Origin of the sequence: Adhaeribacter terreus (assembly GCF_042657365.1) — a bacterium.
Lineage (GTDB): Bacteria > Bacteroidota > Bacteroidia > Cytophagales > Hymenobacteraceae > Adhaeribacter_A > Adhaeribacter_A terreus.
The window spans coordinates 230,685-280,056 of the sequence record NZ_JBHSKT010000007.1; the positions used below are offsets into that span (position 1 = coordinate 230,685).

At 41.4% G+C, this 49,372-nt stretch carries 48 protein-coding genes, 1 other RNA gene and 1 pseudogene (1 of these 50 running past the window's edge); 16 read left to right on the top strand and 34 right to left on the bottom strand.

Features of this window, described 5'->3' with window-relative positions:
- From ACFPIB_RS13040 to ACFPIB_RS13055, 4 genes are all read right to left on the bottom strand, one after another.
- Nucleotides 1-602 carry the 5' portion of a sensor histidine kinase gene (locus ACFPIB_RS13040; protein ID WP_378017901.1) on the bottom strand. 439 nt of this gene lie to the left of the window's left edge, so the window shows 602 of its 1,041 coding nt (coding positions 1-602); the start codon lies at nt 600-602; its stop codon lies beyond the left edge, outside the window.
- A 321-nt stretch (nt 603-923) separates the two neighbouring features.
- Nucleotides 924-1,742 carry a LiaF transmembrane domain-containing protein gene (locus tag ACFPIB_RS13045; protein ID WP_378017902.1) on the bottom strand — a complete coding sequence of 273 codons (819 nt, stop codon included), beginning with the start codon at nt 1,740-1,742 and terminating at the stop codon, nt 924-926.
- Nucleotides 1,743-1,938: 196 nt separating this feature from the next.
- Nucleotides 1,939-2,799 (bottom strand): UbiA family prenyltransferase, encoded by an 861-nt coding sequence (locus tag ACFPIB_RS13050; protein WP_378017903.1) that lies wholly within the window; start codon nt 2,797-2,799, stop codon nt 1,939-1,941.
- Between the two features lie 385 nt (nt 2,800-3,184).
- Nucleotides 3,185-3,964, bottom strand: coding sequence for a class I SAM-dependent methyltransferase (locus tag ACFPIB_RS13055; protein WP_378017904.1), 780 nt, complete (start codon nt 3,962-3,964; stop codon nt 3,185-3,187).
- 287 nt (nt 3,965-4,251) lie between these two features.
- Here ACFPIB_RS13055 and ACFPIB_RS13060 point away from each other — a divergent pair, with 287 nt between their 5' ends.
- Genes ACFPIB_RS13060 through ACFPIB_RS13070 form a run of 3 tightly spaced genes read left to right on the top strand, consistent with a single transcriptional unit; the run spans nt 4,252 to nt 8,187 of the window.
- Nucleotides 4,252-6,615: a penicillin-binding protein 1A gene (locus ACFPIB_RS13060; protein WP_378017905.1), complete on the top strand. Its 2,364-nt coding sequence runs from the start codon at nt 4,252-4,254 to the stop codon at nt 6,613-6,615.
- A 36-nt stretch (nt 6,616-6,651) separates the two neighbouring features.
- On the top strand, nt 6,652-7,485 hold the full coding sequence (locus ACFPIB_RS13065) for a pseudouridylate synthase (protein WP_378017952.1): 834 nt from the start codon (nt 6,652-6,654) through the stop codon (nt 7,483-7,485).
- A gap of 39 nt (nt 7,486-7,524) precedes the next feature.
- Nucleotides 7,525-8,187: a hypothetical protein gene (locus ACFPIB_RS13070; RefSeq protein ID WP_378017906.1), complete on the top strand. Its 663-nt coding sequence runs from the start codon at nt 7,525-7,527 to the stop codon at nt 8,185-8,187.
- 135 nt (nt 8,188-8,322) lie between these two features.
- Here the strand turns inward: ACFPIB_RS13070 and arsB are convergent, their stop codons facing one another.
- The 9 genes from arsB to ACFPIB_RS13115 form a co-directional block, all read right to left on the bottom strand.
- Nucleotides 8,323-9,417: an ACR3 family arsenite efflux transporter gene (arsB, locus tag ACFPIB_RS13075; RefSeq protein ID WP_378017907.1), complete on the bottom strand. Its 1,095-nt coding sequence runs from the start codon at nt 9,415-9,417 to the stop codon at nt 8,323-8,325.
- Nucleotides 9,418-9,552: 135 nt separating this feature from the next.
- Nucleotides 9,553-10,314, bottom strand: a complete 762-nt coding sequence (locus ACFPIB_RS13080; RefSeq protein WP_378017908.1) for a metallophosphoesterase family protein — start codon at nt 10,312-10,314, stop codon at nt 9,553-9,555.
- Nucleotides 10,315-10,341: 27 nt separating this feature from the next.
- Nucleotides 10,342-10,812 carry a DUF6428 family protein gene (locus ACFPIB_RS13085; RefSeq protein WP_378017909.1) on the bottom strand — a complete coding sequence of 157 codons (471 nt, stop codon included), beginning with the start codon at nt 10,810-10,812 and terminating at the stop codon, nt 10,342-10,344.
- 18 nt (nt 10,813-10,830) lie between these two features.
- Nucleotides 10,831-11,385 carry an ArsI/CadI family heavy metal resistance metalloenzyme gene (locus ACFPIB_RS13090; RefSeq protein WP_378017910.1) on the bottom strand — a complete coding sequence of 185 codons (555 nt, stop codon included), beginning with the start codon at nt 11,383-11,385 and terminating at the stop codon, nt 10,831-10,833.
- 19 nt (nt 11,386-11,404) lie between these two features.
- Nucleotides 11,405-11,734 carry an ArsR/SmtB family transcription factor gene (locus ACFPIB_RS13095; RefSeq protein ID WP_378017911.1) on the bottom strand — a complete coding sequence of 110 codons (330 nt, stop codon included), beginning with the start codon at nt 11,732-11,734 and terminating at the stop codon, nt 11,405-11,407.
- Nucleotides 11,735-11,877: 143 nt separating this feature from the next.
- Nucleotides 11,878-12,795: a TIGR01777 family oxidoreductase gene (locus tag ACFPIB_RS13100; protein ID WP_378017912.1), complete on the bottom strand. Its 918-nt coding sequence runs from the start codon at nt 12,793-12,795 to the stop codon at nt 11,878-11,880.
- A 103-nt stretch (nt 12,796-12,898) separates the two neighbouring features.
- Nucleotides 12,899-13,555 carry a GTP cyclohydrolase I FolE gene (folE, locus tag ACFPIB_RS13105; RefSeq protein ID WP_378017913.1) on the bottom strand — a complete coding sequence of 219 codons (657 nt, stop codon included), beginning with the start codon at nt 13,553-13,555 and terminating at the stop codon, nt 12,899-12,901.
- On the bottom strand, nt 13,545-13,955 hold the full coding sequence (locus tag ACFPIB_RS13110; RefSeq protein WP_378017914.1) for a 6-pyruvoyl trahydropterin synthase family protein: 411 nt from the start codon (nt 13,953-13,955) through the stop codon (nt 13,545-13,547). The genes folE and ACFPIB_RS13110 overlap by 11 nt, the downstream gene beginning before the upstream one ends.
- A 302-nt stretch (nt 13,956-14,257) precedes the next feature.
- On the bottom strand, nt 14,258-14,734 hold the full coding sequence (locus ACFPIB_RS13115; RefSeq protein WP_378017915.1) for a hypothetical protein: 477 nt from the start codon (nt 14,732-14,734) through the stop codon (nt 14,258-14,260).
- On the opposite strand from ACFPIB_RS13115, the gene ACFPIB_RS13120 reads away from it, so the two are divergent.
- The gene (locus ACFPIB_RS13120) at nt 14,727-14,957 is read left to right on the top strand and encodes a hypothetical protein (RefSeq protein WP_378017916.1); all 231 of its coding nucleotides are present in this window, start codon (nt 14,727-14,729) and stop codon (nt 14,955-14,957) included. The two genes, ACFPIB_RS13115 and ACFPIB_RS13120, sit on opposite strands and share 8 nt — an antisense overlap.
- 22 nt (nt 14,958-14,979) lie before the next feature.
- Here ACFPIB_RS13120 and ACFPIB_RS13125 read toward each other — a convergent pair whose 3' ends face one another.
- Nucleotides 14,980-16,137, bottom strand: a complete 1,158-nt coding sequence (locus tag ACFPIB_RS13125; protein ID WP_378017917.1) for a DNA polymerase III subunit gamma/tau — start codon at nt 16,135-16,137, stop codon at nt 14,980-14,982.
- 221 nt (nt 16,138-16,358) lie between these two features.
- Between ACFPIB_RS13125 and ACFPIB_RS13130 the strand changes: the two genes are divergently transcribed.
- From ACFPIB_RS13130 to ACFPIB_RS13150, 5 genes are all read left to right on the top strand, one after another.
- Entirely contained in the window at nt 16,359-16,925 is a 567-nt protein-coding gene (locus ACFPIB_RS13130; RefSeq protein WP_378017918.1) for a DUF2975 domain-containing protein, read from the top strand.
- Between the two features lie 2 nt (nt 16,926-16,927).
- On the top strand, nt 16,928-17,134 hold the full coding sequence (locus ACFPIB_RS13135; RefSeq protein WP_200506951.1) for a helix-turn-helix domain-containing protein: 207 nt from the start codon (nt 16,928-16,930) through the stop codon (nt 17,132-17,134).
- A 224-nt stretch (nt 17,135-17,358) separates the two neighbouring features.
- Nucleotides 17,359-17,728: a transfer-messenger RNA gene (ssrA, locus tag ACFPIB_RS13140) on the top strand.
- Nucleotides 17,729-18,269: 541 nt separating this feature from the next.
- The gene (locus ACFPIB_RS13145) at nt 18,270-18,962 is read left to right on the top strand and encodes an outer membrane beta-barrel protein (protein ID WP_378017919.1); all 693 of its coding nucleotides are present in this window, start codon (nt 18,270-18,272) and stop codon (nt 18,960-18,962) included.
- Nucleotides 18,963-19,288: 326 nt separating this feature from the next.
- A complete protein-coding gene (locus ACFPIB_RS13150; RefSeq protein ID WP_378017920.1) occupies nt 19,289-20,230 on the top strand; it encodes an OmpA family protein in 942 nt (313 codons plus the stop codon).
- Nucleotides 20,231-20,640: 410 nt separating this feature from the next.
- On the opposite strand, the gene ACFPIB_RS13155 is transcribed toward ACFPIB_RS13150, so the two are convergent.
- The 14 genes and pseudogenes from ACFPIB_RS13155 to ACFPIB_RS13220 all read right to left on the bottom strand — a co-directional run bounded on the left by ACFPIB_RS13155 (nt 20,641) and on the right by ACFPIB_RS13220 (nt 37,220).
- Nucleotides 20,641-22,035, bottom strand: coding sequence for an undecaprenyl-phosphate glucose phosphotransferase (locus ACFPIB_RS13155; protein WP_378017921.1), 1,395 nt, complete (start codon nt 22,033-22,035; stop codon nt 20,641-20,643).
- 369 nt (nt 22,036-22,404) lie between these two features.
- Nucleotides 22,405-23,548, bottom strand: a pseudogene (locus ACFPIB_RS13160) (IS3 family transposase).
- Nucleotides 23,549-23,668: 120 nt separating this feature from the next.
- Nucleotides 23,669-24,148: a glycosyltransferase gene (locus tag ACFPIB_RS13165; RefSeq protein WP_378017922.1), complete on the bottom strand. Its 480-nt coding sequence runs from the start codon at nt 24,146-24,148 to the stop codon at nt 23,669-23,671.
- Nucleotides 24,145-24,588 (bottom strand): oligosaccharide biosynthesis protein Alg14, encoded by a 444-nt coding sequence (locus tag ACFPIB_RS13170; RefSeq protein WP_378017923.1) that lies wholly within the window; start codon nt 24,586-24,588, stop codon nt 24,145-24,147. The genes ACFPIB_RS13165 and ACFPIB_RS13170 overlap by 4 nt, the downstream gene beginning before the upstream one ends.
- A complete protein-coding gene (locus ACFPIB_RS13175) occupies nt 24,589-25,686 on the bottom strand; it encodes a glycosyltransferase family 4 protein (protein WP_378017924.1) in 1,098 nt (365 codons plus the stop codon).
- A gap of 30 nt (nt 25,687-25,716) precedes the next feature.
- Nucleotides 25,717-26,298, bottom strand: coding sequence for an LbetaH domain-containing protein (locus tag ACFPIB_RS13180; RefSeq protein ID WP_378017925.1), 582 nt, complete (start codon nt 26,296-26,298; stop codon nt 25,717-25,719).
- Nucleotides 26,299-26,311: 13 nt separating this feature from the next.
- Nucleotides 26,312-27,424 (bottom strand): glycosyltransferase, encoded by a 1,113-nt coding sequence (locus tag ACFPIB_RS13185; RefSeq protein WP_378017926.1) that lies wholly within the window; start codon nt 27,422-27,424, stop codon nt 26,312-26,314.
- A 7-nt stretch (nt 27,425-27,431) separates the two neighbouring features.
- Complete coding sequence (locus tag ACFPIB_RS13190; protein ID WP_378017927.1) at nt 27,432-28,586, bottom strand: glycosyltransferase family 4 protein; 1,155 nt, start codon at nt 28,584-28,586, stop codon at nt 27,432-27,434.
- Nucleotides 28,587-28,685: 99 nt separating this feature from the next.
- Complete coding sequence (locus tag ACFPIB_RS13195) at nt 28,686-29,627, bottom strand: glycosyltransferase family 2 protein (RefSeq protein WP_378017928.1); 942 nt, start codon at nt 29,625-29,627, stop codon at nt 28,686-28,688.
- Between the two features lie 49 nt (nt 29,628-29,676).
- A complete protein-coding gene (locus ACFPIB_RS13200; RefSeq protein ID WP_378017929.1) occupies nt 29,677-30,873 on the bottom strand; it encodes a hypothetical protein in 1,197 nt (398 codons plus the stop codon).
- Nucleotides 30,866-32,335: an oligosaccharide flippase family protein gene (locus ACFPIB_RS13205; RefSeq protein ID WP_378017930.1), complete on the bottom strand. Its 1,470-nt coding sequence runs from the start codon at nt 32,333-32,335 to the stop codon at nt 30,866-30,868. Before ACFPIB_RS13205 ends, ACFPIB_RS13200 begins: the two co-directional genes overlap by 8 nt.
- A gap of 92 nt (nt 32,336-32,427) precedes the next feature.
- Nucleotides 32,428-34,734, bottom strand: a complete 2,307-nt coding sequence (locus tag ACFPIB_RS13210; RefSeq protein WP_378017931.1) for a GumC family protein — start codon at nt 34,732-34,734, stop codon at nt 32,428-32,430.
- A gap of 121 nt (nt 34,735-34,855) precedes the next feature.
- On the bottom strand, nt 34,856-35,641 hold the full coding sequence (locus tag ACFPIB_RS13215; protein ID WP_378017932.1) for a polysaccharide biosynthesis/export family protein: 786 nt from the start codon (nt 35,639-35,641) through the stop codon (nt 34,856-34,858).
- A 253-nt stretch (nt 35,642-35,894) separates the two neighbouring features.
- Nucleotides 35,895-37,220: a sensor histidine kinase gene (locus ACFPIB_RS13220; protein ID WP_378017933.1), complete on the bottom strand. Its 1,326-nt coding sequence runs from the start codon at nt 37,218-37,220 to the stop codon at nt 35,895-35,897.
- Between the two features lie 250 nt (nt 37,221-37,470).
- Between ACFPIB_RS13220 and ACFPIB_RS13225 the strand changes: the two genes are divergently transcribed.
- Together ACFPIB_RS13225 and ACFPIB_RS13230 are read left to right on the top strand one after the other, a co-directional pair.
- Nucleotides 37,471-37,947, top strand: coding sequence for a DUF4112 domain-containing protein (locus ACFPIB_RS13225; protein ID WP_378017934.1), 477 nt, complete (start codon nt 37,471-37,473; stop codon nt 37,945-37,947).
- Nucleotides 37,948-38,050: 103 nt separating this feature from the next.
- On the top strand, nt 38,051-39,502 hold the full coding sequence (locus ACFPIB_RS13230; protein WP_378017935.1) for a DNA integrity scanning protein DisA nucleotide-binding domain protein: 1,452 nt from the start codon (nt 38,051-38,053) through the stop codon (nt 39,500-39,502).
- A gap of 81 nt (nt 39,503-39,583) precedes the next feature.
- Here ACFPIB_RS13230 and ACFPIB_RS13235 read toward each other — a convergent pair whose 3' ends face one another.
- Complete coding sequence (locus ACFPIB_RS13235; protein ID WP_378017936.1) at nt 39,584-39,745, bottom strand: DUF3606 domain-containing protein; 162 nt, start codon at nt 39,743-39,745, stop codon at nt 39,584-39,586.
- A gap of 135 nt (nt 39,746-39,880) precedes the next feature.
- Here ACFPIB_RS13235 and ACFPIB_RS13240 point away from each other — a divergent pair, with 135 nt between their 5' ends.
- Nucleotides 39,881-40,582, top strand: a complete 702-nt coding sequence (locus tag ACFPIB_RS13240) for a TIGR02117 family protein (RefSeq protein ID WP_378017937.1) — start codon at nt 39,881-39,883, stop codon at nt 40,580-40,582.
- Nucleotides 40,583-40,703: 121 nt separating this feature from the next.
- Here ACFPIB_RS13240 and ACFPIB_RS13245 read toward each other — a convergent pair whose 3' ends face one another.
- The 4 genes from ACFPIB_RS13245 to ACFPIB_RS13260 form a co-directional block, all read right to left on the bottom strand.
- A complete protein-coding gene (locus ACFPIB_RS13245; RefSeq protein WP_378017938.1) occupies nt 40,704-41,366 on the bottom strand; it encodes a carboxypeptidase-like regulatory domain-containing protein in 663 nt (220 codons plus the stop codon).
- A gap of 144 nt (nt 41,367-41,510) precedes the next feature.
- Complete coding sequence (locus tag ACFPIB_RS13250; protein ID WP_378017939.1) at nt 41,511-42,182, bottom strand: hypothetical protein; 672 nt, start codon at nt 42,180-42,182, stop codon at nt 41,511-41,513.
- Nucleotides 42,183-42,294: 112 nt separating this feature from the next.
- The gene (locus ACFPIB_RS13255) at nt 42,295-42,522 is read right to left on the bottom strand and encodes a hypothetical protein (RefSeq protein WP_378017940.1); all 228 of its coding nucleotides are present in this window, start codon (nt 42,520-42,522) and stop codon (nt 42,295-42,297) included.
- A gap of 87 nt (nt 42,523-42,609) precedes the next feature.
- The gene (locus tag ACFPIB_RS13260) at nt 42,610-43,842 is read right to left on the bottom strand and encodes a metallophosphoesterase (protein WP_378017941.1); all 1,233 of its coding nucleotides are present in this window, start codon (nt 43,840-43,842) and stop codon (nt 42,610-42,612) included.
- A gap of 123 nt (nt 43,843-43,965) precedes the next feature.
- On the opposite strand from ACFPIB_RS13260, the gene radC reads away from it, so the two are divergent.
- The 4 genes from radC (at nt 43,966) to pheT (ending at nt 48,423) form a co-directional block, all read left to right on the top strand.
- Nucleotides 43,966-44,685 (top strand): RadC family protein, encoded by a 720-nt coding sequence (radC, locus tag ACFPIB_RS13265; protein ID WP_378017942.1) that lies wholly within the window; start codon nt 43,966-43,968, stop codon nt 44,683-44,685.
- 107 nt (nt 44,686-44,792) lie between these two features.
- On the top strand, nt 44,793-45,413 hold the full coding sequence (locus tag ACFPIB_RS13270) for a DUF1684 domain-containing protein (protein WP_378017943.1): 621 nt from the start codon (nt 44,793-44,795) through the stop codon (nt 45,411-45,413).
- 128 nt (nt 45,414-45,541) lie between these two features.
- Nucleotides 45,542-45,832 carry a GIY-YIG nuclease family protein gene (locus tag ACFPIB_RS13275; RefSeq protein WP_378017944.1) on the top strand — a complete coding sequence of 97 codons (291 nt, stop codon included), beginning with the start codon at nt 45,542-45,544 and terminating at the stop codon, nt 45,830-45,832.
- Between the two features lie 176 nt (nt 45,833-46,008).
- Nucleotides 46,009-48,423, top strand: coding sequence for a phenylalanine--tRNA ligase subunit beta (gene pheT / locus ACFPIB_RS13280; protein WP_378017945.1), 2,415 nt, complete (start codon nt 46,009-46,011; stop codon nt 48,421-48,423).
- A gap of 120 nt (nt 48,424-48,543) precedes the next feature.
- Here pheT and ACFPIB_RS13285 read toward each other — a convergent pair whose 3' ends face one another.
- Nucleotides 48,544-49,083 carry a hypothetical protein gene (locus tag ACFPIB_RS13285; protein ID WP_378017946.1) on the bottom strand — a complete coding sequence of 180 codons (540 nt, stop codon included), beginning with the start codon at nt 49,081-49,083 and terminating at the stop codon, nt 48,544-48,546.
- Between the last annotated feature and the right edge of the window lie 289 nt (nt 49,084-49,372).

Sequence of the window (49,372 nt, forward strand, 5' to 3'; positions counted from 1 at the left end):
CTGCGCAGAAATTCCGAAAGTTGCTGCACCATTTTGCGGGCTTCCTGCGGCTTGAAACCAATTAAGGCATTTATGGAATTCAGGCTGTTGAATAGGAAATGTGGTTGCAGTTGCAGGCGTAATTTGAACAATTCTGCTTCGCGGGCCAGCTTTTCGGTTTCAGATTTGCGGCGTAAACTGGCCTGCTGTTCCTGCTGGTTGTACCAGATCACGCTGATCATGGCCATCCAGCCGAGCAAAAGCAAGCCGGTGCTGAAACGAACGGGCAATGATGCTAACAGGAAAGTTTCGTAGCGCGGATCGGTTTCAAGCAAAACGGGCAGCAAATAATAAAGCGAAGTGGTCCAGATGAGCGCCAGCAAAAAACACCAGATGCCAATGTATAAATAACGCGCCTGCTGCGGACGATAATATTCCAGGTTCCCGCTAATAAGCCAGCAAGCCGCCGCCAATAATCCCGAACTGATAAAGCTATCGGAAAAAGCCAGTTCCAGCGGCAACCCAAACCACGAAAGCGTAGCCGCCAGCAACAACGCTAACGCAAGCCAGCAGCCAAAAAAAATGGCGCGGTACCGGGCTGTTGCAAGTGGGGAGCTGGTCATGTTTTGGGATGAAGGATGAAAGTAGAAGGAAGAAGGATTTTGGTTTTATAAAGGATGAAAGTGGCGAATTTTCGTCCCCCTTTGGAGGGGGTAGGGGGAGGACAACAGTATTGAAAACACTTACTGCGAAGATTCTCCCCTCAAGGACAAGTCAAACGCGAGTTTGAGCTTGCGAGCGGAGCTCATAGAGGGGTGTTTACATCTTTGGATAATTTTCAATAACGTGCATACACCCCTCCAGCTCCCCTCAAGGGGAGAGTATCAGCTAATGTGAAATCCTCCCCCTACCCCCTCCAAATGGGGACTTAAAATCTTTAGCAATCAAAAACTACGAATATCAATGCCACCTAAAATGGAGGTGCCTTTAATGATGAGGACTTTGTTGGGATTTACGCCGCCGGGCTGTATGATGCGTTTGTCGTCGATGCCGCCAAGAATGGCTGCCATTTCTGATTTTACGTCCCAGTTGGAAGGCACTACGATTTTGGTTCCGCCCATGATCTGGGTTACGTCCAGAATGGCGCGGCCCTGGATATCGGCCTGGCTTAAGTTTATTTCGGCGCCGCCCATAATAGTCACAATTTCGCCGCCTTTGAAATTTTTGGAAAGTACCAGTTTTTTCGTGCCGCCGAATACCGAAGTGCTGTCCAGAAAATCGTCTTCGGAAGCGGAAATATTATCGTAAGGGTTCGGGTTTTCGAAGTGCGATTCCAGGTTAGGGTTGGTAGGCTCTTGGTTCGTAAAAGTGGCGTTGGAGGAAGCAGCATTTTCGGCGTCCTTTTCCAGGTCTTCGCGGCGCTGAAAATGGTAGCGGTGGCTCCGGCCAAAGATCATCCAAAGCCCGACGATGATGATTATAACCGGCCACACATAACCCCAGGCAATGTTGATGTAAAAGTATTTTTTAGCCAGGAAAGTAGCGCCGACCAGGATCAGGATGAAGCCGCCGGGCGTCCGGAAATTATGCTTAAAACCGACAAATAAACCCAGCACAATAAGCAACATGGGCCAGCTAAAAAGCCAGTTCGGGAAGAAATAACCCATATTGTTTAAAAGAAATATCACGCCCACGGCGAGCAATATTAACCCGGCCATCACTTTTCCGGAGCGGCGCGGACGGTAGTTCTGATTATGTTGCATAGCGGTAATTCTAAGATTTTTTCAAAAATACGGCGCTTTGTGGGGTTTGGAAATCGGAAAAAGCCCGCCGTACTTTTTGCACCGTTGAAGTAGCGAATTTTTCCGGTGAAATGCTAATGGGTAGCATGCCGGTTGGAAATGCGATCCACGGTTTAGACGGGATGTAATTGTTGAAAAGCGTGGGTTCAACGGGTTTCTACCGCGGCCAGAACAGCATCAGCAAAAATGCGGCGCTCATGCAAAGAGAAGAGATCTGATTCATGCGCATGGTATTTTCGAAATTCACAGCGACCTCAGATTTGCGAATTTGGAGTTGCCACCAGGTAAAAAACGCTATGACCGGAGCGGTAAAAACTCCGAAAATGAAAATGTTGCTGACCTGGTTCGTGATGAAATATTCAAAGATGAGCACGCCGGCGGCAATAAATAAACTGATGCCGGAAAAGAGGAATGTGCCTTTTAAACCAAGTTTCAAACTCAGGGTTTTGTCGCCGCGTTTTCTGTCTTCGGCGTGCTGGTAAACCTGCGTGAGCGGATAACTGCCGCATAAAAACAATGAACTGACCAAAGCCTGCATCAAATTGGAAGTGCTGAAATAGGATTCCGACGGAACGCCGCTGCCGATCTGCACCATCAAAAATGTGAATGCACCCTGAAAGAAAACGACGGTAAACGTACTCAGGTATGGATATTTTTTCAGGCGGATTTTATCGTAGCTGTACGCTTTGGAAACGAACAAATAAACCAGCACGCAAACCGCAAACGGTACCGAAATGAACAGCGAAAGTAGAACGGCCAGAAAATCAAAAACAACTACCAAATAAAATAAACTGCGGGTTACTTTGGGCGGGTGTTTCAGGCCGCCAATGCTGCCTTCGTCGCGGTCGAAGTAGGAATTGTAGCCGTTGCTGGCGGGATAAACTAAGAGGTGTAAGATCAGAAAAGCGGCTGTGGCTTTTTGCCAATTAAACTCCGGCGCAGCGCTTAAAGCAAACCAGAAAACCGGCATTAAAAATACCGAAAACGGGATGCGCATGAGTTTCAGGGCGTCTTTCATTTTAATGTGCTAATGTGAAAAATTTGCTAATGAGCTAATAACGTAATTTAAAAAGTTCTATCATCCTGAGCGCGAGCGAAGGAACTTGTTGGCTCGTAGTATTGCCATTAATTCCTGACTTGACTTTTGGAGCTCCAACCCATAGCGTTTTTTCGTAATTCTAAGCAACTTCGAGGGAACTTATGAGGCCGCATTTTTGAGTTTTGAAGCTCGAAACCATAGCGTTTTGACTCCACCTAAATTCTCCTCTAAAAACAGGGGAGGACTTTTTTTCTTTCTTCGTCGATAATTTTTCTATTTTAAGCAGACAAGGTCCTTCGCTCGCGCTCAGGATGACAGGTGTAATTTTTTAATGTATTCCCAATTAATAATTATTCATTAAACATTAAACAGGATACCCAATCAAATAAATAACCTTGTTCCCCGACTTGTGTTTAGCATAACCGGTTTTCCAGACGTAAGGCGGGCCTTCGAGTTTTTGGGTCATTTCCGATAGCATTTTCGGGCTGTACATTCTTAGAACGGAAACTACGCCATCCCATAAGGTAAAAGCCGGAATGGCCGGAATGAGGTAAGTGAAAAACAGGCGGCTGAGTTTAAACGGACGGATAAACGGGGTAATGCCGAACATTAAAGCCGGAAAAAGCAGACCCGCAAAGAGCAGTTCGTGATATTGTTTTCCGGAACCTTCGAAGATACCGATGGCTTGTTTTTTATTCACGGCGTCCTGCAAAATGGCTTGCGCTTGCTCTGGGGTGAAATGGTGGAACGAGGAGAAAAGTGTGCGCACACCGGTTAAGTTTTCCGGAACGTTGGTGGCATCTACACTTTTTGCTTCGAAACTGATAGCGTTTTTGCTTTCGGTTTCTATCTGCTGCCAGGCTTCCAGGTTCGGGAATTTATCGGTGAGGGTAACGGGAACTTCAAAACCCATTTCGGCGCTTATTTTGGGTTGCAATGTTTCCAAACCACCACCCGCGCCACTGCACAAATCCAGAATTTCGCGCTGACCGGTTTTTTCGAGCATTTCTTTTATGAGCGGAATAACGGGGTCGTAAATGCCGAGTTTGGTGATCATAAAGCGCAGGTAATCGGTCATGTTGCGGCGCAGCACGTCCGGAAACCAGGGTTGGTCTTCCCATTCAAACAAGTGGTAGCGTTTCATTTTACAGACAAAAAAAACAAGATTATAGAACAAAGACTTTTTCGCATTAAAACCATAGCGTTTTAGGGAAACGGGTTAAATGGGAAGTTGTTTTCCTGAATTTTAGGTTAAAAATTCGGCCGAAAAGTTTTTTAATTTTACTTTTTCTGCTGAAAATCATAGCGTTCCGGAAGTAAAATAGTAAAAAATGCTTAAAACCGGAAATGCCAGAATCCGCATTTAAAACTTTATATTTGTAAAATTTTTTCTGCCCGGCCGGAGCATTTTCCGGATCGGGGAATTTTACAATGTCTGAACAAGAACAACCGAATAACCCTAAACCCTCTAAAAAGTTTGCGCGGCTGGTAAACTGGCTCTGGCGTTTTTTTGCCTTAGGCCTTATCGGGTTTCTGGTTTACCTTTTCCTCGTCGATATCAATTTTCTTTTCCTGTTTGGCGCTTCGCCGAGCCTTGAAAAACTGGAAAATCCTAAAACGGAACTCGCTTCTGAACTTTACACCGAAGACGGTAAACTGATCGGGAAATATTTTCGCGAAAACCGCAGCCCGGTAAAGTACGAGAAAATTTCGCCGATGCTAATAAAAGCGTTGGTGGCTACCGAAGACGTACGTTTTTATAACCATTCGGGTATAGATCCGGAAGCTATGCTGGGTGTAATAGTGGCGTTAGCGTCCGGCGAAAACCGGGGCGGTTCTACGCTTACCCAGCAGCTGGCCAAAAACCTGTATAAGATCCGGACCGAAAAATCGAAAGGGGTTTTGGGTTATATTCCGGGTGTGAGTACGCTCATAAATAAAACCAAGGAATGGATCACGGCAGTGAAGTTAGAGCAAAATTATTCCAAACAGGAGATCCTGACGATGTACCTGAACACGGTAGATTTTGGCAGTAATTCCTTCGGTATAAAAGTGGCGGCCAAAACGTTTTTCGGCACTTCGCCCGATAGTTTAAAAACTGAAGAAGCTGCCGTTTTGGTGGGTTTGCTGAAAGCGCCAACGTCGTATAGTCCCCGTTTTAATCCTGAAAATTCTCTTCGCCGTCGGAATGTAGTGCTTGCGCAAATGGCCAAATACCGGGTAATTACTCCAAAGATGGCCGATTCTTTAAGTGCTTTACCATTGGTGCTGAAGTATAAAGTTGAAAATCATTACGATGGTCCGGCTACGTATTTCAGAGGTGCCGTGAGCGAATACGTGAAAAAATGGTGCGCTGAAAATGGCTACGATCTGTACCGCGATGGGCTGAAAATTTATACAACCATAGACTCGCGTTTGCAAACCCTGGCGGAACAGGCGGTAGAAAAACGCATGCGCGATCTGCAGAAGAAATTCAAACGGCACTGGGGCGACAAAAATCCGTGGGTGGACGACAAGGACAAAGAAATTCCGGGTTTCCTGGAAGCCAGCATGAAGCGCACTGAATATTACAAAGCGCTGAAAAAGCGATTCAACAACAACCAGGCGCAGATCGATGCTGAATTGAATCGTCCGCGGCAGATGAAAGTTTTTACCTGGGATAATGACAGCCTGGAGAAAACCATGGTGATGAGCCCTATGGATTCTCTGGCCTATTATAAGAAAATTCTGCGCGCCGGCATGGTAACCATGGATCCGCATTCGGGTCAGATCAAAGCCTGGGTAGGTGGTATCAATTTCAAATATTTCAAATACGACCACGTAAAGCAGGCTAAACGGCAGCCGGGTTCTACGTTCAAGCCGTTCGTGTACGTTACTGCTATTGATAAAGGTTATGCGCCTTGCGACCGTATGCAGGATAAGCGTATAACCATAAATTACATGGAAAATGGTGAAGCCAAAAGCTGGAGCCCGCACAACGCCGATTATCATTTCTCGGGCGCGAATATTACGTTGCGGCACGCCATGGGTAAATCTATTAATTCTGTAACGGCGCAATTAACCGAAAAAGTTGGTTGGGAAACGGTAGCAGAATACGCCCATAAACTCGGGATCAAAAGCAAATTATTGGCCGTGCCTTCTATTGGTTTAGGTTCCTCCGATGTTTCGCTGTTTGAATTGGTGGGCGCTTACGGTACGTTCATGAACAACGGTTTCCGGACGGAGCCCATGTTCGTAACCCGCATAGAAGACCGTAACGGCAACGTGATCCATACCTTTATGCCGAAGCAGAAAAAAGTGATCAGTTCTGAAACGGCCTGGCTTATGACCTACATGCTGAAAGGCGGTATGGAAGAGCAGGGTGGAACATCGCAGGCACTTTGGGAATACGACCTGGGCTGGCGCAAAGGCAATGAAGTAGGCGGCAAAACCGGTACCACTTCCAATCACTCCGATGGCTGGTATGTTGGCGTAACCAAAGACTTAATTACCGGTGTGTGGGTAGGCGGCGACGACCGCAGCATTCACTTCCGGACTTCCAGCATGGGTGAAGGTTCTAAAACGGCGCTACCAGTTTTTGGTATCTTTATGGAAAATGTGTACAAAAATCCGGACCTCGGGTATAAATTCGGACGCTTTCCAAAACCAACCGTGAAGATCCGGAAGAAGTATATGTGCCAATCATTTATTCCGAAGCCAAAGGTAGATTCGCTGCAGTTGAAAGATGCGCAGGATATGGTGCCGGAAGGCGGCGAACCCGTAAACGAAGAATCGCCGCCGGTGCTGGTACCGTAATTCCTTTCCTCTTTTAGTTTTGAAATTGTGAAGCGGATGCTGCCAGGCCCGATCCCGCGTGAAAAAGAATGTTTCATTTCCTTTCAGGAACCGATCGATTCTTATGCGCTGCCGGAAAAATTTACCTATCCTTTTAAATACACGCCCCATCCGCTTTGCCTGCTGGCTGCTGAAGAGCTGCAACGCCATTTAAAAGCGCAAACCGAATGGGAGCATAATTTTGGCCTGGAAGAAGGGAAAACGGGCGCCGTAATTGGCAAAATGTTTGGCGTTTTGCTGGTCCGGAATGCTCAAAAGGAAGTTGGTTACCTAGCCGCCTTTTCGGGGAAATTAGCCGGTGGCTACCACCACGCCAACTTTGTTCCGCCCGTTTACGACAGTTTATTGCCCGGCAGTTTCCTGAATACCGGCCTGCAGGAACTTACCCGAATGAACCTGGAAATAAGCGCCCTTCAGCAAAATACAACTGCCCAAGATCAGGATAAAATTGCCTTGCTAAAAGATTTGCGCAGGCAGCATTCCGTTACGCTTCAGGAAAAGCTTTTCGATCAGTATTTGTTTTTAAACCAGGCCGGCCAGGAAAAAAGCTTACGCACCATCTTCCGGGAAAATACCAGCCATGGTCCCGGGGCCGGGGCCGGCGATTGTGCCCTCCCGAAGCTTTTGCAATTTGCGTTTCAAAACATCCTGGAGCCGCTGGCTATGGCCGAATTCTGGTGGGGTTTATCGCCTAAATCCGCTTCCTGGAAACACGGCCATTTTTACCCGAGTTGCCGCGAAAAATGTGCCCCGGTGCTGGCGCACATGCTGGCCGGGTTGGAAATGGATGATAAACCAGATATGATTGATGAAGCGCTGCTAGTGGCTTGATAAATTATTTGATTTATATTGACTTCAAAGAGAATATTTATGGGCATAGGAAGAAGGCAATTTTTAAAATTGACTAGTTTGGCGTTAGTAGGGATTTCGATTGATCCTTTCCAATCTGTTATTACCACGGACGATGTTTACATCAATAAAAAATTAGGTATTCTGTTTCATAAGCCAAAATCCTGGGGTTTTATTAAAGTTGCTGATTTTGGTAAATTAAAGGATAGTCAAATCCTTAATGAAGGTTGGGAAGAAATCAAAGAGTTGGTTCATGAAGAAATAGGTGAACCAATTTGTATAGCAACAAAATATTATCACGATTCACCAGATAATAAAGGAATATTTTCGCCAACTATTACCCTGAATATTACTCCAAAAGAAGAATTGGAAGATCTTGGTTATGAAAGTTTTGAAGAGCTTTTGAAACTTTCTAAGGAAGGAGTATCCCAAATTCTAAAAGATTTTAAGGTCTTGAAAGAGTATGAACCATATTATTTATCCGGAAGTAAATTTTATGAATATGATGCTCAATATCTTTTTGAGCATATAGACATTGATAAACCATTACTGGTAGAACTGAAAGTGCTTAAAGCAGAGCATAACGGGTTTTACTACGATTTCAATTGTCATCAATCATCTGAGCAAAATCAGGTTGCAATTCGCGAATTTGATGAGTTTAAAAAGTCTATAAAGTTAATCTGAAATTTTTATGCCGTTTTATGCTGTTGTTGGCAAGAACACCAACAACGGCGACCAATTTTTCAGGAATACAAAAAACAGCCTGTTCGAAAATGCAGGCTGTTTCTATGAAAAACGGTATCGTTCCTGGCTTAAAAACTACCTGGCCGTTTCTGGTATTTCCTTCTCCAAAGTAGGGGTGGTGTGGTAGTATTTCTTCCGGAACCAGTAAGCAAAATTAACTAGTGCGATCAAGGCCGGAACCTCAATTAAGGGACCTACCACACCGGCAAACGCTTGTCCGGAATTCAAACCGAAAACCCCGATAGCCACCGCAATGGCCAGCTCGAAATTATTGCCTGTGGCGGTAAACGCTACGGAGGCATTCTGGGCATAATTGGCGCCTAAATACTTGCCCATGTAAATGCTCACCACAAACATAATGGCAAAGTAAATTACCAGTGGAATGGCAATGCGCACCACATCCAAAGGAATATTCACGATCAGGTTGCCTTTCAGACTGAACATGACGATGATGGTGAACAGTAACGCAATTAAGGTGATGGGGCTGATGGCCGGAATGAATTTCTGCGTGTACCAAGCATCGCCTTTCAGCTTTCTTAAAAAGTACCGCGACAGGAAACCCAGCAAAAACGGTATGCCCAAATAGATGAAAACACTTTCAGCAATGTCGCTCATTTTAATGTCTACGATCTTTCCTTCCAGACCAAACCAGGTTGGTAAAACGGTAATGAAAACGTAGGCGAAAACGCTATAGAAAAGCACCTGAAAAATGCTGTTGAAAGCAACTAAACCAGCAGCGTATTCACGGTCGCCTTCGGCCAGTTCGTTCCAGACCAGCACCATAGCAATGCAGCGCGCTAGCCCAATTAGAATAATGCCCACCATGTATTCCGGGTAATCGTGCAGGAAAATGATGGCCAGCAGAAACATCAGAACCGGCCCGATGATCCAGTTCAAAACCAGCGACAGCGTGATAACTTTTACGTTCTGAAAAATGCGGCCGAGTTGTTCGTATTTCACTTTGGCCAGCGGCGGGTACATCATTAAGATCAGGCCAATGGCAATGGGAACGTTTACCGTGCCGGCCTGAAATTTATTGATGAAGGATTCGGCTTGCGGGAAAACGTAGCCCAGCAAAACGCCGATGCCCATGGCTACGAAGATCCAAACAGTCAGGAAACGGTCCAGTACAGATAATCTTTTCTTTTTTTCAACGGTACACTGACTCATTTTTTAGAGAGGTTGTTTTAATTTAATTTTTTATTTTCCACCCCGGCCTGTCCCCTTACAGGACGGAAGCGAGAGATGTCCTGTAAGGGGACAGGCCGGGGTAAGGGCACTACGCATAAGGCTTTTCTCCAAATCCTAAAATGCCTTCCGCAACATCTCGGCGTATTCGTTCGGCAGTTTGCTGTTTTCTACTGCCTGAGCCGCTTTTTCCACGTCGTATTCGAACCGCACAAATTCAACTTCAATACTTTTTGGATCAGAATTGCTGGCGTTTTCCGGAATGTTGAGCATTACGTAACAGCCGCGCGGGTCGCCGTCTTTGGGTTTACCCACCGAACCTAAATTAATGGCGTGGCGGAAATTCCCTTCGTCTTCTAAAGTGCGGTGGTAAGGTTTATGCGTGTGGCCGAAGCACATGATGTCGGCATCGGCGTCTTTCATAATACGGAGCAGGCTTTTCTCTTCGCGGTCTTCAAACAGGTATTCGTTTATTTTCCGTGGACTGCCGTGTACCAGAAGCAGGTTCAGTTTGTCGTCGTTCAGCTGAAAATCTACCCGGATGTGGGCTGGCAGCGTGCGCAAATATTGTCTTTCCTCCGGCTGCATCTGTTCGTTGGTGAAGGAGATGGAAACCTTGCCGTTGGCTTTGTCCTGGTCGGTTTTGTAGGCGCAGCCGCATTCGTCGGAGCTGCGGCCGATGCCAAAATCGTAGTTGCCGGCAATAGTAGGAATGCCGCGTTTGCGGATTGCATTCACCACTTCGTTGGGCCAGATGTTGTAGCCAACCAGGTCGCCGAGACAATAAACAGCATCGGGTTTCTTAACATCCAGATCGGCAAAGAAAGCTTCCAGAGCCGGTAAATTGGCGTGGATATCGGAGAATAAAGCGATTTTCATGATTTCTTAAAATGAGAATTTATTAGTTTAGCAGCAGCCGCTGCCCGGCGTGCAGGCATTGCCAGATTGCAGGTCTTTCAGGTTTATGCGAAGTTTTTCTTTCGGAATGCCGCATTTATTCGGAGCCAGGCAATTGGTGGTGGTAGAAAGTAAAAGGAAATTGTTGCCGTCGTGGCCCAGGTGGTATTTGCCGATGGTTTCGGCCTGGTATTCCACTTCAATTTCCAGATCTTCTTCCATGCCAAGCTTTTGCTCTGAAAGCGCGATTATATTAAGCAGTTTCTGCGGTTTAAGGCGGTGTTCAAAATCGTTGGCATCCCAGAGTTGGAAGTTGGCCACTTTTTCGGTGCGCATGGTGCCGCCGCAGTCTATAAAATGTTTGGTTACCACACCCACTTCGGTTACATGAAAATGTTCCGGAACCAAGGAGCCATTCTCCAGTTTAAAATTCACCGCTTCGGCAGTGGCTAACAGGTTTTTTACTTCAGATAATTTCATGATCTCTGGCTTTTAAAATTAGCAACAGGTGTTTTTTTGTGTAGTGATCAAATTGCTCAAATCGAATTCTGATTTTTCTGCTGCCGAAGCCGGTTCGCGGCAGGCGGTTTCGGCTTTATTCGGGCTTTCCTGAATCGGAGTAATGCAGCAGGCTTCGGCGCTTTGGGTTTCGTAATGCGGGTCGTTAAATTCGGCATCTTCGTGGAAATAGTACACTTCCCATTGCACGCCGTCGGGGTCGTTTACCCAGTATTTATCTTGTTTGGCGTAGCAGCAATTGGTCCCCATTTCTTCTTTGGCTACCAGGTTCTTTTCGCGAGCTGCCGCCAGTTTTTCTTCCAGTTCAGCCAGCGTTTCCACCTGAAAGCCCAAATGCCCGAAATTGCTTTGAACCCGGGCCGGATTTTCTACAAAAGAGATAATGAGCGAGGGTTTTTCGAGAACGAATTTGGCGTAGCCGGGCTTTATTTTGGTAGCTTCCTGACCAAAAAAAGTAGTGTAAAAATCTACAGTTTTTGCGATGTTGCCTACATACAAACTTACGTGCATGCGCGGAAATACATTTGCGTTCATGGCTTTTTAATTTAAAAGGTTAACAACACGTATTTTTAATTTCTAATTTTCCAAAAAAGGCGGAAAGTAATTCCAGGTTTTTCTTCCAGTTTTCAGCATCTATGCAATAGCAAATGGCGTTGCCTTCTATGTTGCCTTTTATAAGGCCGGCCGTTTTCAGTTCTTTTAAGTGTTGCGAAACGGTAGGCTGCGCCAACGGAAGTTCGTTTACAATGTCGCCGCAAATGCAGGAATTGTGTTTTAGCAGAACTTCTAAAATGGCAATTCGCGCCGGATGCCCTAAAGCTTTTGCTAAACTGGCAAGTTCATTTTGCTGTGGCGTAAACTGATCGGTTTTAGTTAAACCCATATTTTTATTATTTGTTCATTGCAATATTACGATTATGATGTAAAAAAGTAAAGCCTTTTGCTGATTTTATTTTGCAAAAGGCTTTTCTGGCTTTTAGAAGTAATTTTTAAATGATAAAACGCTATAGTTTTAACCTAAAAAACTCAGGCTTCCTGGTGGTAAAAAGATTCCAGCGCTTCTTCTACTGAATTGTACTCGAATGTAAAACCAGTGTGTAGCACTTTGGCTGAACTCACGCGTGAACCGCCTAAAACTACTTCACTCATTTCTCCAAGCACCAGTTTAACGCCAAACGCCGGAATTTTGGGCACGATCAGCGGACGATGCATTACTTCGGCCAGCGCTTTGGTAAATTCTTCATTCGTAACCGGGTTTGGGGCAACCGCATTATAAACGCCGTTAAATTGCTGTTCTTCAATGGCTTTAATAAAAAGGCGACAAAGGTCATCGATGTGGATCCAGCTCATGTATTGTTTACCGGAACCCAAGGGCGCACCAGCCATCATTTTTACCGGTTTGGCCATTTGCGGAAGCGCGCCTCCCAAGTTAGAAAGCACCAGTCCAATGCGGAAAATTACCGTCCGGACATCGAGCTCGTGCATTTGCCAGGCCGCTTTTTCCCAATTCCTGGCTACTTCCGCCAGAAATTCATCGGCAGCATAAGGGCTTTCTTCGGTTATCAATTGTTCGCCGGTGTTGCCATAAATACCAATTGCCGAAGCCGAAAGAAAACCTTTTACGTGGTTTGGCGTGTTTTTAAGGCAATTATAAAGCAAATTGGTGCCATGTACGCGACTATTCAGGATCTCTTTTTTACGTTCGTCGGTCCATTTTTCGTCGCCTACGCTTGCTCCGGCCAGGTTAATGATGTAGTCGGCCCAATTAATGGCGTGGTCGTCGATGTAATTTTGTTTCAGATCCCAACGGAAGGCTTTATAACGGGAGAAATTATTGGGCTGCCGGCTCAGGTGGGCTACTTCGTAACCCGAATCGATGAGCATTTCAGTAAGCCTGGTGCCAACTAAACCGGTGCCGCCGGTAATTAAAATTTTTCCTGCCATTTGCTTTGCCTGTGTGCGAAGTGGGCTATAACGGTTTAAACGATTCACTGGAAAATTAAAGTATACGCATTATAACCAGAATGATCTTTTAAAGTTCTAAAGATTAAGGTTTTCTGAGGTATTGTAAAAATTCGTTACGGTATTGTGCTTCCTGAAACACGCCGCTGTATTCCGAAGTAATGGTGTTGCTGCTGATGTCGTTCACGCCACGGCTCATTACGCACAAATGGTCAGCTTCTATCAAAACGGCCACGTTTTCTGTGCGCAAGGCTTTCTTCAGTTCGTGCGCGATCTGTATGGTAAGGCGCTCCTGAACCTGCGGGCGTTTGGCGTAATATTGTACAATACGGTTCAGCTTCGATAAACCTACTACGTGTTCGTTTGGAATATAAGCTACGTGTGCTTTGCCTACGATAGGTACAAAATGATGCTCGCAATATGAAAACAAGGTTATATTCCGCTCCACCAGCATCTGGTTGTAATTATAATGATTACTGAAAGAACGGGCGTGCGGACGGTTTTTCGGATTCAGGCCAGCAAAAACTTCTTTCACGTACATTTTAGCCACGCGGTGCGGGGTGCCTTTCAGGCTGTCGTCCCTAAGGTCTAAACCCAGCGTGTGCATAATTTCGGTAAAATGGCCTTCAATGATCTGGATCTTATCGTCGTCGGAAAGCTCAAAAGCATCGGGGCGGAGCGGGGTTTGCTGGGAAGCGCTCAGGTGGTCGTAACCGTGATCGTGTTGGTCGCTATTCTCCATTATATTCTACAAAGTTTCGTTCGGTTTCAAAAAGCGTAACAGAAAGTGCAAATTCCGGCTCAATTTTCGCGCGCAGCAAATTCCAGGTTACTATAGCAATGTTTTCGGCAGTGGGGTTCAGATTGCGGAATTCTTCCGTATCGAGGTTCAGGTTTTTATGGTCGAACCGCGCAATGATCTCTGTGGCAATAAGTTTGCTGAGTTTTTTCAGATCGTACACATAACCGGTTTCCTTGTTGACTTCGCCGGTAAGTTTCACGATCAGTTCGTAATTATGGCCGTGAAAATTAGGACTGTTGCAAAGTCCGAAAAACTCCTGATTCTGCGCTTCCGTCCAGGCCGGGTTGTGCAACCGGTGGGCAGCATTGAAATGTTCTTTACGGCAAACGGTTATTTTCATGTTTCTATTCCACAGCAACACCGGTTTTGATCCGGAGCCGAAAGACAAAGATAAGGGTAGTTTCTGATATTTCTGATTTTAAGGGGCTTGTTTCTGAATGGCAGGCCGGGGAAGCAATTTAAACAGTTTTTTGCCTGAAAATGATAGCGTTTCTAATTACGGCTGAAGCGATGGAATTGGTTTGTAGACTTTTTTGATTTGAAAGCATATCGTTTTCGAACTGGTATGATGCTGATTTTAATGCTACTGAAAACGAAAAAGGGTATTCATAAAGAATACCCTTTCCGTTAATTTTCTTCTGCTTAAAAATCTGTGTCAAGACCCAAACGTTGCTTCAGTTCTGTCAGTACCGGATATTGTTCGGCCAGGAAATTGTACTTATCAATTGAAGTATAAAGCCGCTTGGCGCCAACCACTTCCACAAATTCTACGATCACGTTCAGTTTGTTGTTCTGTAGCTTGCGTCGAATTTCGCCCAGTAACTCAGCTTTTACGTCGTTGAACTGCTCTACCTGCACCGGGTTATCTACTTTTAAGTGAATTTCGGTACCGTTTTGCAGCTCGAAGTTGCGGTTCAGGATCATGTATTCTGAAACTTTACCTTCCTGGTTTTTCCGTTGCGCAAAAGCGAACCAGGCAGTGCGAAGTGCCTCCATTTCAATTGGCTTTTGCTGGCCGGGGCGCATATCCAGTTCAGCTTCCGCAACTTCAGTAGTTTCTTCCTGGAAATTACCGGTGCTGATCTTTTCTTTCAGGCTGCTTAAACTGAACTTGCCCATCGTTTTCTTGGGCGCATGCACCGATGGTTTTACAAACCCAGTTTCCGCCGCTGATGGCTCGGCAACGGTAGGAACGCCGGGTGCGGCTACTTCGTCGGAACGCAGCAGGTTGGCCGAAATTTCTTCCGGAGTTGGTATTTTTACTTCAGTTTTCGGAACGAAAGGTGCAGGCGGTAATTTATCGCCGCCGGGTTCTAAAGCCGTGGCCGAAGAAGTAACGTGATGCGTAGGGGAGCCGGCAGGTTTTACGCTACCGGCATCAGCTTTTTTCCGGCGCCCTCCGTAACTCCTGCACTTGCAAAGTTCACGGCGGCGTTCAGGTAAGCCAGTTTCATTAAAGCCAATTCTACGTGCAGACGCTGGTTTTTGCTGGCTTTAAAGTTTTGGTCGCATTGCGAAACGATGTTCAACCCGGAAAGCAAAAATGAAAGCGGCGCTTTGTTGGCCTGCTCGGCATATTTGGCTTTAATATTATCCGAAACTTCCAGCAATTGCACGGTAGCGTTGTCTTTGCAAACCAGCAATCCGCGGAAATGCTCGCCGATGCCCAGTACAAAATTATGCGCATCGAAGCCTTTTTTCAGCACTTCATCAAAAAGTAAAAGCGCGCCGGAAAGGTTTTCGGTTAAGAGGTAATCGGTAAGTTTGAAGTAGTAATCGTAATCTAAAATGTGCAGGTTATCTATCGCGCTCTTGTAGGTGATATTGCTGCCACTGAAAGTTACCAGCTGGTCAAAAATACTCAACGCATCGCGCAGCGCGCCGTCGGCTTTCTGGGCAACCAAATGCAGCGCATCGGGTTCGGCCTGAATGCTTTCTTTGCCGGCAATTCCCTGTAAATGCTTCACCATGTCGTCGATCCGGATTCTATTAAAATCGAAGATCTGGCAGCGGGAAAGGATGGTCGGGATAATTTTGTGACGCTCGGTAGTTGCCAGAATGAAAATGGCGTAGCTCGGCGGTTCTTCCAGGGTTTTCAGGAACGCGTTGAAAGCCGAATTGGAAAGCATGTGCACCTCATCTATAATATAGATCTTGTACTTTCCGGTTTGCGGCGCGTACCGAACCTGCTCCACCAGGTTCCGGATGTCTTCCACGGAGTTGTTGGAAGCGGCATCGAGCTCATGTACATTGAAAGATGCATTGTTGTTGAAACTCACGCACGATTCGCAGGTATTACAAGCTTCAGTTTCCGGCGTTAAGTTCGTACAGTTGATGGTTTTGGCTAAAATCCGCGCACAGGTGGTTTTACCAACGCCCCTCGGACCGCAGAATAAAAAAGCCTGCGCCAGGTGGTTATTGGTGATCGCGTTTTTTAACGTGGTGGTAATGTGGCGTTGCCCAACTACACTATCGAACGTACTTGGCCGGTATTTCCGCGCCGAAACAACAAAATTTTCCATCACTACAAAGATACAGCTAAAGGCTTAGAAAGGCAATTGGATTGTTTTAAGAGTTTGGGGTAGGTTGTCTGAAAAGAGATGCTGAAGTTAAAACGCTATGGTTTCAGGGCTTAAAAGTAAGTGTGGTATAATTAGGAATAAAAATTTATTGAAAAACGATAAAATAGTATTGTTTTGTATTTATAGCTTCCTTATGTTTGTAAAAATAAAACGCAATCACGATGGAACGTAACAAATTATTATTCTGGGTCACGGCCTGCTGCCGCATCATGCAGGTTGTTCAAATTGGGTTGATCATCCTGCTTACCTATTATGTGGTTAATTGGCACATCGACCCCCAGTATTACGACGACTGGAAGTTTTCCGGTTCTTTGGGAAAGCTGAGTATCAGTAATCCCATCCATACGGCTGCTTCCGAAATGGACACTACCCGCACCTTTATGGTAAGCCAGTTGCAGCCTTTTTCGGTTTACATGATCTATATTCAAATTCTGATGCAAATGGTTTTATGGATCCTGGTAGTGCAGGAATTTGTGAAAGTGATACAGGCCGTGAAACGAGTGCAGACTTTCCGGGAGCAGAATGTAAAATCCTTCCAGAAAATTGCGGGTTATTTGCTCTGGATATTCATCATTTCAGGTTTTACTTTTGTTGCGGCTGGCAATACAGGCCATTTTAGTTTCGATTTCAGTTTTACAACGCTGGTGCTCATGCTGGCTTCCTACATCCTGGCCGAGATATTTAAAGAAGGCAACCGCCTTTACGAAGAAGAACAACTTACCGTCTGAATATGCCGATCATCATAAATTTAGACGTAATGCTGGCTAAACGGAAAATGTCGGTAACGGAAATTGCCGAGAAAGTAGGCATTACGATGGCTAATATTTCCATTCTGAAAAACGGCAAAGCCAAAGCAATCCGGTTTTCTACCTTAGAAGCCATTTGCAAAGAACTCGATTGCCAGCCCGGTGATATTCTGGAGTACAGAAGTGAATAGGTTTTCAGGTCCCCCTTTGGAGGGGGTAGGGGGAGGATCACGCATATTGGACCAAATTATCGAAAAATGTAAAATCCTCCCCTACCCCTCCAAAGGGGGACTTTGAATCTTCAAACAAAAACAAAAAACTGAAACTATTTCCCCCGAAAAAAACGTTATACTTCTGACTGAAAAAAGTATCTTTGCAGACTTGTACTGAAAAGATACAACGTTCTTTAATTTATGGGGTAGACCGGAATTGACAGCTTGAGCAGATTCCGTGTAAGCATGTCGGGAGTTGAATGTATCTCCTGTTAAAAAGTCATTCGAACAATAACTGGCGAATATAACTACGCCATGGCTGCTTAATCTAGGTATTAACGCATAAGCCATTGTCCCGCAAGAGCGCCGTTTTACCGCGTTTGCATCAGGGGCATCGAAACGTGAAACTAGTCTGAAGGAAACTGCGGCTTTCGGGCGAAATAAAGCAGATAAGGTAAATTCATAGGTTTGATCCAGCCTGGGTTTATTCGAAAATCAACTGGAAGCTAAGCATGTAGAAAGCGCGAGGGTTTCCTTGTCTGGACCAGGGTTCGAATCCCTGCTACTCCACCAATTTTTTTTCCGCTATCGGGTTTCTGAAAAGAAAGCTGGTAGCGGTTTTTTTTTGTCCGTACTTTTTGGTGCTTAAACCATAGCATTTTTCATTCAGCTGACTTTTAAGGCATAAAACCATAGCGTTTTTCAATTGGCTTATTTAAATACTTTTTACTCTTCGGTTATTAAGTATTGGGGTTACAATCTCTATAGAAAAAAACGTCTCCAGTAAAATTAGTTTTGGAAGCAGTTCAACGCAGCGTAATCAGCTCAGAATAATTGATTAAATCCACGTATTGAATTGCCTGCTAAATTGGATTATATTCTTATTCAATTATCATTTGTAGGGTAAGAATTATATTTATAGTTAACATTTGGTTTCTTACTTTATGTACTGAATTTTAGTGGTTACTTTGTTGTAAATATCTGTAATACAATGATTTAAAATTATTGTGTGGTTTGTTGGTAAATTTCAAAATTATATGTAGTCTTGTAAAAGAATAGCATATAACAATTGGTTAATTATTGTTCAATAATCTACTATTATAATTCATTCAAAATGAACTACTTAAAACTTGCCTTGGCTGCTTTGCTTTGCATTGTGGGTATGGGGCATGCTCAGGCACAACGGGGAAAAGTAAACTATGAAGTTAGAAAATTCTGGATCGCCGGATTAGGAATAAATGGAGTTGACGATTCTGGAACTGAATTGAGAGAACCATTGCGGATAGGCAATAACTGGAATATTATGCCTATTCCATCCAAGCTGTTTATTGAACGCCATATTTATAAAGGCTTTAGTGTTCAATTAAATGGTTCTTATAACAAATATAAAGCGGGTAAACAGGTTAATTTGGAAGTAAATAAAGCTACCCAACTTTTCTACGCAATTGACGGTACGGCTAAATTCGATCTGAATTATTTGTTTGGTCCTACAAAATGGTTCGATCCTTATATTGGCGGTGGATACGGTTTTACTTCATTAGGCCCTAAAAAAGATTTCAGTGCCCATAAACAAAATATTTGGTATAACCATTTAGGTTTAGGCGCTAATATGTGGATTACAAATAGAGTAGGGGTAAACCTGGAATCTATGGGTAAGTTTAGCTTTAGCGGCGGCGCAACCAGCTACAAACAACATTCAATAAGCGTTATCTATAAATTTGGTGGTTCTAAAATGTATGGCGGCCGTTTCAGAAATAGCCAGACCGAATCTGCTGTAGATCACCTGAACCGAATTATGGGTAAATAATTTTCTGGTAATGCATACTGGAATTTCAGATGCTTGATATTAATAAGATTCATAAATTTTTTCCTGTTCATCAGGTAACTTTCGTAGCGGACTAACAATCCTTTTCCAACTATTACAAAGTCCGCTACGAAAGCTCTTTTGCAAATTATTCCTCCCTTTTCCATCTGAGTTTCTTATATACAGGTTTGTAAAATTCGTTTACAAAAATCTTCTACGACTCCATGTTCAATAAAATGAAAAAATTAATTCCTTTCGTGATTTTTTGTGCCTGCGCTCAATTTCAAAGTTATGCACAGAAGAGAAATAGCAACGATCCAATAAAAAATGTGAATACCTATACCGATGAGGAATTAGTAAAACTTTCAGAGTATATAAGAAGGTTAGAAGCCCGCGACTCGCAGGGTGAATTAACTTATAAGGAAGAAGACCTGATAAAATTGTCGGGTTACATTAAAGAATTAGAAAAGAAAGATTCTTTGCTGACTATTTTGCAATCAGACTTTAAAACGTTGCAAAGCGAAAGAAATCAACTTCAGACTGCATTGGCGCAATCGGAAACAAAGCTGAAAGAGCTAAGCGCAAGTATTGAAGTGGGACAGAAAAGCAATCAACTTGCATTTGCAGGAGAATCGTTTGCTTCCAAACCAGTTGCCGGCAGATATGCTGTTCAGGCCGGCGTTTTTTCTACCCAGGCCAATGCCAAAAGAATGGCCAATAAAATTAAAGCCCTCGACCCGGGTACTTCTGTTTCTGTAGAAGAAGAAGTGGTAAATGGGGAAAAAGTACATCGCGTTTTGGCAGGCAACTTTTCAAAAACAAACCAAGCCAACGCTTTTAGTGCAAATCTGAAGAAAAACGGAATTGTTAGTATCGTGAAGGACGTAAATCCAACTGGCGGTACTATTTCTAAAAAACAGGTTCATGAGAAAGTATTACAAACTTATGGTAAGATCATTCAGTTCGATCTGAATTCGGCTACGCTAAAAGCAGGATCTTCGCGGGTGTTAGACAATATAGCCGAGTTATTAAAGAAAGACCAAAATACGTTTGTAATTGAAGGCCACGCTGATATTACCGGTCCTGTAGATTGGAACCAAGAATTATCGGAGTTACGGGCTAATACCATTAAAGATTATCTGGTTTCAAAAGGAATTGAATCTTCACGGTTAACTACTAAAGGATATGGCTCTAGCAAGCCGCAGCATTCTAATAAAACGGAAGAAGGCCGGGCTCAAAACAGAGTAGTAATTATAAAACCAGTTATTTAGAACTTAAGCGTTTTACATAAAAAAATCCGAAGCTGTCTGGCTTCGGATTTTTTTATGCCTAATTTACTGGTGTAAAATAAAACGCTATGATTTTTACCTTAAAAACTGATTAGCTAAACGAAAATGTTGATGTAGAAAATGCTATTAGTTTTTAGTCATAAAATGATAGCGTTTTCAAAATGAAGTTCAGCTATGATTTAGAGGGGAATTATGTAGTCGATTTTCAGTGGTAGATCTGACTTAGACAAGATTACTAATAATACAGATTTTACACTAATGGCTTTGAGCAAAGCATTGCATCTTTCTCTTTAAAAGATATGTTTTACCAAAAAGGAAATTTTATATGGAATTGCGTTTTAAAAGATATTTCCTGAAAGTAAATCAATTATGCATAGCATGTAAATTCTGATTTAGAAAGCTTTCTCACTTCCTCTTATTGCCTGCCAAGCCGTAAGTATAATAATTTTCATATCCAGCAATAAAGACCAATTTTCCAGGTACCAGATATCAGCATTAATCCTTTTTTCCATGTATTCGGTCGTTTCCGTTTCGCCCCGCAAACCGTTTATTTGGGCCCAGCCCGTAATTCCCGGAATAAGAAAATGGCGAACCATATATTTGTCTATTACTTGTGAATAGTCTTCAGTATGTTTCAGCATATGCGGCCGCGGCCCAACTACCGACATATCTCCGAACAATACATTTATAAATTGAGGGAGTTCATCTAAGCTGGTTTTACGCATAAATGCACCTACCCGCGTTATCCGGGAATCGCCGCGCTTAGCTTGTTTACGGTCAGAATCCTGATTAACAGTCATGCTTCTGAATTTTAAGCAATAAAAAGGCTCATTATTTTTGCCAGAACGAAGCTGTCTGAAAAAAACCGGTCCTTTTGAATCCAATTTAATAAAGATTGCTATTAACGGAACCAGCCAGCTGTGTAAAAACACGATAACCGCTAACGAGAATACAATGTCGAACATGCGTTTTACGATTTCATTAGCTTTATCTTCCAATGGTTCACGACGCGGAGTAAGTACAGGTAAGTGTCCATATAATTCCACCATGTAATGGTTTTTAAAATAATCTTTTACATCTGGCACTAATTTTATCCGGATCAGGCGTTTATCTGCTTCTTCCACCAAGCTCATTACCTGATTGTAAGCCATATCCGGCAACGCACAATAAACTTCCGCAATGTCGTTTTTTTCTACGTAATCCAGGCATTCGTTAATTTTTCCCAGTACCGGATTGATATTTGGCATCGCCGGAATATGATCATCGAAAAATCCGGCTACCTCATAACCCAGCTGTTTATTCTTGTTAATATAATTATAGACATCTACTCCCAACGTACCAGCCCCTACAATTACAATTTTCTTAAATTTCACTAATGACCAGCGCCGTGGTTTTCGGATCAAGAGGAAGAGCGTTTTCCATCCCAGGATTAGGATACTAAATAAAATAAAGAAGGCGATCGTTAACAGTGCCGGGAATTTTTCATAAGGAAGTGCAAACCTTTGAATAATTACCATGAAAATAAAAAGGATCAAAGACTGAATCGAAAGCTTTATAGCAGGTATGCTGTCACGTTTGAATATATCTTCATACAAGTTATTCAGCGTAGCGCTGACAAACCATATAATATTAACCAGCAAAAACCGAACGTGGTAGTTCTCAGATACATTTTCCCATAGTTTCTCCGGATTTTGAATGACAAAGCATGTGTATAAGCACAAGTTCAGCAGAAAAAAATCTGTAACCAGGTTTATGGCTTTCGAGAAAGCTGTATATCGGATAGTCATTGAGATACGAGAACTGTAGAAAAGCTGATGATTCAACTAAATAAATCACTCAGAAGTTTGTTATAGTTTCAAAACTAGATATTTATAATAATGGCGCTGATCCTTAATTACTATGTTGCATACAAAGATAACTGAAAACAATGGATATTAGCTTTATTTGTTTTATTATTTAGTAGAAAAATTAATAAAACGCTCTTTGTATTTGATGTTAAAAGTGATTATTATATCAATTTAATCCATTGATATACTTTAGATAAAATAGTAGTTTATTATTAAGTAGAGTGTAACGAAATAATCAAGGAGTAATGTAAGTACCCAAAAGTAGCACAATTCAAAAGTAGACAATTCTTAACTCAATTATTCCCACTACTATGAAGTGGTAATGTGGTAAACCTTTTGAGTTGACTTTTTGAGCAGAGGCAGGTTTTCCATATTTCCACTTCCTTTTTTTAGCGGCCATTCGGTAGGTGTGAGGTTTCCCAATGCTTCATGCTGTCTTTGGGTATTGTAGTGCTCCATCCACTCCCGGGTAAGTTGCCTGACCTCTTCCAGGTCAAAGAACAAATATGCGTCTAATATTTCTCTCCGGTAACTGCCGTTAAAACGTTCGATAAAGCCATTCTGCATCGGCTTTCCCGGCTGGGTAAACTGAATGCTGATCTTTTCTCTCTCACACCACAAGCTGAAGTCAGCGCTGGTGAACTCCGGACCGTTGTCTACACTGATCGCTTTGGGCTTTCCCCGCCAGTCAATGAGCTGTTCCAGGCTGCGGATCACGCTTTTAGCACCGATAGAGGTAGCTATTTCTATGGCCAACGCTTCCCGGTTGCAGTCATCGATCACGTTCAGGGGTCCTGAACTTATTGCCCGAAGCCAGGCTGTCACTCATAAAATCCATGCTCCAGCTGCTATTGAGTTCCTGTTGCTGTACTAAGGGCTGCTTTACCCGGGCCGGTAATCTGCGTTTTTTTCTTCTTGTTTAGCTTCAAAAGCTTGTAGATGCAGTATACCCGCTTATGGTTCCATGCTTTACCTTTTCTCCTCAGGCAGGAGAATAGCTTTCGGAAGCCATAAACAGGATGCGCAGCTGCCAGCTCCTGCAGGGCTGTGATCACTTCTGAATCATTCCGGCAGCTTTTATAATAGTACTTCGAACGCGAAAGCCCGCTAAAATTACAGGCCCTGGAAACCGATAAGCCATGATCTGAAACAAGTTCTTCGGCTAAGGCTTTCTGCTGCCAGGGCCCCAGCCTTTTTTTGTGATCACCTCCTTCAGAATCGCATGGTCCAGGCTCAGGTCGGCAAACATCTTTTTAAGCCGTTGGTTCTCTTCCTCCAGCTCTTTGAGCCGCTGCACATCCGAGGCCTCCATACCTCCGTAGCGGCTCTTCCACTTGTAAAAGGCCGCCCGGCTGATCTCCAGCTCCCGGCAAATGTCCTCAGCCTTACGGCCTGCTTCGTGCTCCATGAGAGCTTTCACGATCTGGCTCTCGGTAAATCTTGTCTTTTTCATCTTATCAGTTTAAAATTAAACATTTCTGTCTACTTTTAAACAGTTCCGTTTTTAGGGATACTTACAAAAAAGTCTATCACTATATAGTAATTAAAGTGAAACTAAATTGGATTGATGATTTTAAGAATTTATAAAATTTTCAATTGATTTTATTAAAGTAGTGGAAGCTTGGGGTCCAATTTTATGTAAAGGTTTTAATTCTCCATTTAACATGTCTCTTAGTTTAAAAATTAATTCGCTTTCATTATAAGAGACGTTAATAAAGTTAAGTTTGTCGAACATTTTAGCCGTTGCTAATTGGTGATCATTCCGGTGTTCGTTAAGCGAAGCTAATCGTGGCAAAATAAGGATCGGTTTTTCTGATTGCAGGGCAGAGATTATTGTGCCCATACCAGCATGACTAATAATTAAATCTGATTTATAAAAATATTTTTGAAAATCAGTTGGATTTAAAAAATCGAATGTTTCTATATTTTTTGCTTTATACCTTGTTTCAAAAACTTGAGCAACAATTGACATCTCTAATTGAGGTGCAATTTCATCTAAAGTTTTAATTAATCTATCGAAAGGGGCTTGCGTGCCAATAGTTACAAATATCATGATAATACGTTTCCAGCAAAAGTGATTTTTTGAGTTGCTAAATCAGGCCATTGAGTATATACTTTATCTGCAAAATGCAGTGCTATTTTACCGCTTAAGGACACTTTTTCTACATTAGCAATACTATCAACCCAAATTGTTTTAGATCCAAGTAATTTACCAGCAATTATTCCCATAAGGCCTGGTGCGGCCCCTGTAGAGATAATTACCTGTGGTTTCAGTGTATAAACAACTTTTGCTACCCGAAAAGCTAAGTAAATTAATTTTAGCTTATTCCACCTGTTGGCATCTGGAACAGCATAAAAGCTCATTCCATTTACAGTGGAAGCAAAGCTTGCTTTTGTAGACATGAAACTAATATCGTGGCCTTCAAAAGCCGATAATAACCGTAATAGTTGAATCCAATGACCGCCCGCAGAGGCTATAGCTAATATTTTCATTTATTTTAATAAACTTTTATAAATGCCTTCCAATTGCAGGAATACACTTTCAGGATAATATTCCTTAATTCTATTTAATGAATTATATCCCATTGATTTGATTAAGGTAGGGTTGTCTAAAAAAGCCGCCATTTTTTTTGCTAACTCATTTATTTCGCCTGGAACTATTAAATACCCATTCTCATTATCTAAAACAATTTCTGGTATACCACCAACATTACTTGCTATAACTGGCATTCCAAATGACATAGCTTCTAGAATTGACATAGGTAAACCTTCAAAATAAGAAGGTAAAATATAAACATCAGAGTTAATTAATGTATCGTGCTTTTGTTCTTCCTTGATCCAACCTAAACGCTTGATACAATCTGTTAGATTATATTTATTAATTAATTGGGTGAGTTTAGTGCTTTCTCCTTCACCTCCAATCAAAACTTCAAATTGATCAGGATATAAATTTTTTAAAATTGCAGTTGCTTCAATAAGATCAAAAATGCCTTTTTTTTCTTTTATAATTCCCAGAAATAAAAAAGTTGTCTTATTAGAAATTTTAGTTTTTTTCTGAATTAAACTTAGCTCAGACGCTTTATCAACTAAATTTGGTAATGAAATTACATCATTTAAACCAAAGGTTGCTTTAAAAGTAACTTTCCAGGAATTTGTTAAACAAATAAGAATATCTGCTTTTGTAACTAAATGTTTAATGAAATATTTTAATAAAAGATTCGATTGCTGATAGAAAGTAATAAACTCGCCACTATGAATGTGTAAAATGACCTTTTTCTTTAGAAAATATTTCCCCAAAAAAAATAAAATATATTTCCTTATAAAGCTTCCACGGGTTGCACAATGAAGATGAATAATTCTTAAATTTAAATTAAAACATAATGCTTTAAAAACCTGAAATAATTGCTTAATGCTATAAAATAATACTAATAATTTTAGTTGACGTTTATGAGTAGGTATAAAATTAAAAACTGTAAAATATTGGCTGTATTTTTCAAGCAGTGATCCTATACCACCCTTACTATTTTTATACTCAGGCCCTACAGTTAATACACAATTAGAAATGTATTGATTTATTAATTTTGTTGACATTTAATTACCGGAGCTATATTATATATTGAGCTAATATTCTTCAGAAACAATATTGTTGATATAATCTGATGTTGGTGATTCTTTAGGGATTATTTTACCAGGGTTGCCTAACACAATTGAATTGTCAGGTACATTGAAATTAATATATGAGCCTGGAGCAATTAAAACATTATTCCCTATTGTAATATTTCCGATTATAATAGCATTTGCTCCAATCCAAATTTGATTACCTAATTTCGGATAACCCTTCAGCTTACCTCTGTTCGCCATTCCAATAACGACTCCCGGGGAAATATTTACATTTTTTCCAATTTGAGCTTTGGAATTAATTATTATATTCCCAAAATGGCCAATATAAAATCCTTTACCTATTTGAGTATTCGGTGTAATTTGGAAACCATATTTAAATTGATATTTCAATAATAAACATCGAAATATAACTCCTTTCAAAGAATGTTTATTATAGTACGAGCTTTTTCTTAAATAGTATGAAAACTTAAATCCTGGTATTGTAAAATAAGCCTTATAAAAAGATAAATTGTCATCTTTGCCAATATATCTGAATAGGTCAGACTTAATTAATTTATTTAATTCCTTTTTAGAGGTAATCATCAGACAAATATTATTAACTTAATTCATTAAATATTTTAGAATATAAACTAACCATTTTTTCTAAACTGAATTGATTATGAATTTTGCTGCTAATTGTCTTTGAATTAAAGGGGATTTTTAAAGCATCTGCCCATTTTTTCGCAATATCATTTTCGTCAGTAGTGCATAAAAAGCCATTAAAACTTTTATCAATCATTTCATTTGCCCCACCAACATTAGTAAGTACACACGGTAACCCACAAGCCATGGCTTCCAATGCAGCTATTGAAAACGTTTCACTATTTGAAGTCAAGGTGAATAAATCTGCAGCCCAATAAAAAGGTCTGACATCTTTTTGGAGTCCAGTAAATTTTACAAATTTTTTAAGATTAAGTGAGTTCGTAAAGATTTCTGTTTGATTTCTTTCTTGACCTTCGCCAACAAAGATTAGGTATGCCTTAGTTTTAAATTTTTTATGTAAAATATCTAAAGCTTTTACAGCGCCTAAATGGTTTTTTTCTGGTCTAAAAGCTCCGGTTAAGACTATAACTTTTGAATCTAATGGAATTTCTAATTCTTTTCTTATATTTTCTTTAATTAAATTGTTTGGACTTGTTTTCCACCAAGTAGTTTCAATTCCATTATGAATTGTATTAAATTGGCTTGAATTTATTTTATACCTATTGGCTGTATAAATAGCCTGGTTTTCTGAGACTGTTATTATCAAATCATTTTTTCTAACCAAAAAGGAATAAAATTTTGTTAAAAAATGGTTTTTTCTTGAAAGATGTACTGTAGAATGATAAGAAATAATTCTCCTTGTTTTGGCAATGGTGAACAATAAGGCAAAAGTTGAAATAAAAAAAGTGTAAAAATTAACACAAAATAATATTTGCGGTTTATTTAACTTGATGTATTTTCTTAATTGAAGTAATGGTCTTACATCTAATTTTGACCTTCTGGGGATCTCAATAAATTGTATATGTGGTAATAGGTCAGCTTTAAGCGGGTTTTCTTGGCTTAAACTTATAATTGTTATTTCGAAAATTTCTCTATTTAATAGATTGGCAATTGTAATTAAGAATTTCTCTGCTCCACCTACGCTCAGTCCATGAACTATAAAAAATAATTTTTTTTTATTTGCCATATAAGTATTAGCAATATATAGCTGCTAAACTATTTTTATCAATTTTATGATTTGAGTTATTACTCTTTCTTATTTCAGATACCATTATTTTTTCTAAGTGAGTATTTGTAATCATCTTTTCACAAGCTTTGGTTAAGGAATCAACTTTAAAATCAGTTAAGATTCCTGTTTTACCATTTTCAATGTATTCCGGTAAACCACCAACATTGCTTGCTATAATGGGCGTTTCAAGTGCAAGTGATGTCATTACCACACCACTTTGTGTAGCATCTTTATATGGGCAAACAATTGTTAAAGATTCAGAAATGATTTTTGCAACCGCTTCAGTCGATAAATGCGTTAGGAAAAATTTTATATTTGGGTTTTTAGCAAGCTCAGAAAAACTATCCAAATTAAAAGAATTTGTTGCCTGGCCAGCAATTATAAATTTTTGAGAAGGATATTTTTGACTTAATGATTTTATCGATTCAATAAATAAATCTATCCCTTTATAATTTGATAGCCTTCCAATAAAAGTAATGTATTGCTTTTTATAATTTTTGTCCTTTAAATAGTAAGTATAGATTTTATAAGGTTTCAACTTTACTTGAATACATGGAACTTTATTACCATATATATTAAAAAATAATTTTTGGCTGAATTCAGAGAAAGTGATAAATTTTACGGCCTTCTTATAGAATAGGGCTCTGGCAAGTAAAAATTTCTTATTGCGTTCCCCTGAATGTTGTACAGGATCATGCACATTGATTATCAATTTGTTTTTTTTCTTTAAAAGAAAAGTCAGTGGAATTAATCTGATGGATACATCATCAAAATGAATAAAGTCAGGCTGAAGCTTTTTTATAAAAGTGAAAAGTTGAAAAGACTTTTTGAATGAAGACCAATGCAGGCTCTTGGGGTTTTGATGCACAAAAAATTGAAATGAATTACAACCTTGCATATAAGGAATAAATGCGGCGTAATCAAAGTTGTTCATTAATTGATTTGGCAGGAAAAATGTGCCGGTATGTGGTAAATCTTCTAAATTTAAAATATTCTGATTTTTTGAGTGAGGGTCAATCTCAATTAGAACATCCAGAATATAATTTTGCTTTACTTGATTTATATATTCCAATGCTGCGTCGAGAAAGCAAACTTTTGTAATAAAAAGGATCTTCTCCATAATTGTTTAGTTGCTTGTTATATATTAAAGTAATTTTTCAAATAGGCTTATAGAAAATAGCCAATCTGTATTTCACTTAGTTTTTTAATTGTTAAATCTTTAATTATATAATTGCTTTAGCGTAGAAGTTGCCAAGTCTCTGATAGACAATTCGTATTTGGTTTTAAACCTGATCCAGTTCAATAAATTTGTTCTTAAGTCTTTTTTTAAGGAGTCTTTAATAATGGCGTTTTTTTTATTTCTAATGTATTTATTAATCTTTTCCTTTAATTCTGATTTAATCGTTCTATCTACTTCGTTTATCGGTTCATTCTTTAGAAAATCATTAAACCATCTTTCTTCCATAATTGCAGCCTGCATTTTAAGAAAGGGATTCCCAGTTGAGGAAATAGTATATCTTGATTGTCGATAATTAAATACTGGATTGTTGGTGTGGGCAATTCCTCTTTTTCCACATGCGATATATGCGGTAATATCATCAGAAGCCCAAGCTAACGGTAAATAATAGAAGCCATTGTTTTCTTTTAAAGTTTTCGTTTTGTATACAAAGTCTGAAATATATTGTAACCTATGCCCACTTATTCTATGCCAAATATTGTCATAAACAGTCTCAAACTCCGGCCATGAGGGGGTAAGACTAAAGGCTTTTGAGTTTTCATCGATTATTTTTGACCTGCAATGGTAAACATCCAGGTTTGGAAATTTTTCAATCAATTTAACGAATTCATCAAGATATATAGGTTCCATTAAATCATCATCACCCATAATAATAAAATAATCACCTGTTGCAATTTGTAGGCATTTATTCCAGTTTAATACCAATTTTTCTGCTCCTACATTAATTTCATTGTTCAAATATATTAATCTGTCATCCTTAATTTGCTGTACTATCTCACCAATTGGGTTAGGTGAGCAATCATTGAGTATTATTAATTCAAAATTTTTATAATTTTGGTTTAAAATGCTTTTGATGCAATCTAATAAGTATATTGATTTGTAGGCTGGAATTGCTATTGAAAATTTAATCTTTTCGGGTTCCATTTAATTTCAAATGTTTTATAAGCCTATTAAAAAAAAATTGATTTACTATTTAAGAATTAATTATAACTGGTTCTTTTATAGAATTAATATTGATTTGATAAATACTTAATACTATAATTGTAGTTATTAAAAAGTTTGAATGATATAAATATGAGGAGGTGAGCGATGTAGCCATAATAAACCATAAATAATATTTTAAATAATAATAATTTTGAGGCAATTCAACTTTGAAACTTTTGATAAAAATAATTACATAAGCCAGAACTGCTAAAATTCCAAATAAAGTATAAACAGCAATAAGGCCTACATCAGTTAAATAGTAACCCATACCATGGAGTCCTGATTCGTAAGCTCCATATTTTGAATTCCCCCATGGTACTCCATTTCCGAAAATCTGGCTTATTATATTAGGAGAGTATTCTGAGAGGAAGTAATTAGCTGCTTGTATTCTAATATAATTTGATCCCAATTCTTCAGTTTGCTTTTGAGTTTCTAATAACCCTTTAACCAATTCATTTTCAGAATTTAGAATAGAAACTGAGCAAATTAAAATAATAGACGTTATGAATATTTTTTGGACAAGACTCTTACTTCTTAAAAAATGAAAAGCAGTTACTATAAATATGGTAGCTATATTTTGCCTGGTAACTTGTAAAACTGTTACTAATAAACAGATTAAGAAAAAAGCTATCCAAATACCTTTATACTTGATTGAATCAGTTATTTTGGTTAACGCTATAAATGCCGATAAAAAAAATACTCCTCCTCCTGGAAAGTCAATCCGAATGATTCCTCTGTCAAGTTTAAATTCATCTTTGAATCCAAATAGTACGGTATTAGAGTTTATAAATTGATAGTAGTATAATCCTATGTAAAGAATTCCATAGAAGATAATTATCTTTTCAACTGATTGAATTTTTATTTTATTATTAACTAAATAGAAGAATAAGACCCAAATTAAATAAGGTAAAGTACTTTTTAATGTATCGAAAATAGATTGGTCCCATACATTATAAGCCATTAAAATTGAGGTAGAAATGGCAAATAGCATCAATTTTATCGGAGTAATAAATTGCCCCTTTGTTATAAAAATGTATTTGAAAGAAATAAGTAAGGCTATAAGGGTTAATACTGATTTTGTTAATTGGATAAATTCTTTGGAGATAAATTTTGCTTCAAAAAAGTTTATTGAAATGGGTATTAATAAAAATAAAAATATTAACTCTAGTTTAGTCTTACTAAGCATTTATTTTAGGTTTCATTTTAACGCCTGTTTTCAGTGGGATTTTAAAGTATCTGTTGTAATTTTCAATAAGTAATTCATTTTTAAGGTAAAGTGATTGGCTAATTGTAAAATAAATAATACAAAAAAATGCTGAAATTAGTAAGGCGAGGTAATCGTTATTTATATTTTCTTTTATTATAAAACATATTGGTAAATATGGAACTGCTAATATCAAGTGCTTGGAAATTAACTTTAGCGGTATTCGGATTTTTGTTCTTTTTAAACAGAATACTAATAGAATTAATGTTACAATAGACTCTGATACAAGTAGCACAAGTGCAGTCCCAGCCTCTTTTAAATCTGATACAAAAATTAAATTAAACGAAACTCCTACTAAAGCTCCAATACTTGCCGTTATTAACAGTTCCTTATCTTTTTTAAAGGAAATCAATATTTGGTTTGAAAGTATTTGTGCAAAGCCAATTATAAACAATAAAGGTAATAGTATTCTAAGGCAAATTATTGATCCTTCATAACCTGGGCCGGTTATAATTCTTATTATTTGAGGGGTTAGAAGTATTCCGGAGAATATAATTGGAAAACTTAATGTAGAAATAAAATTTACTGATTTTTCAATTAATTGTTCAAACTTTGCCAAACTGTTTTCAATTGCCAATTTTGACAATTTAGGGATCAACACTTCGTTTAGAGCTGTGAAGATACCTAAAATTATTGTGTATATTTTTAGAGATGTTGTATAAGCTCCTACAGAATTGTTGTTTGTTACAAGCCCTAAGTAAGTTATATTAAATGTTGTGTACAAGCTTGTTATTATTATGTATGAACCTAATGTTATTATTGATTTTAAATGCTGTTTTAGTTCTAAATTCTTAATTTTTAATTTAATTAATTTCGTTGAATAGGTAAAATTCGAAATTGCATTTAAGATTAATATACCACAGGTTAGTCCAAAGTAGATATTAATATCTGTAGGACTTTTAACTAATAAGAATATTGAAATTGAATATAAAACTTTTATTAAAATGGACCGAATGGTTATATATTTAAAATTTTCAAGTCCGCGATAAAGCCATTCAATTAGAAATATGTTGAATATTAATTTTGACGCCCCTATCAAATATAATATTTGGTTTTCTTTAAATTTATCAAACGAAAAAATTATTACTAAGTAGATAATTAAAAATATTAGTGTTAGAATTATATGAATTATGAATAATTCTGAAAATATCTTGTTTAGATTATTTTGATCTTCTTTGTTTTTAGAAATTTCTCTTACACCGGTAATTGTTAACCCTAGTGTACTTAAGAGTATAAAATAATTTATAATATTGTCAACAAAATTTACCAAACCTATTTTTTCGACACCAAATATTCTTGAGATGTATGGGAAAATAATTAATGGCATTAAGTATTGAGAAACTAATATGAGGCTATTAAATACAAAATTTCTTTTTACACTCATTTTTATAAATTCACTATTGATTTTAATAGTTAATAATTCAATTTATATCTTACTATTTTCGTCTCATTAATTAAAGGTTAATTTACTGTTTCTTAATTATAATATCCATAACCATAACTATATCCATAACCGTATTTACCGCCATGCTTTACTGCATTAAACACCAAATTCAGATTCTGGAATTTCTGCTCTTTGTATAAGGCATCTATCTGTTTTAAAGAACTCCTGTGTGTAAAATTATGTCTCACCAGGAACAGGGTTGCATCAGCGTGTTGTCCTAAGACCTGGGCATCTGTTACCATTCCTACCGGTGGAGCATCTACTACAATGTAATCAAACTGTTCTTTTAATTCCTGGAAGAGTTCAGATAAACGACCATTAACCAGTAGTTCTACCGGATTTGGAGGAATTGGACCGCAGGTGATCACGTAGTAGTTTTCCTGCCCGGAAACGGGGCGTAGAATTTCATGTAAACCAGCTTTCCCGATCAGGTAGCTACTAATACCCGTTGTATTCGGAATTTCCAAACCTGCATGTAGTTTTGGTTTCCGCATATCCATTTCCAGGATCACCGTTCTTTTATCCGTCATCGCTAAACTGGCGCCTAAATTCAGGGAAACAAAAGATTTGCCTTCGCCGCTGATGCTGGAAGTGAACAGGATGGTTTGCACGCCTTTGCCTGGTGCCAGGAATGACAAGTTGGTACGTAAACCGCGGATCTGTTCGGCAATTACGCTGCGGCTTTGGTGGTTGATTACTATCGCTTCTTCCTGATCGCCTAATGAGATATCGGCCAGGATCGGGGCCTGGGTTGCTTTTTTGATTTCCTGCTTGTTTTTCACCTTGTCGTTCAACAGGTCGATGAGGTAAATAAAACCGAACGGAATGCCTAAGCCGGCCAAAGCAAATAAAAGGAAAATATTGCGTTTTACCGGTTTTACCGGTTTGTTGCTGCTGCGGGCTTCATCGATGGTGCGGCTGTCGGAAACGGCGGAGGCATAGGCCAGGGCAGTTTCTTCGCGTTTCTGCAACAGGAAGATGTAAAGGTTATTTTTGATAGCCTGCTGGCGCGAAATATCGAGTAAGGCGCGTTCCTTGCCGGGCACCGTGCGGATCAGGCTTTCCATTTTGGCGTTCTGGCGTTCCAGTTGCTGGCGGGTAATGGCCAGGCTTTTCCGGAAGGTCTGGATGTTTTCGTTCAGGCTCTTTTTCAGGTTGCTGATCTGATCTTCGATCGCGATCATCATCGGGTTGTCGGCCTTTACCAGTTTGCTGGTTTGTACTCGTTTTGCTTCCAGTTCAGCCAGCTGATCTAATAAGCCTAATAGTACCGGGTCGCTCAGGCCTAAAGTTGCGGGCACGGTGCCAGCTTTATTTTCCTTGTTGCGTACATATTGTTCGATGCTGTTCAGTACACCTTGCTGGATCTTTACCTGGTTTAGTTGCGCATCGTTTTCCTTCACGCTTTCCAGGAATAGTTTCGATTCTGCACTGATATCAGTGATGCCTTCGCGGGATTTGAATTCTTCTACGTTCTTTTCTACTTCAGTCAGGTCTTTAGAGATCAGGGCTAAACGTTCGTCGATGAAAACGAGGGTATTGGCGGCTACTTTGTTTTTATCTTCCAGGCCGGCAGCGTTGTAAACTTCGATCAGTTTGTTCAGGATATCCTTGCCTTTTTCCTGCACCGGGCTTTCCAGGCTCAGCATCAGTACCGACGACATTTTTGAGCTGGTTTCTACTTTCAGATTTTCCAGATAGCCTTCTACCAAGGCTTGAATTGGCGAAAGATGAACCGAAAGTTCTTTCATTTCCGGGTTGTTTCCGGTAAGGGCAATTTTGAAAGTTCCGGATTCCGTTTGTACTTCCTGGTTTACCGGATAAGATTTCCCGTTGATTTCGATGGAATTCTTGTTCAGGATCTTTACTTCCAAAGGTTCTTCGTAGGCCAGGTCGTTGGCTTTTATTACTTCCAGATGGATAGGGGAGGTCTGGCCGTATAATTCAATGTCTTTGAACTGGTCGGAGGTGAAATATTGTATGTTCAGGTTCAGGTTGGTTACTACCTTTTCCATGAGCGTGAAAGACTTCAGGATCTCGATCTCGTTATCTACCACTTTGTTGGAAGAGAAGATGTCGAGCTGTTTCATCAGGTCATCCTGGCCCAGGTTGTTCTTGTTGTCTTTTATCAGGAGGCTGCTGGTGATCTTGTATTGCGGGTTCTGGGTTTTCAGGTAGAAGAAAGCCGCAGCCAAAGCAAGGGTAAGCGAAAGAGCAAACCATTTCCAGTAGGCCAGGTACTTGTAAACCAGTTCTTTCAGATTGATCTCGTTTTCTTCTTCCTGCGGAAAATAGAAAGGGTTTACAGGAATGTTGGTTCGGGAAGTAGTATTGTTCATCTGAAAATATTATGGCGCCTGTTTATCTTATCTGCTACTGGTTTTCCGGAAGCTTCGGGGCAAACAAGGTGTAACTGAAATAAGTTTAATAGGCGGTAACTTAATTGTGAATTAATTCCGGCTATCTTAAAAATGCGGTTAGAATTACCGCTACAATGCTCAAACCGCTTAAAACAACCGGGGCTAGCTGCACGGCGCGGTCGGTGGAGGTAATGCGGCCAGCGGTGGGTTCAACATAGATCACATCGTTGGCATGCAGGTAGTAATAAGGCGAATTGAAGAAATCGCGTTTGGTAAGATCCACTCGGTTAAAAGCGCGTTTGCCTTCCGTTTCCCGGATCACCAGGATGTTGCTGCGTTTGCCATAAATGGTCAGGTCGCCTGCCAAGCCCAAGGCTTCTGGGAGCGTGATGGTTTCGTTCGGAATGGTGTAAACCGACGGGCGGGTAACTTCACCCAAAACTGAAACCTTAAAGTTGATGATGCGTATGTTGACGGTTGGTTGCTGCAGGTACTTATCCAGATTTTGAGTAACCAGGGTGGCTGCTTCTTTGGTTGTTAACCCTGCCAGCTTTAATTTGCCAACCAGAGGTAAGGTAATATTGCCTTCTTCATCTATCAGGAAACCGGTGGCCGGTGATGGGGCATTCGTTTGTGTAGTTTGCTGAACTGAAGTTGCTCCATACATGTGGTAGGGATTGAACATGGCACTTGCTTCGGGGCTCAGGCTACTTACGTGAATAGAAAGTATGTCGCCGGACTGAAGTTTCCGGATGAATTTTTCCTGAACGGCAATTTGAGCGGAGTCTTTGCTTATATCATCTGGCTGAAAGTAAGTAACTTCTTTCTGGCTGACGCAGGAAGTTGCCAGTGCTATGATCAGTAGCACGGGGAAGAATAATTTCATATTAACCGGTAAAGGAATTCACTTTGTTTTGCCGCAAAGGTAAGTAATTTATTGGCTTAATTATACTAAATAAGGTGTTTTTAACAAGGAGTATGAAAACAGGAGCTTTAAGTATATTAGCGCGCAACCTTCAGTTTTTCTTCTGAAATCCCTACCGTTTTACTTAAATAAGTTCAGAAGGAGCAGGAAACATAGTTTTTGAGCACAAAACCCTACCGTTTTTTTAGTGAGATTTTGCTGCCTGGAAACAGAACTAAATAGCTGGCAACGTTATGGCAAAAGTAGTACCGGCATTTTCGGCGCTTTCTACTTTTATGCTGCCGCCGTGCTGCGATACGAGTTGTTGGGTAATGCTTAAGCCAAGTCCAGTAGAATCTTCGCCTTGCAGGCCTTTACGGCGCGCCTGCGAAAAACGCTGAAATAAATAAGGGTGCAAATTTTGCGGTATTCCAATGCCGTCGTCGGAAATGTACAGGAGCAACTCTTTATTTTTGCGGGCCAGATTTATGGTGATCTGACCGTTTTCGAAGGTGAATTTTACAGCGTTCGCCAGCAAATTATCGAGTACGCGGCTGAAACGTTCTTTATTCAGATTGGCGTAAAGGGGAGCATGGGGTTTAATGAAGTTTATTTCCCGCAGATCTTTTACCTGCGTTTTCCATTTGGTGCAAATCTCTTCCAGAAACGCATTTATGTCCGTTTTTTCGGTAAGGAAACTGGTTTCATTTTCATAGCGGGCAGATTCGAGCAGGTCGTTTATTAAACTGCGGGAGGTGCGGCATTGCGAAAGTACGAGTTCAAAATATTGTTCCTGTTTCTCCGGGGGTAATTTTTGTTTGCGTAATAAGTTTATCAGCGCTTCGATGCTGGCAAATGGGCTGAGAAGATCGTGCGCAACTACGCCCAGAATATCGGATTTGGCCTGACTGATGTCCTGAATCTCAGCGTTTTTCTTTTCAATTTCCTGAAGCTGCATGAAATGGTTGGCCCTGAAACTGTAAAATAATCGCGCGGCTACGTAAAAGAACGATAGTAGAAAAACCGAAAGGATGTAGTTCTGGATCTGGTCGTTAGGGCCGAGCTGCAAGGTTTGCATACCCAAAATAAATGCCGCTTCAATAAGGAAAATGAAAAGCAGGTGTTGCCTGAATTCGAAATTCCAGAGTACGGCTACGGCGGTTAAGCCAAGCAGGTATAACGTGAGGGAGCTTTTCGGGCTTTCGAGTTGCACCAGCGTAACGGCAAGGCAACTAAGTGTATAGAAAAAGCTGAATGCAAAGCTGAGAAGCTGAATGTGGTTTTTGGGATTAATGAATGTCAGTTTTTGAAAAGGCAAAAAGCTGCCTGCGAAGATAAAACCGCAGATAACTGCCAGCAGCAGGTTCACCTGGGCGTAAAACGGATTGTTAGCGTCTAATGATTCGTAACCGAAAAGCAGGTTGAGGGCTACTAAAATGGTAGAAATGGAGCCAACAATACCCGCCGAAATTCGGGTGGCTTTGAGGTTTTGCGGGCTGTAGTAAGCTTTAAAAGCCGGAACAGAGCTAACGGGTACTGTGCTGAAAAAGTAAAACTTCATCCGAAAACAGCTTTTAAGAATTCTAATATATCTAAAAAGATTGTAATTTGAAAGCGATCCGGCGGTTTTTTCGTGAGAATTTGTTTTGGTATGGTTAGCATTGAAAACACGGAAAAGGGCTGAGTTTTTGGGAGAAAAAGCATAGCGTTTTCCTGAAGGGAAATGAAAAACAGGGTTGGAAATATGTGGCCTTTGCAAACCTTTTGGCGTAAAACCGTAAGCAGAAAAATGAATAAACAAACTGCTATATATGTCTGCTTCTGACGATGCAAAAAAGCTGCGGTGGGTGGAAAGTGTTTCGCGTTTAATGGATAGCCAGTTTCGCTTGCCGGGCACGAATTTTCGTTTTGGGCTGGACCCGATCCTGGGGCTGGTGCCTTTTCTGGGCGATGTTTCTACATTTGCGGTTTCCGGAGCGTTGGTATTAACCATGGCACGCCACGGCGCCAGCCGAAACCTGATCATCCGGATGGTGGTGAACATTATTCTGGATCTGGTTATTGGCAGTATTCCGATTCTGGGCGCGCTTTTCGATTTTGGTTACAAAGCCAACGACCGCAATGTACGGATGCTGAAAGCGCATTATCACGAGGGTAAATATCAGGGTTCGGGCGCCGGTTTTCTGACCATAATTATTATCATTATGGTGCTGGCTTTTGCGTTGGTAATGTATGGGCTTGCCAAACTGATCGGCTGGCTTTACGAATATGCGCAAGATCTCTGGTAATCCGTTTAATAAATGCAGCTGAATGTTTCAGAAATTAATATCTTACTTTTTTGCCTTGAAAGCCTACCGTTTTTCTCTCCTGATATTCTAATTTTTTGCGCAGATGTGGCATAACCAAACCTTATTCCGGGTGTCGGCGCAACTGGCTGCCGAGGGCATTTTTTCGGGCCTTGACCGCAACCTGAAGCCGGAAGTTTCGATCGCTGCTTTCGGGCAGACCGGGAAAAAAGGAAATTACACGCTCATTCTGGATCCTTCGGAAATTAATTTCGATTTCGAACATTTTCAGCCCTTTATTTTTCAGGTTGCCAAATTTGAAAAAGAGGAAGCCGAACGCTATAAAGACAGCGGCCATTTAAGTGAAAATGAACGCCACGAACGCATTGTGCAGCAGCAGTTGCTCCGAAAAAACCTGCAGGTTTTGCTGAATGAGCTGAACCTGGAAAAGGAAAGCAACCGTCTTTCTTTTTGTGCCTGCCCGGTTTGGATAAACGATATGCTGGTGTTTGTAACGCTGCATTTCGACCGGAATATTTTTCTTTCGCATTATGTATTGCCGCCGGTTCCGGAAAGACAGACCCACACACCGGCTATTTCTTTTCTGGATGCCACCGTTACGGAATTTCTGAACGACTGCGTTAAAGCCTTGCACGAAACCGAATTTGCCTCCGGGAAAAGTATTCTGGACCGCGATTACAGCGAAGTTTTGCGCGCCGCAGGAAAGCGTTTCATGTATACTCCAGCCGGTTCGAGCCATGGTTTGTTCGATGCCTGCAACGCCATTTCAGCTTTAAAATATGAAGGTTCGGAAGGTGTTGGTTCTATGCTTTTGGCCAAACGAAATCACCCGGAAATTTACCAGTTACTTACCCTCGATACTCCCGTACCGCTGCGCGACTACCGCTCGGTTCGCAAACTGCTTGAATTGGCGGAAGGAAATATTCGCCTGCTTTCGGATGCAGTAAATGTTTACGGATTGGGAAGTCTGAAGCCGGGCCACGATTTCAGCAAAGCCGAAGTGTTTATGATCAATTTCACGAAGCACTATACCTGGGAATTTATGCATGCTGGCCATGTGATGATAAAAGTGGCGTATGGTGTGCCAAATTTACCAAAAGGTCAGCTTGGAGAGCAGAAGTTTCGCCGTGATCTGGGACTGACTTTTCCGGACTTAGCTGAAGAAAATGCGCAGAAACTCTGGCTGCTGATGCACGAAGTAACCAAACTGCGCCACGGAACTATTGTAGTGATCTCGGAAGGAGCCGCGGAAGAAGCAAAAAGACTGGAAAAGCAGAGTTTTAAAGTTTCGCCCATGGCCATGGCACCGAGTTTCATCCGGCAACTAACCCAGATAGACGGCGCCATGCTGCTCGATACAGAAGGTCGTTGCCACGCAATTGGATTGATATTGGATGGTTTGGCTTCGGAAAACGGTGATGCAGCGCGTGGCGCGCGGTACAATTCGGCTATCCGTTATATAGAAACGAGTTCGCATAATTGCTTGGCGGTAGTGGTTTCGGAAGATGGCCTGATAAACCTGATCCGGAAGCCCTGAATTCTCAAACGATTTTCCCTGGTTTTTATTGTATTTTAAAGTGATATTTTTGCAAGGGTTGCAAATAATTTTCTGCTGAACCTACCGGGCAAGTTCGCGGCGTACAGCGGTTACACAGGCGCCTACTTTTCTAACGGCACGGCGTAATTCTTCTTTGCTACATTGTAATTGCTGGGTCCAGTAGCGTATTTCGTGGTTCAGTTCCAGACTGATGCGGTTGTTTTCTTCTCGTAAGTTTTGCATGGTTTCCAAAAGTTTGCTTTCTTAGTTTTTATGGCAATTTCAATGCCATTTTTTAGCGCAGTTTTTTGTAATTTTTATGGATTCAGCTCTTTTAATATTTCGGGGTTACCTTGCAGGGCTTCCCGTATAAAAAGCATGAAAACTGCATTCGTGAAAATAGCCCGTTGGGTTGCGGGATTTGGAGCTTTTTTGCTGGGTTTTACTTTGCTTTACTGCAGCCTGATCGTTTTTTTCGGGCTTATACCGGTAAACATTAGTTTTGCGCAGGCAGAAAAAGGAATTCAGGTCTTTGTAATAGATAACGGCGTACACACCGATTTAGTGTTACCGGCCAGCACCAACACCATAGATTGGCGCGAACATTTGCGTTTAAAAGATTATCCCGGCGCCGATTCTACATTCACGCATTTTGGTTTTGGCTGGGGCAACCGCCGCTTTTACATGGAAACCCCCGAATGGAGCGACCTGAATTTAGATATAGCTTTGTCGGCGGCTTTGGGAATTGGCAAAAGCGCTATGCACGTTTATTATTTTGCAGCAGCTCCCAAACCCGGTAAAAACGAAATTGAACTGCACCTTACGGAAGAACAATACGCCAAACTGGTGCAATACATTTTCAATACCTTTCAGCGGGATGAAAACGGTAGGTTTTTACTGATAAAAAATAAAGGCTATACCCGCACCGATAATTTTTACGAAGCAAACGGCCGTTTCTCGCTCATAAAAACCTGCAATGGCTGGACCAATACTGCCCTGAAAAAAGCCGGAATAGAAACAGTTTTCTGGGCGCCGCTACCGCATTTAATGATGCGTAAACTGCGTAGGTTAGATCAATAAATTTACCCGAAATATTTGCTTGATTACTGTAATTGAAACTTCAAACAAAATTATCTGCATTGCAGTTTTGGTGAAAAAAACGGTAGCGTTTTTGCCTTAAAAAGTCAGCAAGCAGCAAAGCTTAACGGCGGCGGTAATAAAAGTAATCCTGCTTAAAAGGTTTGTTGCGGTCCAGGAAAAGCTGGTCGTATTCCGTTTGTTTTTTCTGAGCTACAGAATCGCGTTTGGCTTTCTGAATTTCGGCCATTTTCTGTCGTTCTTTTCCTTCCCGCGAATATTTTTCATACAGAAATGAAGCCGGGTTTTCGAAAGCAGTTGCCTGCACCGGGGTAGTTTCTTTTTCCTCGAAAAGTGGTTTTGGCGGCGGCGGCGCCTTGGTTGGGTCTGGTTCTGGCTCGCGTTTCATATTGCGCAACGCGCGGTTAATTTTTTCCGCCGATGGCCGTGAAGTAATTTCTACTTCCTGCAGCTCCTGGCTTTTTTCCGCAAGCAAAATTTTAAGGTTGGGTTGCAAAGCAGTTTTGGAAACCAAATAGGTAGCGTTTTTAAAACCAACCGAGCTAAAAGTGATGGTGTCCCCGGGTTTTGCTTTTAATTTAAAGCTGCCATCGGCCAGGGTGGTAGTGCCGCTGCGGCTGGGGCGTGCAATGAGCGTGACGCTGGCCAGCGGTTTGTTGGTTTCCGCTTGAAGAACACGGCCGCTTACCACAACCCATTCCGATTGGGTTTGGGCCCAACCAAGGCTTCCGGAAATAAGAAAGATCAGCAAAAATAAAAACCGCATACGCAAATGTAAGATTTAAGCTACAGGCACCCAACGCCATACTGCATACTTTTTTTGGTTCGGGACCATATCGTTTTGCTTTCAGACAAGAAAAAAGCCCCGGCGTTTAAACCAGGGCTTTTCTGAAACGGGAAAAACAAACAATTATTTTTCCTTGGTGCTCATTTTCGTAGTACCATCTTTATCGGTTTTGATCACCGTTTTGGAGGTTGGCGTATTTATTTTGGTTTTGCTATCGCCGTCGGCTTCCGTTTTTATCTTGGTTTGCGAATCGCCGGATTCAATTTCGGTTTTCGTATCGCCATCTTTTTCCGTTTTGGTTTTTATTCTGGCATCTGAAGCCTGGTCCATACTACCCATAGAATTGGAGCTGGCCGTATCAAAGCCCGGGCTTGGCATATCTGTTTCTTCAAAACCGCCATAATAAGTAGTGCGGTTGGTTTCGTAAACTTTATATTGTTCCGGCTTTAAGATCCGCTGAAATTCCTGGTCGGCTTCCAGATCGATCTCGCGCATTTCAGCGTACATTCCGGTGGTGTCGGCGGTATATTTACCGCGGGCAACGTTGCGGCGTTTGGCACGGGTATAATATACATTGCTTACCTGGCTTTGCATAGCCGTATCGGTATCGAATTTCAGATCGCGGGCCATCTGGCTTGTTACATCTTTGGCCCGTTCGCGGTACATGGCTTCTTCATCAACAGATCCGGTATTTTCGGTTACCACGGCGGTATCTGTCTCTTTTTTTTCGGTTTTGTTACACGCAGCGAAGGCAAACATCCCTGCACCCAGCAACATTAAAAAGGATTTTTTCATAGTTCAAAAGATTAAAAAATAGTGAAATTTAAGCCGCCTGAAGATGCTTGTTCGGCGGCGGAAATTTTAAAAAACGGTATGCTTTTACGGTAAAAAACTCCCGAAGGCAAAATTAGCGGTTCGGGTCTGCTTCTTCGGCCGCCTGATTCATACGGGTATGTTCTTCCATATTTACAGTGCTGGAATCCTGGCCGGAAGTTCCCTTATTGTCAACATCCAGCACGTTTTGATCATTTTGCGCATCTGAATTGGCATTTACATCTGATTTGGGCGTATCTTGCTGGCAAGCCTGAAATGCAAACAAGGCGGCCGTACCAAAGATGGTCAATAGTTTTTTCATAGTTTTAGTTTGCGGTTTAGAAACCTGAAAATTATAGCGCTACTTACGCAAACTATATAGTTAAAGTTGTATTTTTTGGGTATTCGCTTAACTACGCTGCAGTTCAAAAACCGTAATTTCCGGCCGGAAACCCACTCTGCCCGGGTAACCTAGGAAACCAAGCCCCACGTTTACGTACAAATATTGTGGCCCTTTCTGGTACAAGCCACTCCATTGTTTATAAACATATTGCACCGGGCTCCATTTAAAAAAAGGCAGATCTATACCAAACTGCATGCCGTGCGTGTGCCCCGAAAGCGTGAGGTGAATATCCGGGAATTTCGTGTTCACTTCTCCATCCCAATGGCTGGGGTCATGTGAGAGCAGAATTTTAAACGGAATATCTTCTACCCCCTGGTGCGCTTTATAAAGTTTGCCATACTTCGGAAAACCGGCCCGGTTCCCCCAATTCTCCACACCTAAAATGGCGATTCGGTCTGTTTCCCTTTCCAGTTTTACGTTGGTATTCATTAATAAATGCCAGCCCATGCGCGCGTGTGCGTGTTTCAGGCGTTCCAGGTTTTCAATTTTCGCGGAGCGGGTTTGCCAACTTACATAATCGCCGTAATCATGATTGCCTAAAACGGAAAATACGCCCATTTTGCCTTTCAGCTCGCTTAAAACTGGAATATAAGGCTGTACTTCGTCGGCTATATTGTTTACCAAGTCGCCGGTGAAAAAAATAACGTCGGGTTCTTGCGCATTTATCAGTTTTACGGCCCTTTTCAAGGGCTTTTCATTTGTAAAACTCCCGGTATGCAGGTCAGAAATTTGCACCATTTTAAAGCCATGAAAAGCAACCGGCAGGTCAGGGAAATGCAGGGCAACTCTTTTTACCTTGTAATGAAAAGCGCCGTGCGCAATGCCATAAATAAATGCCGAAAGTGGCACAGTACCCATAATTAATGCAATGATGCTCCATATTTTATTCCGGGGAATGGCATGATCATTTTCGGCTGAAAAATATTGCAGAAGCAACTGCATAAACCGCCAGATATCTTCCAGAAATAAGAAAAATATTACCACCAGTTTCGACGCTAAAACAATAAAAAGTACTGTAGCCCAGTACTTTTGGAAAGGAGTAGGCGGTGTGCGGCGCGATAAAATTGCCAGGGCCAGCGTAACAAACGTAATGATGTACCAAAACCAATAGAGCCGGGAAATTACCATTTGCCAGAATCCGCTCAGATGCTGCGTAGCCGTAAGAATAGCCTGGAAAACGTACAGATCTACCAGGAAAACCAGCAATCCGGCCAGGAAAATAAAGATCAGTTTTTGCATGTGGTTTTTATACAGCTCTGGAATTCTTACTACTTACGCGGGCTTTTTCAGCCGGTTGAGCCGCTTCTTGAACTATTTTGAGTTTGCAAACATTAGGTGCTTCAATAAAAACGCTATTGTTTTATGACTGAAAACCTGTTACAAGCAACGAACTATATTCCAACCCTCGGTATAAAAAGCTGGGCCGAAGACGACCGTCCAAGAGAAAAGCTGTTACTAAAAGGCCGCTCCGCACTTTCCGATGCCGAATTGATAGCGATTTTGATTGGTTCCGGTACCGCCAAACTTACGGCCGTAGATGTTGGAAAGCTGATTATGAGCGCCGTAGGCAACGACCTGAATGCACTGGCTAAACTTTCTATAAAAGACTTAAGGAAGATAAAAGGCATCGGCGAAGCGAAAGCCATAACCATTGTGAGCGCGCTGGAGTTAGGCCGGAGAAGAAAAGAAACTGCTGCTGCCGCCAAAACCACCATTACCTGCAGCGCCGATATTTATAACTACATAAAACCAAATTTGCTCGATCTGCCCCACGAAGAATTCTGGATCATTCTGCTGAACCGTTCCAATGTAGTCATGAAAAAGATCCAGATCAGCAGTGGTGGCGTAGCCGGAACAGTGGCCGATCCGAAGATCATTTTCAGTCAGGCTTTGGAACACAAGTGCAGTTCGCTTATTCTGGTGCACAATCACCCAAGTGGCAACACCAAACCCAGCGCCGCCGATATCACGCTCACCAAAAAAGCCAAAGAAGCCGGTTTGCTGTTAGACATGCCGGTGCTGGATCATATTATTTTTACCGAAAATGATTACTACAGCTTTGCCGATGAAGGCTTGTTGTAAAGAAGCAGAAGGAAAAGAATCTTAACAAAAGTAGCGCAGAGTTTAAAGCCTGCGCTACTTTTGTTTTAGAAACGTATCTTTGCTTAAATTCTTAAACTGAAAACGGTATGCGTTTAAGCTTAAAAACCTGGATCATCTTGCTCGGCCTTGGCATAATTGCCGTTTATTTCCTCAGCGACCTAATCTTCAACAATAGTCAGTATTTAGAAACCATTCACCTGGAGCGGAAAACCAAAAACCGTGAATTCAAAGGACGTAATTCCCCTTTAACCGAACCGGAACGCCCAAGTTTCGATAGCTTAGATTACTTCGCTCCAAACCCGGAATACAAGTTCCTGGCCGATCTGGAAGTATACGAAAACCCGGAAACCTACCCGATGCAAATGACCGGCGGCGAACCGGAACAATACTTTAAATTCGGCAAAGCAACTTTCGAATTGGAAGGCAAACCATACAGTTTAACGCTATTCAAAAAAGTTAAAGAAGAAGGCCAGCCGAAGCTTTTCGTACCCTTCACCGATAAAACCAACGGCTTCGAAACCTACGGCGGCGGCCGTTTCATTGATCTGCCAATGCCCGGAACCAACGCTGCCGGCATTGAGATCGATTTCAATAAAGCATACAACCCGTTCTGCGCTTATAATTCCGAATACAACTGCCCGGTACCGCCGCAGGAAAACCGGCTTCAGATCAAAATTCCGGTAGGCGAAAAGACTTTCCATAAATAGGAGAGAAGTTTTGCGCCGAAATAGCTAATTTCGCAGGTTAATTTAGTAATTGGATTACATTATAACGTCATCCTGAGCGCAGCGAAGGACCTCGTTGGCGACCAGCAGAAACCTTAACTATTAGCAAGATGAAAGGATTGCATTTTTTTGTTTACATCCTTACGAACCCTAATAAAACGGTTTTATATACAGGTGTTACCAATGACCTTGAAATCCGCTTAGCTCAACACTATCAAAATCGAGGAGACAAAAGTAGCTTTACAGGTAAATACCATTGCTATAAACTATTGTATTTCGAAACCTTTCCCGGAATTGAACAGGCAATAGCAAGGGAAAAAGAAATTAAAGGCTGGACCAGGGCAAAAAAGGAAGCATTAATTGCAAGCACAAACCCCAATTGGGAATTTTTAAAAGTGTAAATGCTTTTAGTAAATTTTTCTGCTGCTGGCCGACAAGGTCCTTCGCTAGCGCTCAGGATGACGCAAAAAAGTAAAATGACCCAATAAATTTAAATAGAAGTCCGACTAAAAACGCTATCCTTTTAGCCCAAAAAAGTCGAACCTCGAAAAAACGAACATCGAAAAATCGTAACAAAATGCTGATATCATACGAGTGGCTTAAACAATTCATTTCTACCGATAAACCTGCTGAAGAAATTGGCACTTTGCTGACCGGTGCGGGCCTGGAGGTAGAAGGAATCGAACAATACGACCGCGTTAAAGGTGGTTTGCAGGGAATTGTAATTGGCGAAGTGCTGACCTGCGAAAAACACCCGGATGCCGATAAACTGAGCATTACTACGGTAAACATCGGCGAGGCCGAACCGTCGCAAATTGTGTGCGGCGCGCCGAACGTGGCAGCTGGGCAGAAAGTGGTAGTAGCAACTGTCGGAGCCGAATTATTCCCGGCTTCCGGCGAACCGTTCAAAATTAAGAAATCGAAAATTCGCGGCGCGGCTTCCGAAGGGATGATCTGCGCGGAAGATGAAATTGGTTTGGGAACGTCGCACGCGGGCATTATGGTGCTCGATACGAATTTGCCAAACGGTACGCCGGCGGCGCATTACTTTGGGCTGCAATCCGATAGCGTTTTCGAAATTGGCTTAACCCCGAACCGGGCCGATGCGGCTTCGCATTTCGGCGTGGCCCGCGACCTGCAGGCTTTGCTGAAAGTGCACGCAAATCTGCCGAATATCAGCGCCTTCCACGTGAAAAATAATTCGGCTCCAATCGAAGTAGAAGTAAGAAACCCGGAAGCCTGTCCGAGATATGCGGGCGTAAGCATCAGCGGGGTAAAAGTAGGAGAGAGCCCGGAGTGGTTGCAGCACCGTTTGAAAAGTATTGGCTTGTCGCCGATAAACAACGTGGTGGATGCAACCAATTACGTGCTGCACGAATTGGGCCAACCGATGCACGCCTTCGATGCCGATAAAATTGCCGGTAAAAAGATAATCGTGCAGGAAGCTACCGAAGGCGAAACGTTTGTGACCTTAGACGGTGTGGAACGCAAACTGCGCGCTACCGACCTGATGATCTGCAACGCCGAAGAACCGATGGTAATTGCGGGCGTTTTCGGCGGTAAAAAAGCGGGCGTAACCGAAGAAACCACCAATATTTTCCTGGAGTCGGCGTATTTCCAGCCGGAACATATTCGGAAAACGGCGCAGGGCCACGGCATTAAAACCGATTCTTCGTTCCGGTACGAACGCGGCACCGATCCGCATATGGTCATTTTCGCCCTGAAACGCGCGGCGCTCATTATCCAGGAGATTGCCGGCGGCGAGGTAACTTCCGAAATTGTGGACGTGTATCCGCAGCCGATCGAGAACTTTAAAATTGCGCTGAACATCGACCGCGTACACCGCTTAATTGGCCAGTACATCGGCGTGGAGCGCATCAAAAGCATTCTCACGGACCTGAATATTTTAATTGAAGGCGAATCGGAAAGCCACCTGCAACTGAGCGTGCCGCCGCACAAAGTAGACGTGAAACGCGAAGCCGATGTGGTGGAAGAAATCCTGCGCATTTACGGCTTCAACCACGTAGAACTGAAACCGAATTTGTCGGCGAGTTTCCTGGCGCAATTCCCGCACCCGGACCCGGAAGTGCTGAAAAGCACCATTTCGAACCAGCTTTCGAGCCAGGGTTTCCACGAGATTATGACCAACTCCCTCACCGATTCGAAGTACTACGAAAACGGTACCGAAAACCGCGACGAAAGTCTGGTGCGCATTCTGAACTACAATTCCGAAGACCTGGACGTGATGCGCAAAACGCTGGTTTATTCCGGCCTCGAAACGCTGCGCCGCAACATTAACCGGAAGCAGAAAGACCTTAAAATGTACGAGTTCGGGAAAATTTACTGGCAGGAAAACGGCAAATACAAAGAGCAGACGCAGCTGGTTTTATTCGCCACCGGCAACACCGCCGCCGAAACCTGGCGCCAGCCTTCCGCCAAAACTTCGTTCTACGAACTGGCCGAAACGGTACAACATTTACTCATAAAACTCAACGCCCGCAACTTCAGCACCAAGCCAACCGAACACGCGTATTTATCCGATGGCATTACTTACCTGAAGAACGACGTAACCGTGGCGCACATCGGGCTGGTGAACGCCGCCGTAGCCAAGCAAGCCGACGTGAAAGAACCGGTTTGGTACGCCGAACTAAACTGGGAATATTTAACCCGCAACTACAAAGACAACGCCGTTTTCGAAGAGCTGCCGAAGTTCCCGGAAGTGCGCCGCGACCTTTCTCTGGTGCTGGATAAAACGGTAAGCTTTGAGCAGGTAAAACAGATTGCCGAACGCACCGAACGCAAACTCCTCCAGGACATCAACGTGTTCGACGTGTACGAAGGCGACAAAATTGAAGCCGGTAAAAAAGCTATCGCCATCAGCTTCACGCTCCTGGACAAACAGCAAACCCTCACCGACAAAACCATCGAAAGCACAATGAGCCGCCTGATGCAGCAGTTCGAAAAGCAGCTCGGAGCGGTAATTAGGAAGTAAGGTTGAAAGGCTTGAAATGAAAAATGGTTAAACTGCGAAAGCGGTTTAACCATTTTTTTTGTTTGGTTCGAAAATTAAATGAAAAATTATTTATTTCTATTGGCAAGTAATAATTTGAGATTAAGATTTCTCATCAAATATTAATGCTTCAAAATAAGAATCAATTTTGTTCTTTGGGGAATCAAATGTTTCTTTCAAACTTTCATTAGTTAATATTTTATTAAAGATTGATCTTAAAATATTGTCAATACTTGTAGATAATTCTCCTAACAAGTCTATTTGTTTTTGCTCTAAACAGTCACCGTGTGTTAATTTGCTTCTTACGGAATACGCTTTTTTTATAGTCTTAAATGTTTCTATTTTATTAAATTCATTTGCCATAAAAAATGCTACGCGTTCAGAGAGTTTATGAGATAATTCAGCGCTATCAGTTGAGAATAAAGTTTCAAAGGCGGAACAATAATTGGAAATTTTGTATGCTAAGTTTCTAGCTTCCCGGGCTTGTTTAACAAAAAGTAATGCTCTTCCAATTCGACTAAAATTTTTATTTAGCATAAAATAAACAGAGCCTGAGCTTTTGCCATATAAGTAGCTCTCGATTTTATCGTGAAACCCAATAAAGTTATCGATTTCTTCTTTAGTGAAATCAACTTCGGCCATATTTCCATTTGATTTGGTAAATTGATACTGAAGTCTTAACGAGGATGCCTCAGTTTTACCATTCATTCTATGTATTAAGAAAGCAGTATCACAAACGATTGAATTATCTTTTATAAGCCAAGAGTTTTTTAAAATATCATCAACCCAAATCAATATATTTTCTTAGAAACTGTTTTAAAAGTGAATTAGCGGGATAAAAAAAGTACCCACTTTGGTTAAGAAAGTTATTCGACCAACTATTCAAAACCTCGGTGAGTACCCATCAAAAGAAAGAAAAACGGAAGAGATA

What these genes read in the sequence shown, in the direction of transcription:
- folE (WP_378017913.1), bottom strand. Translation starts at nt 13,555, where the DNA reads ATGGAGAATAGCGACCAACACGATCACGGTTACGACCACCTGAGCGCT.
- ACFPIB_RS13190 (WP_378017927.1), bottom strand. Translation starts at nt 28,586, where the DNA reads ATGGAGAAGATCCTTTTTATTACAAAAGTTTGCTTTCTCGACGCAGCA.
- ACFPIB_RS13045 (WP_378017902.1), bottom strand. Translation starts at nt 1,742, where the DNA reads ATGCAACATAATCAGAACTACCGTCCGCGCCGCTCCGGAAAAGTGATG.
- ACFPIB_RS13240 (WP_378017937.1), top strand. Translation starts at nt 39,881, where the DNA reads ATGAAAACTGCATTCGTGAAAATAGCCCGTTGGGTTGCGGGATTTGGA.
- ACFPIB_RS13110 (WP_378017914.1), bottom strand. Translation starts at nt 13,955, where the DNA reads ATGAAAATAACCGTTTGCCGTAAAGAACATTTCAATGCTGCCCACCGG.
- ACFPIB_RS13205 (WP_378017930.1), bottom strand. Translation starts at nt 32,335, where the DNA reads ATGAGTGTAAAAAGAAATTTTGTATTTAATAGCCTCATATTAGTTTCT.
- ACFPIB_RS13245 (WP_378017938.1), bottom strand. Translation starts at nt 41,366, where the DNA reads ATGCGGTTTTTATTTTTGCTGATCTTTCTTATTTCCGGAAGCCTTGGT.
- ACFPIB_RS13210 (WP_378017931.1), bottom strand. Translation starts at nt 34,734, where the DNA reads ATGAACAATACTACTTCCCGAACCAACATTCCTGTAAACCCTTTCTAT.
- ACFPIB_RS13175 (WP_378017924.1), bottom strand. Translation starts at nt 25,686, where the DNA reads ATGTCAACAAAATTAATAAATCAATACATTTCTAATTGTGTATTAACT.
- ACFPIB_RS13200 (WP_378017929.1), bottom strand. Translation starts at nt 30,873, where the DNA reads ATGCTTAGTAAGACTAAACTAGAGTTAATATTTTTATTTTTATTAATA.
- ACFPIB_RS13165 (WP_378017922.1), bottom strand. Translation starts at nt 24,148, where the DNA reads ATGATATTTGTAACTATTGGCACGCAAGCCCCTTTCGATAGATTAATT.
- ACFPIB_RS13185 (WP_378017926.1), bottom strand. Translation starts at nt 27,424, where the DNA reads ATGGCAAATAAAAAAAAATTATTTTTTATAGTTCATGGACTGAGCGTA.
- ACFPIB_RS13050 (WP_378017903.1), bottom strand. Translation starts at nt 2,799, where the DNA reads ATGAAAGACGCCCTGAAACTCATGCGCATCCCGTTTTCGGTATTTTTA.
- ACFPIB_RS13070 (WP_378017906.1), top strand. Translation starts at nt 7,525, where the DNA reads ATGGGCATAGGAAGAAGGCAATTTTTAAAATTGACTAGTTTGGCGTTA.
- pheT (WP_378017945.1), top strand. Translation starts at nt 46,009, where the DNA reads ATGCTGATATCATACGAGTGGCTTAAACAATTCATTTCTACCGATAAA.
- ACFPIB_RS13135 (WP_200506951.1), top strand. Translation starts at nt 16,928, where the DNA reads ATGCCGATCATCATAAATTTAGACGTAATGCTGGCTAAACGGAAAATG.
- ACFPIB_RS13275 (WP_378017944.1), top strand. Translation starts at nt 45,542, where the DNA reads ATGAAAGGATTGCATTTTTTTGTTTACATCCTTACGAACCCTAATAAA.
- ACFPIB_RS13065 (WP_378017952.1), top strand. Translation starts at nt 6,652, where the DNA reads ATGCTGCCAGGCCCGATCCCGCGTGAAAAAGAATGTTTCATTTCCTTT.
- ACFPIB_RS13080 (WP_378017908.1), bottom strand. Translation starts at nt 10,314, where the DNA reads ATGAAAATCGCTTTATTCTCCGATATCCACGCCAATTTACCGGCTCTG.
- ACFPIB_RS13170 (WP_378017923.1), bottom strand. Translation starts at nt 24,588, where the DNA reads ATGAAAATATTAGCTATAGCCTCTGCGGGCGGTCATTGGATTCAACTA.
- ACFPIB_RS13130 (WP_378017918.1), top strand. Translation starts at nt 16,359, where the DNA reads ATGGAACGTAACAAATTATTATTCTGGGTCACGGCCTGCTGCCGCATC.
- radC (WP_378017942.1), top strand. Translation starts at nt 43,966, where the DNA reads ATGACTGAAAACCTGTTACAAGCAACGAACTATATTCCAACCCTCGGT.
- ACFPIB_RS13115 (WP_378017915.1), bottom strand. Translation starts at nt 14,734, where the DNA reads ATGGGCAAGTTCAGTTTAAGCAGCCTGAAAGAAAAGATCAGCACCGGT.
- ACFPIB_RS13180 (WP_378017925.1), bottom strand. Translation starts at nt 26,298, where the DNA reads ATGATTACCTCTAAAAAGGAATTAAATAAATTAATTAAGTCTGACCTA.
- ACFPIB_RS13235 (WP_378017936.1), bottom strand. Translation starts at nt 39,745, where the DNA reads ATGCAAAACTTACGAGAAGAAAACAACCGCATCAGTCTGGAACTGAAC.
- ACFPIB_RS13155 (WP_378017921.1), bottom strand. Translation starts at nt 22,035, where the DNA reads ATGACTATCCGATATACAGCTTTCTCGAAAGCCATAAACCTGGTTACA.
- ACFPIB_RS13220 (WP_378017933.1), bottom strand. Translation starts at nt 37,220, where the DNA reads ATGAAGTTTTACTTTTTCAGCACAGTACCCGTTAGCTCTGTTCCGGCT.
- ACFPIB_RS13125 (WP_378017917.1), bottom strand. Translation starts at nt 16,137, where the DNA reads ATGGAAAATTTTGTTGTTTCGGCGCGGAAATACCGGCCAAGTACGTTC.
- ACFPIB_RS13230 (WP_378017935.1), top strand. Translation starts at nt 38,051, where the DNA reads ATGTGGCATAACCAAACCTTATTCCGGGTGTCGGCGCAACTGGCTGCC.
- ACFPIB_RS13260 (WP_378017941.1), bottom strand. Translation starts at nt 43,842, where the DNA reads ATGCAAAAACTGATCTTTATTTTCCTGGCCGGATTGCTGGTTTTCCTG.
- ACFPIB_RS13225 (WP_378017934.1), top strand. Translation starts at nt 37,471, where the DNA reads ATGTCTGCTTCTGACGATGCAAAAAAGCTGCGGTGGGTGGAAAGTGTT.
- ACFPIB_RS13060 (WP_378017905.1), top strand. Translation starts at nt 4,252, where the DNA reads ATGTCTGAACAAGAACAACCGAATAACCCTAAACCCTCTAAAAAGTTT.
- ACFPIB_RS13270 (WP_378017943.1), top strand. Translation starts at nt 44,793, where the DNA reads ATGCGTTTAAGCTTAAAAACCTGGATCATCTTGCTCGGCCTTGGCATA.
- ACFPIB_RS13095 (WP_378017911.1), bottom strand. Translation starts at nt 11,734, where the DNA reads ATGGGTTTAACTAAAACCGATCAGTTTACGCCACAGCAAAATGAACTT.
- arsB (WP_378017907.1), bottom strand. Translation starts at nt 9,417, where the DNA reads ATGAGTCAGTGTACCGTTGAAAAAAAGAAAAGATTATCTGTACTGGAC.
- ACFPIB_RS13085 (WP_378017909.1), bottom strand. Translation starts at nt 10,812, where the DNA reads ATGAAATTATCTGAAGTAAAAAACCTGTTAGCCACTGCCGAAGCGGTG.
- ACFPIB_RS13100 (WP_378017912.1), bottom strand. Translation starts at nt 12,795, where the DNA reads ATGGCAGGAAAAATTTTAATTACCGGCGGCACCGGTTTAGTTGGCACC.
- ACFPIB_RS13145 (WP_378017919.1), top strand. Translation starts at nt 18,270, where the DNA reads ATGAACTACTTAAAACTTGCCTTGGCTGCTTTGCTTTGCATTGTGGGT.
- ACFPIB_RS13250 (WP_378017939.1), bottom strand. Translation starts at nt 42,182, where the DNA reads ATGAAAAAATCCTTTTTAATGTTGCTGGGTGCAGGGATGTTTGCCTTC.
- ACFPIB_RS13215 (WP_378017932.1), bottom strand. Translation starts at nt 35,641, where the DNA reads ATGAAATTATTCTTCCCCGTGCTACTGATCATAGCACTGGCAACTTCC.
- ACFPIB_RS13055 (WP_378017904.1), bottom strand. Translation starts at nt 3,964, where the DNA reads ATGAAACGCTACCACTTGTTTGAATGGGAAGACCAACCCTGGTTTCCG.
- ACFPIB_RS13090 (WP_378017910.1), bottom strand. Translation starts at nt 11,385, where the DNA reads ATGAACGCAAATGTATTTCCGCGCATGCACGTAAGTTTGTATGTAGGC.
- ACFPIB_RS13285 (WP_378017946.1), bottom strand. Translation starts at nt 49,083, where the DNA reads ATGGCCGAAGTTGATTTCACTAAAGAAGAAATCGATAACTTTATTGGG.
- ACFPIB_RS13195 (WP_378017928.1), bottom strand. Translation starts at nt 29,627, where the DNA reads ATGGAACCCGAAAAGATTAAATTTTCAATAGCAATTCCAGCCTACAAA.
- ACFPIB_RS13255 (WP_378017940.1), bottom strand. Translation starts at nt 42,522, where the DNA reads ATGAAAAAACTATTGACCATCTTTGGTACGGCCGCCTTGTTTGCATTT.